57 protein-coding genes, 1 pseudogene and 2 riboswitches (1 of these 60 cut by a window edge) are annotated in these 54,331 nt (G+C 74.8%); of the genes and pseudogenes, 33 read left to right on the top strand and 25 right to left on the bottom strand.

The features are described from left to right. Positions 1-167 carry the 5' portion of an SRPBCC domain-containing protein gene (locus ACI79T_RS16555; protein ID WP_456611177.1) on the bottom strand. The gene continues 319 nt to the left of window position 1, outside the view, so the window shows 167 of its 486 coding nt (coding positions 1-167); it begins with the start codon at positions 165-167; its stop codon lies beyond the left edge, outside the window. An 89-nt stretch (positions 168-256) separates the two neighbouring features. Here ACI79T_RS16555 and ACI79T_RS16550 point away from each other — a divergent pair, with 89 nt between their 5' ends. Both ACI79T_RS16550 and ACI79T_RS16545 read left to right on the top strand, forming a co-directional pair. Further along, positions 257-781 (top strand): winged helix-turn-helix transcriptional regulator, encoded by a 525-nt coding sequence (locus tag ACI79T_RS16550; RefSeq protein WP_456611176.1) that lies wholly within the window; start codon positions 257-259, stop codon positions 779-781. Between the two features lie 81 nt (positions 782-862). After that, positions 863-2,074 carry a sensor domain-containing phosphodiesterase gene (locus ACI79T_RS16545; RefSeq protein ID WP_456611175.1) on the top strand — a complete coding sequence of 404 codons (1,212 nt, stop codon included), beginning with the start codon at positions 863-865 and terminating at the stop codon, positions 2,072-2,074. A 73-nt stretch (positions 2,075-2,147) separates the two neighbouring features. Here ACI79T_RS16545 and ACI79T_RS16540 read toward each other — a convergent pair whose 3' ends face one another. Together ACI79T_RS16540 and ACI79T_RS16535 are read right to left on the bottom strand one after the other, a co-directional pair. Then, positions 2,148-2,912 carry a hypothetical protein gene (locus tag ACI79T_RS16540; protein WP_456611174.1) on the bottom strand — a complete coding sequence of 255 codons (765 nt, stop codon included), beginning with the start codon at positions 2,910-2,912 and terminating at the stop codon, positions 2,148-2,150. A gap of 42 nt (positions 2,913-2,954) precedes the next feature. Beyond that, on the bottom strand, positions 2,955-3,830 hold the full coding sequence (locus ACI79T_RS16535) for an ABC transporter ATP-binding protein (protein ID WP_456611173.1): 876 nt from the start codon (positions 3,828-3,830) through the stop codon (positions 2,955-2,957). Positions 3,831-4,007: 177 nt separating this feature from the next. Between ACI79T_RS16535 and ACI79T_RS16530 the strand changes: the two genes are divergently transcribed. The 3 genes from ACI79T_RS16530 to ACI79T_RS16520 all read left to right on the top strand — a co-directional run bounded on the left by ACI79T_RS16530 (position 4,008) and on the right by ACI79T_RS16520 (position 6,401). Beyond that, a complete protein-coding gene (locus tag ACI79T_RS16530) occupies positions 4,008-5,150 on the top strand; it encodes a sensor histidine kinase (RefSeq protein WP_456611172.1) in 1,143 nt (380 codons plus the stop codon). A 77-nt stretch (positions 5,151-5,227) separates the two neighbouring features. Beyond that, positions 5,228-5,905: a response regulator transcription factor gene (locus ACI79T_RS16525; RefSeq protein ID WP_456611171.1), complete on the top strand. Its 678-nt coding sequence runs from the start codon at positions 5,228-5,230 to the stop codon at positions 5,903-5,905. Positions 5,906-5,954: 49 nt separating this feature from the next. Further along, positions 5,955-6,401 (top strand): hypothetical protein, encoded by a 447-nt coding sequence (locus ACI79T_RS16520; RefSeq protein WP_456611170.1) that lies wholly within the window; start codon positions 5,955-5,957, stop codon positions 6,399-6,401. Positions 6,402-6,541: 140 nt separating this feature from the next. Here the strand turns inward: ACI79T_RS16520 and ACI79T_RS16515 are convergent, their stop codons facing one another. Next, positions 6,542-7,294, bottom strand: coding sequence for a thioesterase family protein (locus ACI79T_RS16515; protein WP_456611169.1), 753 nt, complete (start codon positions 7,292-7,294; stop codon positions 6,542-6,544). A 182-nt stretch (positions 7,295-7,476) separates the two neighbouring features. On the opposite strand from ACI79T_RS16515, the gene ACI79T_RS16510 reads away from it, so the two are divergent. Continuing rightward, positions 7,477-7,944 carry a winged helix-turn-helix transcriptional regulator gene (locus ACI79T_RS16510; protein WP_456611168.1) on the top strand — a complete coding sequence of 156 codons (468 nt, stop codon included), beginning with the start codon at positions 7,477-7,479 and terminating at the stop codon, positions 7,942-7,944. 88 nt (positions 7,945-8,032) lie between these two features. Here the strand turns inward: ACI79T_RS16510 and ACI79T_RS16505 are convergent, their stop codons facing one another. Beyond that, positions 8,033-8,962, bottom strand: coding sequence for an oxidoreductase (locus ACI79T_RS16505; protein ID WP_456611167.1), 930 nt, complete (start codon positions 8,960-8,962; stop codon positions 8,033-8,035). 110 nt (positions 8,963-9,072) lie between these two features. Here ACI79T_RS16505 and ACI79T_RS16500 point away from each other — a divergent pair, with 110 nt between their 5' ends. After that, entirely contained in the window at positions 9,073-9,738 is a 666-nt protein-coding gene (locus tag ACI79T_RS16500; protein WP_456611166.1) for a maleylpyruvate isomerase family mycothiol-dependent enzyme, read from the top strand. Between the two features lie 4 nt (positions 9,739-9,742). Here ACI79T_RS16500 and ACI79T_RS16495 read toward each other — a convergent pair whose 3' ends face one another. Beyond that, positions 9,743-10,297: a hypothetical protein gene (locus tag ACI79T_RS16495; RefSeq protein WP_456611165.1), complete on the bottom strand. Its 555-nt coding sequence runs from the start codon at positions 10,295-10,297 to the stop codon at positions 9,743-9,745. Beyond that, on the bottom strand, positions 10,297-11,430 hold the full coding sequence (locus tag ACI79T_RS16490; RefSeq protein ID WP_456611164.1) for a serine hydrolase domain-containing protein: 1,134 nt from the start codon (positions 11,428-11,430) through the stop codon (positions 10,297-10,299). Before ACI79T_RS16490 ends, ACI79T_RS16495 begins: the two co-directional genes overlap by 1 nt. Before the next feature lie 183 nt (positions 11,431-11,613). On the opposite strand from ACI79T_RS16490, the gene ACI79T_RS16485 reads away from it, so the two are divergent. Next, positions 11,614-12,255 (top strand): NAD(P)-dependent oxidoreductase, encoded by a 642-nt coding sequence (locus ACI79T_RS16485; protein WP_456611163.1) that lies wholly within the window; start codon positions 11,614-11,616, stop codon positions 12,253-12,255. A gap of 36 nt (positions 12,256-12,291) precedes the next feature. Here the strand turns inward: ACI79T_RS16485 and ACI79T_RS16480 are convergent, their stop codons facing one another. Further along, entirely contained in the window at positions 12,292-13,200 is a 909-nt protein-coding gene (locus ACI79T_RS16480) for a diguanylate cyclase domain-containing protein (protein WP_456611162.1), read from the bottom strand. Between the two features lie 169 nt (positions 13,201-13,369). Between ACI79T_RS16480 and ACI79T_RS16475 the strand changes: the two genes are divergently transcribed. Beyond that, positions 13,370-14,578, top strand: coding sequence for a globin domain-containing protein (locus ACI79T_RS16475; RefSeq protein ID WP_456611161.1), 1,209 nt, complete (start codon positions 13,370-13,372; stop codon positions 14,576-14,578). Positions 14,579-14,637: 59 nt separating this feature from the next. On the opposite strand, the gene ACI79T_RS16470 is transcribed toward ACI79T_RS16475, so the two are convergent. From ACI79T_RS16470 to ACI79T_RS16460, 3 genes are all read right to left on the bottom strand, one after another. Beyond that, positions 14,638-15,717 carry an alkene reductase gene (locus ACI79T_RS16470; protein ID WP_456611160.1) on the bottom strand — a complete coding sequence of 360 codons (1,080 nt, stop codon included), beginning with the start codon at positions 15,715-15,717 and terminating at the stop codon, positions 14,638-14,640. A 170-nt stretch (positions 15,718-15,887) separates the two neighbouring features. Further along, the gene (locus ACI79T_RS16465) at positions 15,888-18,101 is read right to left on the bottom strand and encodes a DUF6351 family protein (protein ID WP_456611159.1); all 2,214 of its coding nucleotides are present in this window, start codon (positions 18,099-18,101) and stop codon (positions 15,888-15,890) included. A 132-nt stretch (positions 18,102-18,233) separates the two neighbouring features. Continuing rightward, complete coding sequence (locus ACI79T_RS16460) at positions 18,234-20,081, bottom strand: ABC transporter ATP-binding protein (RefSeq protein ID WP_456611158.1); 1,848 nt, start codon at positions 20,079-20,081, stop codon at positions 18,234-18,236. A gap of 256 nt (positions 20,082-20,337) precedes the next feature. Here ACI79T_RS16460 and ACI79T_RS16455 point away from each other — a divergent pair, with 256 nt between their 5' ends. The 3 genes from ACI79T_RS16455 (at position 20,338) to ACI79T_RS16445 (ending at position 22,164) form a co-directional block, all read left to right on the top strand. Next, positions 20,338-20,958, top strand: a complete 621-nt coding sequence (locus ACI79T_RS16455) for a hypothetical protein (RefSeq protein ID WP_456611157.1) — start codon at positions 20,338-20,340, stop codon at positions 20,956-20,958. Between the two features lie 138 nt (positions 20,959-21,096). Then, positions 21,097-21,513 (top strand): MarR family winged helix-turn-helix transcriptional regulator, encoded by a 417-nt coding sequence (locus tag ACI79T_RS16450; protein ID WP_456611156.1) that lies wholly within the window; start codon positions 21,097-21,099, stop codon positions 21,511-21,513. Between the two features lie 87 nt (positions 21,514-21,600). Further along, entirely contained in the window at positions 21,601-22,164 is a 564-nt protein-coding gene (locus ACI79T_RS16445) for a DUF421 domain-containing protein (protein WP_456611155.1), read from the top strand. 3 nt (positions 22,165-22,167) lie between these two features. Here the strand turns inward: ACI79T_RS16445 and ACI79T_RS16440 are convergent. Then, positions 22,168-22,731: pseudogene (locus tag ACI79T_RS16440) on the bottom strand (peroxiredoxin family protein); the annotation flags it as partial. 172 nt (positions 22,732-22,903) lie between these two features. Between ACI79T_RS16440 and ACI79T_RS16435 the strand changes: the two are divergent. Continuing rightward, complete coding sequence (locus ACI79T_RS16435; RefSeq protein WP_456611154.1) at positions 22,904-23,998, top strand: winged helix DNA-binding domain-containing protein; 1,095 nt, start codon at positions 22,904-22,906, stop codon at positions 23,996-23,998. A 7-nt stretch (positions 23,999-24,005) separates the two neighbouring features. Here ACI79T_RS16435 and ACI79T_RS16430 read toward each other — a convergent pair whose 3' ends face one another. After that, positions 24,006-24,446 carry an ATP-binding protein gene (locus ACI79T_RS16430; RefSeq protein ID WP_456611153.1) on the bottom strand — a complete coding sequence of 147 codons (441 nt, stop codon included), beginning with the start codon at positions 24,444-24,446 and terminating at the stop codon, positions 24,006-24,008. Positions 24,447-24,602: 156 nt separating this feature from the next. Between ACI79T_RS16430 and ACI79T_RS16425 the strand changes: the two genes are divergently transcribed. Together ACI79T_RS16425 and ACI79T_RS16420 are read left to right on the top strand one after the other, a co-directional pair. Then, positions 24,603-26,705 carry a hydantoinase/oxoprolinase family protein gene (locus tag ACI79T_RS16425; protein WP_456611152.1) on the top strand — a complete coding sequence of 701 codons (2,103 nt, stop codon included), beginning with the start codon at positions 24,603-24,605 and terminating at the stop codon, positions 26,703-26,705. Beyond that, positions 26,702-28,573, top strand: a complete 1,872-nt coding sequence (locus ACI79T_RS16420; protein WP_456611151.1) for a hydantoinase B/oxoprolinase family protein — start codon at positions 26,702-26,704, stop codon at positions 28,571-28,573. The genes ACI79T_RS16425 and ACI79T_RS16420 overlap by 4 nt, the downstream gene beginning before the upstream one ends. Positions 28,574-28,606: 33 nt before the next feature. On the opposite strand, the gene ACI79T_RS16415 is transcribed toward ACI79T_RS16420, so the two are convergent. Next, a complete protein-coding gene (locus ACI79T_RS16415) occupies positions 28,607-29,350 on the bottom strand; it encodes a TioE family transcriptional regulator (protein ID WP_456611150.1) in 744 nt (247 codons plus the stop codon). 59 nt (positions 29,351-29,409) lie between these two features. On the opposite strand from ACI79T_RS16415, the gene ACI79T_RS16410 reads away from it, so the two are divergent. Continuing rightward, on the top strand, positions 29,410-30,642 hold the full coding sequence (locus ACI79T_RS16410) for an erythromycin esterase family protein (protein ID WP_456611149.1): 1,233 nt from the start codon (positions 29,410-29,412) through the stop codon (positions 30,640-30,642). Between the two features lie 61 nt (positions 30,643-30,703). On the opposite strand, the gene ACI79T_RS16405 is transcribed toward ACI79T_RS16410, so the two are convergent. Next, entirely contained in the window at positions 30,704-30,880 is a 177-nt protein-coding gene (locus tag ACI79T_RS16405) for a hypothetical protein (RefSeq protein ID WP_456611148.1), read from the bottom strand. A gap of 123 nt (positions 30,881-31,003) precedes the next feature. Here ACI79T_RS16405 and ACI79T_RS16400 point away from each other — a divergent pair, with 123 nt between their 5' ends. Then, a complete protein-coding gene (locus tag ACI79T_RS16400) occupies positions 31,004-31,135 on the top strand; it encodes a hypothetical protein (protein ID WP_456611147.1) in 132 nt (43 codons plus the stop codon). A gap of 7 nt (positions 31,136-31,142) precedes the next feature. Here ACI79T_RS16400 and ACI79T_RS16395 read toward each other — a convergent pair whose 3' ends face one another. Continuing rightward, positions 31,143-31,625, bottom strand: a complete 483-nt coding sequence (locus tag ACI79T_RS16395; RefSeq protein WP_456611146.1) for a DnaJ family domain-containing protein — start codon at positions 31,623-31,625, stop codon at positions 31,143-31,145. Positions 31,626-31,663: 38 nt separating this feature from the next. Here ACI79T_RS16395 and ACI79T_RS16390 point away from each other — a divergent pair, with 38 nt between their 5' ends. The 3 genes from ACI79T_RS16390 (at position 31,664) to ACI79T_RS16380 (ending at position 35,214) form a co-directional block, all read left to right on the top strand. Further along, the gene (locus tag ACI79T_RS16390; RefSeq protein ID WP_456611145.1) at positions 31,664-32,191 is read left to right on the top strand and encodes an NUDIX domain-containing protein; all 528 of its coding nucleotides are present in this window, start codon (positions 31,664-31,666) and stop codon (positions 32,189-32,191) included. Between the two features lie 96 nt (positions 32,192-32,287). After that, a complete protein-coding gene (locus ACI79T_RS16385) occupies positions 32,288-33,298 on the top strand; it encodes an ATP-dependent DNA ligase (protein WP_456611144.1) in 1,011 nt (336 codons plus the stop codon). A gap of 71 nt (positions 33,299-33,369) precedes the next feature. Next, positions 33,370-35,214: a diguanylate cyclase domain-containing protein gene (locus ACI79T_RS16380; protein ID WP_456611143.1), complete on the top strand. Its 1,845-nt coding sequence runs from the start codon at positions 33,370-33,372 to the stop codon at positions 35,212-35,214. A 10-nt stretch (positions 35,215-35,224) separates the two neighbouring features. Here the strand turns inward: ACI79T_RS16380 and ACI79T_RS16375 are convergent, their stop codons facing one another. From ACI79T_RS16375 to msrA, 6 genes are all read right to left on the bottom strand, one after another. Further along, on the bottom strand, positions 35,225-35,728 hold the full coding sequence (locus tag ACI79T_RS16375) for a MarR family winged helix-turn-helix transcriptional regulator (RefSeq protein WP_456611142.1): 504 nt from the start codon (positions 35,726-35,728) through the stop codon (positions 35,225-35,227). 46 nt (positions 35,729-35,774) lie between these two features. Beyond that, a complete protein-coding gene (locus ACI79T_RS16370) occupies positions 35,775-36,737 on the bottom strand; it encodes an anti-sigma factor RsbA family regulatory protein (RefSeq protein WP_456611141.1) in 963 nt (320 codons plus the stop codon). A gap of 316 nt (positions 36,738-37,053) precedes the next feature. Further along, a complete protein-coding gene (locus ACI79T_RS16365) occupies positions 37,054-38,637 on the bottom strand; it encodes a methyl-accepting chemotaxis protein (RefSeq protein WP_456611140.1) in 1,584 nt (527 codons plus the stop codon). 109 nt (positions 38,638-38,746) lie between these two features. After that, the gene (locus ACI79T_RS16360; RefSeq protein ID WP_456611139.1) at positions 38,747-39,877 is read right to left on the bottom strand and encodes a class I SAM-dependent methyltransferase; all 1,131 of its coding nucleotides are present in this window, start codon (positions 39,875-39,877) and stop codon (positions 38,747-38,749) included. 8 nt (positions 39,878-39,885) lie between these two features. Further along, positions 39,886-40,803, bottom strand: coding sequence for a haloalkane dehalogenase (locus ACI79T_RS16355; protein WP_456611138.1), 918 nt, complete (start codon positions 40,801-40,803; stop codon positions 39,886-39,888). 93 nt (positions 40,804-40,896) lie between these two features. Further along, positions 40,897-41,550: a peptide-methionine (S)-S-oxide reductase MsrA gene (gene msrA / locus ACI79T_RS16350; RefSeq protein ID WP_456611137.1), complete on the bottom strand. Its 654-nt coding sequence runs from the start codon at positions 41,548-41,550 to the stop codon at positions 40,897-40,899. 95 nt (positions 41,551-41,645) lie between these two features. Between msrA and ACI79T_RS16345 the strand changes: the two genes are divergently transcribed. The 4 genes from ACI79T_RS16345 to ACI79T_RS16330 all read left to right on the top strand — a co-directional run bounded on the left by ACI79T_RS16345 (position 41,646) and on the right by ACI79T_RS16330 (position 44,119). Then, a complete protein-coding gene (locus ACI79T_RS16345; RefSeq protein WP_456611136.1) occupies positions 41,646-42,653 on the top strand; it encodes an NADP-dependent oxidoreductase in 1,008 nt (335 codons plus the stop codon). Between the two features lie 42 nt (positions 42,654-42,695). Then, positions 42,696-42,914: a hypothetical protein gene (locus ACI79T_RS16340; RefSeq protein WP_456611135.1), complete on the top strand. Its 219-nt coding sequence runs from the start codon at positions 42,696-42,698 to the stop codon at positions 42,912-42,914. Beyond that, a complete protein-coding gene (locus tag ACI79T_RS16335) occupies positions 42,911-43,597 on the top strand; it encodes an alpha/beta fold hydrolase (protein WP_456611134.1) in 687 nt (228 codons plus the stop codon). Before ACI79T_RS16340 ends, ACI79T_RS16335 begins: the two co-directional genes overlap by 4 nt. A gap of 78 nt (positions 43,598-43,675) precedes the next feature. After that, entirely contained in the window at positions 43,676-44,119 is a 444-nt protein-coding gene (locus ACI79T_RS16330) for a rhodanese-like domain-containing protein (protein ID WP_456611205.1), read from the top strand. A gap of 45 nt (positions 44,120-44,164) precedes the next feature. Here the strand turns inward: ACI79T_RS16330 and ACI79T_RS16325 are convergent, their stop codons facing one another. After that, entirely contained in the window at positions 44,165-44,968 is an 804-nt protein-coding gene (locus tag ACI79T_RS16325) for an SDR family NAD(P)-dependent oxidoreductase (RefSeq protein WP_456611133.1), read from the bottom strand. A 118-nt stretch (positions 44,969-45,086) separates the two neighbouring features. On the opposite strand from ACI79T_RS16325, the gene ACI79T_RS16320 reads away from it, so the two are divergent. Together ACI79T_RS16320 and ACI79T_RS16315 are read left to right on the top strand one after the other, a co-directional pair. After that, the gene (locus ACI79T_RS16320) at positions 45,087-45,806 is read left to right on the top strand and encodes a Mut7-C RNAse domain-containing protein (protein ID WP_456611132.1); all 720 of its coding nucleotides are present in this window, start codon (positions 45,087-45,089) and stop codon (positions 45,804-45,806) included. Between the two features lie 97 nt (positions 45,807-45,903). Continuing rightward, positions 45,904-47,193, top strand: coding sequence for an Nramp family divalent metal transporter (locus ACI79T_RS16315; protein WP_456611131.1), 1,290 nt, complete (start codon positions 45,904-45,906; stop codon positions 47,191-47,193). Between the two features lie 16 nt (positions 47,194-47,209). On the opposite strand, the gene ACI79T_RS16310 is transcribed toward ACI79T_RS16315, so the two are convergent. Continuing rightward, positions 47,210-47,833, bottom strand: coding sequence for a TenA family protein (locus tag ACI79T_RS16310; RefSeq protein ID WP_456611130.1), 624 nt, complete (start codon positions 47,831-47,833; stop codon positions 47,210-47,212). Further along, complete coding sequence (locus ACI79T_RS16305; RefSeq protein WP_456611129.1) at positions 47,830-48,423, bottom strand: thiaminase II/PqqC family protein; 594 nt, start codon at positions 48,421-48,423, stop codon at positions 47,830-47,832. The genes ACI79T_RS16310 and ACI79T_RS16305 overlap by 4 nt, the downstream gene beginning before the upstream one ends. 48 nt (positions 48,424-48,471) lie before the next feature. Further along, positions 48,472-48,583, top strand: a riboswitch (TPP riboswitch). On the opposite strand from ACI79T_RS16305, the gene ACI79T_RS16300 reads away from it, so the two are divergent. From ACI79T_RS16300 to ACI79T_RS16270, 7 genes are all read left to right on the top strand, one after another. Continuing rightward, entirely contained in the window at positions 48,574-49,926 is a 1,353-nt protein-coding gene (locus tag ACI79T_RS16300) for a purine-cytosine permease family protein (protein ID WP_456611128.1), read from the top strand. (Overlaps the previous riboswitch by 10 nt.) After that, entirely contained in the window at positions 49,923-50,579 is a 657-nt protein-coding gene (gene thiE, locus ACI79T_RS16295) for a thiamine phosphate synthase (protein WP_456611127.1), read from the top strand. The genes ACI79T_RS16300 and thiE overlap by 4 nt, the downstream gene beginning before the upstream one ends. After that, positions 50,576-51,718 (top strand): glycine oxidase ThiO, encoded by a 1,143-nt coding sequence (thiO, locus tag ACI79T_RS16290; RefSeq protein WP_456611126.1) that lies wholly within the window; start codon positions 50,576-50,578, stop codon positions 51,716-51,718. Before thiE ends, thiO begins: the two co-directional genes overlap by 4 nt. 3 nt (positions 51,719-51,721) lie before the next feature. Continuing rightward, on the top strand, positions 51,722-51,922 hold the full coding sequence (gene thiS, locus ACI79T_RS16285; protein WP_456611125.1) for a sulfur carrier protein ThiS: 201 nt from the start codon (positions 51,722-51,724) through the stop codon (positions 51,920-51,922). A gap of 2 nt (positions 51,923-51,924) precedes the next feature. Beyond that, entirely contained in the window at positions 51,925-52,767 is an 843-nt protein-coding gene (locus ACI79T_RS16280) for a thiazole synthase (protein ID WP_456611124.1), read from the top strand. Next, positions 52,764-53,369 (top strand): thiamine phosphate synthase, encoded by a 606-nt coding sequence (locus tag ACI79T_RS16275; protein WP_456611123.1) that lies wholly within the window; start codon positions 52,764-52,766, stop codon positions 53,367-53,369. The genes ACI79T_RS16280 and ACI79T_RS16275 overlap by 4 nt, the downstream gene beginning before the upstream one ends. 62 nt (positions 53,370-53,431) lie before the next feature. Beyond that, positions 53,432-53,535, top strand: a riboswitch (TPP riboswitch). Next, complete coding sequence (locus tag ACI79T_RS16270) at positions 53,534-54,172, top strand: ECF transporter S component (RefSeq protein WP_456611122.1); 639 nt, start codon at positions 53,534-53,536, stop codon at positions 54,170-54,172. Its footprint overlaps the riboswitch before it by 2 nt. The last annotated feature ends 159 nt before the right edge of the window (positions 54,173-54,331 follow it).

Genomic DNA, 54,331 nt, shown 5'->3' with positions numbered 1-54,331 from the left:
CGCGTGCGGTGGACGCCCGCCACCTCGTACCCGAACTCGTCGCCGACCGCGTCGGCCCTGCCCTCGATCTGCGTCATCCACCAGCTGCGGACGTCCGCGACGGCAGCGACGACCTCCTCCGGCGTGCGGTCGACCGTGAAGGACGTGGTGTAGCTCGGCTCGCTCATAGCGCCTCCTGACGTGCTGACTTGCTTGACACAAGTGAACCTAGCCACAACGGCTTTCGTCATGCAAGTGGGTTGCTATCCTGGGCGGCATGCTGGGCCGGACGTACGACGCCGAGGTCTGCTCGATCGCCCGGACGCTGGAGGTCGTCGGCGAGCGCTGGAGCGTGCTCATCGTCCGGAACGCGCTGTTCGCCGGCTCCACCCGCTTCGGCGACTTCCAGCGCAGCCTCGGCATCGCGACCAACGTCCTCGCCTCGCGCCTCGACGGCTTCGTCGAGGCCGGCATCATGCGGCGGCACCGGTACTCCGAGCAGCCCGAGGCGTACGAGTACCTGCTCACCGACAAGGGCCGCGACCTCGCGCCGGCCCTCATCGCGCTCACCGAGTGGGGCGACCGGTGGGCGGCACCCGACGGCCCACCCGTCCGCTACCGCCATGCACCGTGCGGGTCGGAGGTGCACCAGGAGGTCGTCTGCGCCGGGTGCGGCCGGGTCGACGACCCCGCCGAGGTGCAGGCGCTCCCCGGCCCCGGCATGCCCGCCGACCGGCGGCAGCGCATGGAGCAGCGGCTCGCCGACGCTCCCGCGGGAACGCATCCCCACCGACGGGCGTAGAGCGGAACGGCTTCGTCCGTCATTGCACCACCGGTCGTATGGTGTCGGTCACGCACGGACACCACGTCCCCGGGGGAGCAGATGGCGACGGAACGCTCGGCGGCGGAGCAGCAGGTCGCCCGGCTGCTGGCGACCGCGCGGCAGAAGCTCGACCTCAGCGTCGCGTTCCTCAGCCGCATCGACGAGAACACCCGCACCCTGCAGGTCGTCGACTCCGCCGTCCCGGAGATCAGCGCCGGCCTCACCGGCCCGCGCGGCAGCGGCTTCTGCCTCGCCGTGGTCGAGGGCCGGCTCCCGCCGGTCATGCCCGACGCCAGGGAGGTCCCCGAGGCGGTCCGGCTCCTGCCCGCCGGCCTGCCGCCCATCCGCGCCCACATCAGCGTTCCCGTCGTCCTCTCCGACGGCGCCGTCTACGGCACCTTCTGCGCGTTCGGGCTGGACACCGACCCCGAGGTCTCCGCGCGCGACCTCGCCCTCATGGAGGTCCTCGCCGACGCCGCGGCGACCGTCATCGAGCCGCAGGTCCGCGCCGAGCAGCGCCGGGCCGAGGTCCGCACCCGCCTGGACCCGGTGATGGACGGCGGCGGTCCGGACGTCGTCCTCCAGTCGATCGTCAACCTGCACACGGGGCAGCGGACCGGCGCCGAGGCGCTCTCCCGCTTCGCCTCCCTGCCGGACGTCGCGCCCGACGTCGTCTTCGCCGAGGCGCACAGCATCGGGCTCGGCGACGACCTCGAGCTCCTCGCCCTGGCCCGCGCGGCGGACGCCCTCGACCGGGTCGACGGCTACGTGAGCATGAACGTCTCGCCGCGGACCCTGCTCGCGCCCCGCTGCGGCGAGCTGCTCGCCGGCCTCCCCCTGGACCGGGTCGTCCTCGAGCTCTCCGAGCACGACCAGGTCCAGGACTACGACGCCCTGCGCGCCGTCCTGGCCCCGCTGCGGGCCGCCGGCATGCGACTGGCCATCGACGACGTCGGCGCCGGCTACAGCAGCCTGCGGCACATCGTCAGCACCGAGCCCGACGTCATCAAGATGGACCGCAGCATCGTCAGCGGCATCAACACCGATCCGCTGCTGACCACGCTCGCGCAGTCCCTGGTGGCCTTCGCGCACAGCTTCGAGGTCTGCGTCATCGCCGAGGGCGTGGAGACCCGGTCGGAGCACGCCGTGCTCAAGGAGCTGGGGGTCGACGGCGGCCAGGGCTGGCTCTTCGGCCGCCCCGTCCCCGCCGACCAGCTGCCCGACGCCGACGTGCCGCCCGGCCAGGCGGCGGACGAGCGCCTCACCGCCTGAGAGGCCCGGAACCAGCTGCGCGTCCGCCGCCCCGACCCCGGGAAGGGGAGGGGCGGCGGGACGGCCGACCGGGTCACTGCACGGCGCGGCGGTGGGTGAGGAACCAGCCGGCCACCGAGGTGACGACCACCCAGCCGGCCAGCGTGATCAGCGGCTGGATCGGCTCCGACCCGGTGGCCAGCGACATCGTCGCCGAGGTCGGGTCGAGCCAGGAGGCGACGTCGCCGTTCCAGAACCGCACGAGGGGCAGCGCGCCGAGGACGAACAGGTAGACACCGGTCAGCCCGGCTGCACTGTTGGCCGTCGTGGCGCCCACACCGGCACCGGTCACCGCGAACACCGCGCCGACCCCGACGGCGGCCAGCGCGGCTCGCCCGGCGCCGTCCCACGTCGTGCCCTCCGGGACCAGGCCGTAGAGGGTGAGCGCGGCCAGCGCCACTGACACGGCGGCCAGCGCCAGCCCCAGGACCACCATGGCGCCGGCCTTGGCCGCCAGCACCCGCCCGCGGTGCGGCACCAGCAGGAACGTCGACTCCGCGGTCCGGTGGGTCCACTCCCCCGCGGTCGACAGGACGCCCAGCGCCAGCAGCAACAGGCCGGTCATCACACCGACCGCGCCGAGCGGCCCGTCGACGAACGGGAACGACTCGCCGGTCAGGCCCAGGAGACCCATCGCGGCCGGGCCGATCAGGGCCGCCGCCACGGCCAGCGACTTCCCGGACCGGGTGGACAGGGACTTGCGGACCTCCAGGCCGGCCAGCGCCGGCAGTGACGGAGCGGTCCGGCGTACCGAACTGCGGACATAGGACTGCGGGTCGAGGGTCAGGACATCGGTCATCTCAGGTTCTCCTCAGAACGAACAGGAACGAAGTAGTCGGGGTCAGGCGGCGGTGGTGAGCTGGAAGAACAGGGCCTCGAGATCGCGCTGCACCGGCCGCAGGTCGGTCAGCACGTGCCCTCCGGAGGCGGCCACGGTGCCGATGGCCCGGGGGTCGGCGCCGGTCACGACGAGCGCGCCGTCGTCCCCCCGTTCCACGTGGAACCCCGCCGCCTCCAGCGCGGCCGCGAAGGACACCGGGTCGACCGCCCGGACGACGACGCCGTCCCCGCCGAGCAGGGTGGCGACCGGGCCGTCGGCCACGATCCGGCCGCCGTCGATCACCAGCAGCCGGTCGACGGTGTGCTCGACCTCGCCCAGCAGGTGGGAGCTGAGCAGCACCGTGCCGCCGCGTGCCGCGTGCCCGCGCAGCAGGTCGCGCATCCAGCGGATGCCCTCCGGGTCCAGCCCGTTGGCCGGCTCGTCGAACATCAGCACCGGCGGTTCGGCCAGCAACGCACCGGCGATGCCCAGCCGCTGGCGCATGCCGAGGGAGTAGCCGCCGATCCGCCGCCGGGCCGCGTCGCCCAGCCCGACCAGGCCGAGCACCTCGTCCACCCGCGACCCCGGCACACCGATCGCCGAGGCCAGCAGCCGCAGGTGCGCCGCCCCGGTGCGCCCGGGGTGCACGGCGGAGGCGTCGAGCAGGGTGCCCATGACGGCGCCCGGGTTGGCCAGGTCGGCGTAGGGGCGACCGTCCACGGTCGCCGTTCCGGCGGTCGCCGGCACCAGACCCGTCAGCATCCGCATCGTGGTGGTCTTGCCGGCGCCGTTCGGGCCGAGGAAGCCGGTCACCGTGCCAGGCTCCAGGCTGAAGGAGACGTCGTCGACGACGGTCTGGTCGCCGTACTTCTTGGTCAGTCCGCTGACCGTGATCATGGGAACCTCCGGGATTCGGGAACGATCCCAATCTGCCGAGTAGGCGTTGGTCAGCGCGTCGGCCGCAGGCCTCGACATCGGACGACGGACGGCGCGATTTCGTCATCCGAAAGTTGACGTCGGTGATCCCCTCCCGGGCGACCCGCCGGCCGGCCCTGCCGAAATACGCTCTGGCGCATGAGGCTGCGGGAGCGACTGTGGCCAGGCCTGCGCCGGCGCGGCATTGCCCTCGAGTTCGTGCTGGCCCTGCTGTCCCTGGTCTCGGTCGTCTTCTCGGTCGAGGACGCGACCAGCGTGCTGCCGCCGGCGGTGCTCTTCCCGACCGGCGTGCTGCTCGCCGTCCTCCTGCTCCTGCTCCGCCGCCGGGCACCGCTGGCGGTCTTCCTGGTGATCGCATCGGTGACGGCGCTGGCACCCCCGGTCGGCACGGCCCTGGCCGTCGCCGCTTACGCCGTCGGCCGCTACGAGGGCCGCGGGCGTCGACGGGTCCTCGCTGCCCTCGTCGGGACGCTCGCCGTGGTCCGGCCCTGGGTGGCGCAACCGCTCCTGGAACTCGCCGTCATGGTCCCGGTCGCCGCGTTGCTCATCCTGCTTCCCGGCGTGATCGGCGCCTGGGTCCGCGCTCGCGAGGAGCTGCTGATCGCCCTCCGCGACCGCGCCGAGAAGGCCGAGACCGAGCGGGAGCTGCTGGCGCGCGACGCCGTCCTCACCGAGCGGACCCGGATCGCCCGCGAGATGCACGACGCCGTCGGCCACCGGGTGAGCCTCATGGTGCTGCAGGCCGGGGCGATCGAGATGGCCGCGAAGGATCCCGACCGCGTCGAGCAGCTCGCCGGGCAGGTGCAGGCCGCCGGGCGCCGGGCCCTGGCCGAGCTGCGCCAGATGGTCGGCGTGCTGCGCGCCGGGGACGTGGACGAGGCCGCGCCGCTGGGCCCGCAGCCGGGCTTCGAGGACCTGCCCCGCCTGATCGGGCAATCGCGGGAGGCCGGCATGACCATCGAGCTCGCCGGCCTGCCCGAGGGCACGGACGCCGTCGACCCGGCGGTGGGCCGGGCCGCCTACCGGATCGTGCAGGAGGCGCTGACCAACGCCGGCAAGCACGCCCCGGGATCGCACGTCCGGGTCACCCTCGGGCGCCCGGACGGACAGCTCGTCGTCCGGGTGGTCAACGGCGCGCCGGCGCGACCCGCCGAGCAAGTTCCCGGCGGCGGATACGGGCTCGTGGGGTTGGCTGAGCGGGTGCGCACCCTCGGCGGCCGGTTGACGGCCGAACCCCGGTTGGACGGCGGCTTCGCGGTCGAGGCGGTGCTGCCGTCGTGAGCGGACAGGGCCGTGAGCATCGCAGCGAGGAACGAGCGAGGAGCGGAGCGGCCCGCGAGAGCGAACCCGAGGGTGTCGTGCGCGGCCCGGATGCGGCGCCCATCCGGGTCCTGCTCGTCGACGACGAGGAGCTGGTGCGGTTCGGGCTGCGGACGGTGCTGGAGAGCGCCGGCGGGTTCGAGGTGGTGGGCGAGGCGGGCAACGGGGCCGACGGCGTCCGCGCGGCCCGGGACCTGCGCCCCGACGTCGTCCTGATCGACGTCCGGATGCCGGTGATGGACGGCCTGACCGCGACGCAGCAGATCCTCGCGCTGCCGCAGGCGCCGGAGGTCGCCGTCCTCACCACCTTCCACGTCGACGAGTACGTGCACGCGGCCCTGGCCGCCGGTGCCGGCGGCTTCCTGCTCAAGGACACCCCGCCGCGGCAGATCGCCGCCGCGGTGCGGGCGGTGGCCGACGGGACGGCGACCCTCTCCCCCGCCGTGACCGCCGCGATCATCGAGTCCTACGTGGACAAGCGGGCGGCCCCGCGCAAGGCGGAGGCGTTGCAGCGGATCGCCGGCCTGTCCGACCGCGAACGGGAGGTGCTCGCGCTGCTGGGCACCGGCGAGCCGAACGCCGAGCTGGCGAAGCGGCTGTTCGTCAGCGAGGCGACGGTGAAGACCTACGTCTCCCGGCTGCTCGCGAAGCTCGACCTGGCCAACCGCACGCAGGCGGCGATCCTCGCCCACGAGGCCGGCCTGCTCGACGGCTGAGGCACCCAGCAGGATGGCCGCACCACCCTGACCAGCGGAAGAGGCTTCCTTGCCCCGGAGTTCCCGACCCCACCGCCTGCGCGAGGTCCTCGCGACCCGCCGCGGCTACGTCCTCGCCTGGTGGGGGTTCACCGCCACCTTCGCGCTGCTTCGACTGCTGACCTGGCTCATCCACGTCGACGTCGACATCGCCGGTCTCGGGGACGTCGCCGTGGGCGGCGTCCACCTGCACCACTACCTGTGGGGCATCCTGCTGCTCGCGCTGATCGGGTTCTTCGGCCTGGGCGACCGCGCCCCCCGGGTGCGTACCGCCATGGGGCTGGGCTACGGCATCGGTCTCGCCCTGGTCGTCGACGAGGCGGCGCTGCTCATCCAGCTCGAGGACGTCTACTGGGACACCGCGGGCTGGATCAGCGTCGGGCTGGCGGTGCTGGTGATCGGGGTGGCCGGCAGCGTCCTCGCCCTCACCCGGGCCCCACGCCAACCGGACACCTGACCGCGGCGCAGACGCCCACTTCGGGGAAGTCGGGACCTGAGGAGGCCACCGGGGGCCCGACTTCCCCGGAGCAGGGCCGCGCCCCGGCACCCGGTCAGGCGGTCACCCCCGGCGGCCGGTCGCCGCGGACCCCGTGCCCCCTACGCGTCGAGCAGCCGCCGGGTCTGGCGGCCGCGGGCGACGAGCGAGCCGTCCTCCGCCCGCAGCTCCACGTCGTCGATCGCGACGTCGGCGTCGCACCACACGGTGCGCTGGTCGACCCGCACCCACGCACCCGTCCCGGGCACCGGCCCCGCGAGGTGGGCGGTCAGCTCGACGGTCGGCATCACCGCCGGCACGGTGCGGACGGCGAACAGCGACGGCGGCAGCGCGTCCAGCAGCACGCCGAGCTGCACGAGCGGCTCGAGCTCCCCGCCCCGGATCCGCACCCACGCGTGCAGCCGCGGCTCCGCTCCCCCGGCCAGCGGGCGCGAGGTGCCCAGCGCCCGGATCTCGGTGTGCTCGGCGACCGGCACGTACTCGCGCGGCAGCTCGAACGGAACACCGTCGTCGACCCGTGGCAGCTCCGCCGGCGTCCGGTGCTCGATCCCCGGGGACGCCGGGCGGGCGAGGGTGAGCGTCTGGGCCACCGCGCGCAGGGCGCCCTCCTGGGTCAGTTCGCTGCGCACGCTGCCGGTGCGGCCGGCGCGATCGACCGACGCCGTCACCACCGCCTCGACCCCGGAGGCGACGCCGCCCAGCAGGTGCGCGGTCACCGCGCGCGGGGGCGCCCCGGCCAGCGACGCGGCGGCGGCCAGCAGGTGGCCGACGACCAGCCCGCCCTGCGTGCTGGTGAACGACCGCCAGCTCGGGTCGAAGGAGAGTTGACGTCCGGGGATGGCGACGGCGGTCATGGGGTTCCTCTCAGGGGGCGGACGGAGATCGGGGTGCCGGGCACGGCCGACGGCGGGTGCGAGGGCACCGGGCCCGCGTCTCCACCGACGTCCGCATCCGCACTCCCGCCACTGTTGGTTCGACAACCGAACCGAGCGAACCGGACGCTACACATGTTGGTTCGACATGCGAACCTGGAGGCATGACGACGCGGCTGGACGAGCTACCGGGCCGGCGCTGCTCCATCGCGGGCGCGCTCGACGTCGTCGGTGACCGGTGGGCGCTGCTGATCGTCCGCGAGGTGTCGCTGGGAGCACACCGCTTCAGCGAAATCCTGCGCGGCACCGGCGCGCCCCGGGAACGGCTCACCGCCCGGCTGAACGCGCTGGTGGACGCCGGGGTGCTGGAGCGGCGCGAGTACAGCCAGCACCCGCCGCGCGCCGACTACCACCTGACCCGGGCCGGCCTCGACCTGCTCCCGGTGCTGCAGGCGCTCATGCAGTGGGGCGACCGCCACGTCGCCGACACCCCGCCGGCCGAACTGCACCACCACGGGCACCGCATCCACGCCTCCTGGGTGTGCGACGTCTGCGGCGAGCGGGTCGGGCGCGGGACCGAGCGGAGGGCGGCCGGCGGCAGCGAAGCGGGGCACGGCCCGCTGCCCCGCTGAACAGGAGCGCCGAGTTCGGGGAAGTCGGGGCCTGGCAGGGCCGCCGGGGCCCGACTTCCCCGGAGCAGGGCCCCGCTCCGGGCACCGGTCAGGCGGGCGGCACCGCCAGCGGGATGCCGGTCTCCCGCTCGGAGACCCGCCACAGGGCGTCGATCTGCTCCTGCAGGTGGAACCGGCGCAGGATCGGCCGGCGCACCGCCGGCCCGTGCGAGCCGAACCGCGGCGCGTACAGCTCCCCGCCCGTCGCCCGCGGATCGGTGGCGGCCCGCAGCTGCGGCCGGGCGCCCTCGAACGGGGTCATCCCCGACCGTGCGGTCAGCGCCTCGAAGAACGCCCCCACCCAGCCGGCACCGCCCTCCCGCACCGAGCGCGCCTGCAGGTCGGTGTTCGACAGCCCCGGGTGGGCGACGAGCGAGGCAGCCGCCAGCCCCGCACGGGAGAACCGCTGCTGCAGCCCCAGCCCGAAGTGCAGGTTGGCCATCTTGGCCCGGGCGTACGCGGCCCACGCCCCGTAGTCCCGCGCCATGTGCGGGTCGTCCGGGTCCAGCCGCCGGGCGCGGTGCCGCGCCGTGCTGGTCACCGTCACCACCCGCGCAGCCGGGGCGGCCAGCAGCGCCGGGAGCAGGTGCGCGGTGAGCGCCCAGTGCCCCAGGTGGTTGACGCCGAGCTGCATCTCGAACCCGTCGGCGGTGGTGCGCTGCGGCATCGCCATCACGCCGGCGTTGTTCACCAGGAGGTCGACGCGCTGGTGCCGGGCCAGGACGGCGTCCGCCGCCGCCGACACCGCCGCGAGATCCCCGAGGTCCAGCGGTACGACCTCCGGCGACGCGGCCGGGTACCGCTCGGCGATCCGCGCCACCGCCGTCGTCGTCTTCTGCGGGTCGCGGGCGGCGACCACCACGTGCGCCCCGGCCCCGGCCAGCGCCAGCGCCGTCTGGAAGCCCAGGCCACCGTTGCCCCCGGTCACCACCGCGGTGCGCCCGGTCAGATCGGGGACGTCCTTCTCGGTCCAGGCCATGGGCGGATCCTCCCCGTCCGGGCGGCCGGGCGGCGACCCGGCGATGAGTTCCGGACCGGCCCGCGGTCTGACCTGGCGTCCGCACCCGTGACCGGCGAGGAGCTCGACCCGTGCCTGCATCCCCGAAGCCCCGTGTCGCCCGGCTGGCCGACGTCGCGGCCGAGCGCCACGACCTCTGCGACTATCTGCAGACCCTCGACGACGACGACTGGCACGTGCGCTCCCTGTGCCCGGAGTGGACCGTGCACGACGTCCTCGCCCACCTCACGCTGTCGCACCGCCAGACCCTGCGGGCGACGCTGGCCCACGTCGTCCTGGCCCGCGGGAGCTTCGACCGGGCCGAGGCCGAGTGGGCCCACGAGCTGTCGGCCGAGCACTCCCCGGCCGAGCTGATCGCCCTGCTGCGGGAGACGGCCGCCGTCGACCACCGGGTGCCGCTGAGCGGACCGCTGGACCCGCTGACCGACATCCTGGTCCACGGGCAGGACGTCTGCCGCCCGCTCGGGCACCGGCGGGAGATGCGCCCGGACCGGGCACTGGCCGCCCTCGGGCACGTCTGGGCCAACGGCTTCTACGGCCGCCCGGACACGCGCTTCGCGAAGCTCCGGCTGGTCGCCACCGACGCCGACTGGTCCGCCGGCACGGACGGCCCCGAGGTGTCGGGCCCGGCCGGCGACCTGCTGCTGCTCGCCACGGGCCGGCCGGCCGGGCTCGACGGGCTCAGCGGCCCCGGGGTGGGCGCGGCGGCCGGGCTCCTCCAGCTCGCCGAGGCGTGATCCCTCAGGGGAGGCAGCCGGTGGCCCTCAGCTCGACCGCCGTCAGCACCTCCCAGCGGATCGCCGTGCTGCCCGGCCGGACCAGCCGCCAGTAGCGGTCGAACCGCCGCCGGGTCGCGGCGTCGGTCGACATCACCCGGGTCTCCGAGCTCAGCTCGGTGCCGCCGTCGCGGGGCGTCAGCCGGAAATCCATCGCGGCCTTCACCCAGCCGCGCTGGGTGAACCGGCGGAGCTCCCCGGCGTCCAGGAGCGGTCCGTCGTCGCCGCCGTCGAGCCGCCAGGGCTGCAGCGCGCCGCCGAACAGCACCGACGACGGGGCCTCGGCAGCCAGGAGTGGCACCGGCAGCGCGTCGAGGAACGGCCGGTCGCGCAGCTGTCCCAGCCCCCGCCCCGACAGCACCACCGGCAGGAGCCGGGCGGCGCCGAGCGCCAGCGTCACCGGCAGCCCGGACAGCCGCACCTCGTGCAGCGCGTCCCAGACCACCGGTGGCGGCGCGGCGATCCACCGCGCCTGCCGGGTGACGTGCTCCGGCCGCGGTAGGACGTCGTCGAGCTCCATCAGCCCAGGGCGTCGTAGACGGCCCGGGCGTAGGCCTCGCTGCGCGGGGAGCCGATCAGCCCGCTGCCCATCTTGTTCATCATGTAGCTGATCGTCAGCCGCCGGTCGAGGTCCATCACCACCAGCGAGCCGCCCCAGCCGCCCCAGAAGCAGGTCCGGCCCGACGGCACGTAGGGCACCGTCGGGGAGCCCAGGCAGAAGCCCATCCCCCACCGGAACGGCGCACCCAGGACCAGGTCCACCCCGTCGGCCTGCTGGTCGAACACCTTCTCGACCGTCTCCGGCGACAGCAGCCGCACCCCGCCGGCCTCGCCGCCCAGCGACAGCGTCCGCAGCACCTTCGTGACGCCGCGGGCGTTGGAGTGCCCGTTCAGCGCGCCGAGGTCGGCGGCCCGCCACTCCGGGGAGTTCGCCGCCTTCGCCGACGCGGTCGGGCCGGTGAAGGTCTTGACGCTCACCGACTCGGGGTCCAGCGTGCGGGGGTCGACGTCGGGACGCGGCGGCGCCACCACCGGAGCGATCCGGGAGACCTCCGACTCGCGCGCCCCGATCTGGAAGTCCGCCCCCAGCGGGTCGGCGATGTTGTCGGCGACGAACTTCTTGAACGTCGTGTTCGTGATCCGCCGGACGACCTCGCCGACCAGGTGCCCCTGGTTGTTGGCGTGGTAGCCCGAGGCGGTCCCCGGCTCCCACCACGGCCGCTGCTGGGCCAGCCGCTCGGTGGCCGACGTCCAGTCGTACATGTCGCGGATGGAGAACGGCTGCTCCCAGCCGGAGACGCCGGAGGTGTGCGACAGCAGGTGCCGCACCTGGACGTCCTTCTTCCCCTTGGCGCAGAACTCGGGCCAGTAGTCGCCCACCGGCGCGTACAGGTCCAGCTCCCCGCGCTCGACCAGCAGCAGGGCCGCCAGCGCGGCCACGCACTTGGTCGTCGACCAGACGTTGACGATGGTGTGCTCGGACCAGGGCTGGGTGCGCGCCTCGTCCCGGTAGCCGCCCCAGACGTCGACGACGGATTCGCCGTCCAGGTCGACGGCGATCGACGCGCCGAGCTCCTCGCCGTCCAGCTGCTGCGCCAGCGCCTCGCGCACCCCCGCGAACCGCTCGTCGCACCTGCCGTGGACCTCGGCCATGGACTCCTCCTCGTCGTCGCGACCCGTCTGCCGCCTCCCTGGATGAGACCACGCACACACTTCCTCCCGGGACCGGGGTACGCCATCGGGGCCGGGCGCCGGCCCGGTTTGGTGGAATGCTCAACCACCGGCTCCGGTTGGGCGGGACGAAGGGCATCCACCCCAGCGGCACGGAGGAACGACATGGCACGGATCGGCGTGTTCGGCGGAACCGGCTACGCGGGCGGCGCGCTCGTCGCCGAGGCGGCGCGGCGAGGTCACGAGGTGACCTCCTACAGCCGCAGCCTCCCCGAGCAGCGGGTCGACGGCGTCGAGTACGTGGCCGGCTCGCTGCTGGACGAGGGCACGCGCCGCGCCGCCCTCGCGGCGTCCGACGTGGTGGTGGTCGCCGTCGCGCCCCGCGGGGACATGGCCGGCGCCGTGCGCGGCGGCATCGCCGCGCTGGCCGCCGAGGCCGAGCAGGCCGGCGTCCGCCTGGGCGTCATCGGGGGCGCGGGTTCGCTGCACGTCAGCGAGGGCGGCCCGCGGCTGTTCGACACCGCGGACTTCCCCGCCGACTACCGCCCCGAGAGCCTGGAGATGGCCGGGGCGCTGGACGACCTGCGGGCCACCGGCAGCCTGGACTGGTTCTACCTCTGCCCGCCGGCCGGCTTCGGCGCCTTCGCGCCGGGCGAGCCGCAGGGCACCTACCGGGTGGGCGACGACCTCCTGCTGACCGACGAGGAGGGCAACTCCTTCATCGGCGGCGCCGACTTCGCCCTCGCCCTGGTGGACGAGATCGAGCAGCCGGCCCACCGCCGGGCGCGCTTCACCGTCGCCTACTGACCCCCGGGGCAGGCTGCCGGCGCGGGAACCCGCCGGTCAGGTGGGGCGGGGGGCTCGCCGGCGCTGGGTGCTCTTCGCCCCGTACATGGCCCGGTCGGCGCGGGCGATCACGTCGTCGGCCACCTCGTCCGCGTGCCCGACGGTCGCGCCCACGCTGACCCCGATCACCAGCGGCCCGTCCGGCCCGGGGAACGGCATGCCCAGCCGGGCGACGACGCGGCGGGTCAGGTCGGCGAGCTCCCGCTCGTCGCCACGGGGGCAGAGGATGACGAACTCGTCGCCGCCGAACCGTGCCACCAGCTGCTCGGCACCCGCGACCTCCACCAGCCGGGTGGCCGCCTCGGCGAGGAGCCGGTCACCCACCCCGTGCCCGTACTGGTCGTTGACCCGCTTGAAGTCGTCCAGGTCGCAGAAGAGCACCCCGCAGCCACCCCCCTCGAGCCAGTTCCCGAGCAGTTCGAACAGCGCCCCGCGGTTGGCGACGCCGGTCAGCAGGTCGGTCCGGGTCTGCTCGTGCAGCCGGGCCTCCCGCGCCCGGTCGTCGGTGACGTCGAGGCCGACGCAGGCGATCCCGTAGGGCCGCCCGGCCTCGTCGTGCAGGACGGTGTTGCGCATGGTCACCCGGCGCAGCTCACCGCGGGCGTCGATCCAGTCGGCCTCCTGCGGGAAGGCCTGCCCGGTGGCCATCGCCATCCGCACGGCGTCCTCGGCGTAGGGGACGTCGCGGGGGATCACCCACACGTCCACGAACCGCCGGCCGACCAGCGCGTCGCCGTCCTGGCCGGTGAACCGCTGCAGCGCGGGGTTGGCGAGCAGGATGCGGCCGTCGGCGTCGATCACGCACAGCAGTGCGTCCACCGCCTGGACGAAGGCGTGCGCCAGGTGCTCCTGCAGCAGGCCGGGGCTCGCGTCGCCCAGCGGGGGCAGGCCTCCCTGCGCAGACATCAGGCCTCGCTCCCGGCAGTCATCGGACGGACTGGTTCCGCACCTGGGGCCGCGAACATACGGCGGCGCACGGCGTCGCGGGACCCTTCCGGAGCTGCCCCGACACCCCGGGTTGCCTAACGTGGATCGAGGAACCAGTACGCCGCGTGACCAGGGGGAAGGAATCCGCATGCTGTCCGAGAGGTCCACACCGGTCATCCAGGCGACGCTGCCGGTGGTCGCCGAGAACATCCAGGAGATCGCCCGGCGCTTCTACGCGCACCTGTTCGGTGAGCACCCTGAACTCCTCGACGGCACGTTCAACCGCGGCAACCAGGCGGAGGGCACCCAGCAGATCGCGCTGGCCGGTTCGGTGGCCGTCTTCGCCAGCGCGCTGGTCAACCACCCGGACCGGCTGCCCGAGCACCTGATGAGCCGGATCGCGCACAAGCACACCTCGCTGGGCATCACGCCCGAGCAGTACCAGGTCGTGCACGACAACCTGTTCTGGGCGATCGTCGACGTCCTCGGGGACGCCGTCACGCCCGAGGTGGCCGCCGCCTGGGACGAGGTGTACTGGCTGATGGCCAACGCCCTGATCAACCAGGAGCGCGGGCTCTACAGCGCCCGCGGGGTGCGGCCGGACACCGTCTGGCGGCAGTGGGAGGTCGCGGAGAAGACCCGCGAGACCGACGACGTCGTCACCTTCCGGGTGCGGCGGGTCGACGACCGGCTGGTCAAGACCTCGCTGCCCGGCCAGTACGTGACCGTGCGTCCGGTCATGTCCGACGGCGTCCGGCAGCCGCGGCAGTACAGCCTCACCCGGGCCGACGACGGCGAGCACCGCCAGTTCTCGGTCAAGCGCGTGCACGGCGGGGACAAGCCCGAGGGGGAGGTCTCCACCCTGCTGCACGACTCCGTGGACGTCGGGGACCGGCTGGAGCTGTCGGTGCCGTTCGGCGACGTCGTCCTCGACGACTCCGGGCGTCCGGTGGTGTTCGCCAGCGCCGGGATCGGGATCACCCCGATGGCCGGGATGCTCTCGCACCTCGCGCACGCCGGCTCCGGCCTCGACGTCCGGCTGTGGCACGCCGACGTCGACGAGGAGTCGTGGGCGCTGCGCCAGCAGGTCCTCGGCGACGTGGAGAAGCTGCCCAAGGCGTCGGTGCACGTCTGGTTCGAGCGGGGCGCCGAGTGCTCGCTGCCGGTGCAGGGCGTGCACGCGGGCCAGATGGACCTCTCCCAGGTGGAGCTGCCCTGGGGCGCCGTCTACTACCTCTGCGGCCCGCTGCCGTTCATGCAGGCGGTGCGCAGCAGCCTCATCGACCGCGGCGTCCCGGCCAAGGACATCCAGTACGAGGTGTTCGGCCCCGACCTCTGGCAGGCCGACCTGGACTGAGCCCCGGCCGGCGCGGTGCACCGCCGGGGCCCCGGAGGGTCCCGGCGGTGCACCGCGGTTCAGCGGGCGGCGGCCAGGGACGGGTAGTCGATGTAGCCCTCGGGCCCGGACGCGTAGAAGGTGAGCGGGTCGGGCTCGTTCTCGGGGTGCTCGCCCTGCCACCGCTCGACGAGGTCGGGGTTGGCCAGGACCGGACGCCCGACGGCGACCGCCTCGGCGTGCGACTCGTCGATCAGCGCGAGGGCCTCCTCCCGCGTGGTGACGGTGCCGAAGCCGCTGTTGGCGACCAGCGGCCCACCGAACCGGCGGCGCAGCTCCTGCACCAGGTCGCCGGCAGGTTCCACGTGCAACACGCTGAGGTAGGCCAGGCCCAGCGGGCGCAGCCCGTCCACCAGCGCGCCGTAGGTGGCGAGCACGTCCGCGCGGTCGGTCTCCAGGGCGTCCTGGATGTTGTGCTCCGGCGAGATGCGGATGCCGACGCGGCCGCCACCGATCGCCTCGGCCACGGCTGTGGCCACCTCGACGACGAAGCGGGCGCGGTTCTCCGGGCTCCCGCCGTAGACGTCGTCGCGCTGGTTGGACGCCGGCGACAGGAACTCGTGCAGCAGGTAGCCGTTGGCGGAGTGCAGCTCGACGCCGTCCAGCCCGGCCGCGACGGCCCGCTCCGAGGCGGCGACGAAGTCGGCGATCGTCGCGCGCGCCTCCTCGGTGGTGAGCGCGTGCGGGACCGGGAAGGCCTTCTTGACGCCGCCACCGACGTGCACCTCGCCCCTGATGGCCAGCGCGCTCGGCGCGACCACCCGGGTACCGGTGAGCTCGGGGTGGGAGACCCGCCCGCCGTGCATGACCTGCATGACGACGCGGCCACCCCGGGCGTGGACGGCGTCGGCGACCTTCCGCCAGCCCTCGGCCTGCTCGTCGGTGACGATGCCCGGCTGGCCGGCGAACGCGCGGGACTCGTCGTTCGGGAAGGTGCCCTCGGTGATGATCAGGCCGACGCCGGCCCGCTGCTCGTAGTGCTCGACGACGATGTCGCGGGGGATGCCGGCGCGGCCGGAGCGCATCCGGGTCAGCGGGGCCATGACGACGCGGTTGGCCAGCTCGAGGTCGCCGAGCCGCACGGGGGAGAACAGGTCCATACCGGGCGCAACCGCCCGCCGAGCGGCTGCGATTCCGCGGTGCGGCGATCATCACGCCCCGGCCCCCCGCCTCAGCGAGGCCGGCACGTCGGACTGGCCGAGGCACCGGCCCCACGGCGCGGCCGCCGTCCTCGCGGTGCCCCGCGAGGACGGCCGCCGGCCCGGCCCGGCTACTCGGCCGGCTCGTGGAACGTCCACTCCCCCGGAGCGTCGAAGAAGGCCCAGGTGCCCTGGCGTCCCGTCTCGTCCACCCCGGGCTGCGTGAAGTCGCAGACGCCGGCCGGGAAGACGTCCTGCAGCTGCGTCCACTGCTCCTCGGTCATCTCCGGGTAGTCGGCCCTGACCGGCTCGCGCAGCCGGCAGGTGATGACGTCGCTGGCGACCGGCCCGCCCGCCACGATCCGGGGCGAGGCGAACGACGGGTACAGCTCGTTGCAGCGGGTGTCTCCCTGGTAGACCTGCTCCTCGACGATCTTCGTGCCGTCGGGCGTGAAGCACGCCTCGACGAGGTCGGCCGGCTTGGTCGCCACCACGACCTCGTGCCGGTCCGCACCGCTGTCGCCGGCCGCCTCCAGGGCGAGCAACCACCGGTCCATCTGCTCCAGCGCCGCCACGAGCACCGGGCTGTCCGGGTTGAACAGGCCCAGGGTGTCGTCCTCGACCAGCATCACCTGGTTGTCGGCGTCGCCGTTGGCCTCGATCAGCCGCTCCCGGGTGGAGAAGGACTGGTAGCGCATGTGGATGTCGCCCACCGGCAGGTCGTCGGTGTACGCCCGGTAGTCGATGATCGGGATGTCCCCGAGGCCGCCGCCGTCGAGGATGCGGCCGGTCTCGTAGGCGGCCTGCCGCGCCAGCGGGTCGGCGCTCATCCGGTCGGCGACCACGTTCGCGTCGATGTCCAGGCCACCGATGCGGTCGTTGAGCCGCAGGAACTGGTCGACGGTGATCGTCCCGCCCTGGAGCGCCTGCAGGCCGTACTGCACGCCCACGTTGTCCAGCGGCCGCCGGGCGAAGCCCGTCTCGGGGTCGATCCCGTAGGCGTTGACGGTGTGGTCCCACACGGTTCCCCGGGCGCCGTCCGGGTTGGTCTGCGGGTCGTACCGCAGCTCCTCCGGCACCGACTCGTCGAACTCGGCCTGGGGGTCCAGTCGCTGGGCGCCGGCGCTCTGGTTGGCGATCGCGGCGTGCACGCCGAAGCCGGCGACCGCGAGTTGCTGCGCCTCGTCCAGCGCACCGGGAGCGGTGATCGTGACGTAGTGGTGGAGCAGGCGGGAGTCGGCGAGCATCTGCGAGGTGGCGAAGCCGACGTCGGGGAAGCTGCAGCCCACGACGATGCCGTCGAGCAGCCCCGGGTAGTTGTCGGCCGCCTGGTGCGCCTGGTAGGACCCGCCCGAGCAACCCCAGCCCATCGTGTAGGTCGGCACGCCGTAGCCCTCGACGAACTCCTCCTTCGTCATGCTCAGCGTCTCCGAGGTCAGCAGGTCGCTGCAGTTGTTGCCGAAGACGTTGAGGGAGTTGGAGGCGACGGCGAAGCCACGGGAGAGCATCGAGTCGACCAGCACGCCACCCGTGCCGGCGCCCTGCTGGTACCAACCGCCACGGCAGCCGCCGCCCAGGGTGTAGACGAGACGGTCGTTCCAGGCGCGGTTGCGCTGGAACGGGCTGGGCTCGACCCCTTCGGCCGGGTCGTGCAGGACGGCGATCTCGTACACGCCGCGGTTCACCGTGCCGGTCTCCACCCGCACGACGTACGGGGTCTCGACGCCCTCGAGCGTGGTGGTGGTGGACACGTCAGCGGGCAGCGCCGCGGGGTCGGCCAGCGGCTCGAACGTCCCCTCGGTCGTCCGGTACACGTACTCGACGCGGGGAGCGACGGAGCAGTTCTCGTCGAGGGGCTCGCCGAGGCTCTGCCCCGTCACCGTCGTGAACTCCGTGGTCTCGCAGGCGAACGGCTGCTCCTGGGGACCGGAGAACACCGGACCGGCCCCGGGGTGCGCCGTGATCTCCAGCGAGGCCGAGCCGGCGCCGCGGGCGGAGGCGCGGAGGACGTGCTCGCCGGGCGTGAGGCCGTCGACGAGCCCCAGCAGGCCTCCGTCGGAGGCGCGGAACTCCCCGGAGACGTCCTCGCGGCCGAGCAGGACCCGGACCCGATCGGGTTTCACACCGCGGGGGAGATCCACGCGGACCAGCGCATCGCCGCCGCTCACGGCGTCCGGACGGCTGGAGACGACGGAGATCTCGAGCTGTCGGACACCGGCCGCCGGCCCGTCACCGGGCGCGGCCGAGGTCTCCTCACCGGCCAGCGCCGCGGATGCCCCGAGCGGCAGGAGGACCACGGTGGCGGCGGCGACGGCGAGCGCCCGGGACGAGTGTCGGACATGCATGGCGCGCCTCTTCCGGCTGCGGCGGTTCACGGATGTGATGCGGGGCACACCACCACACCGCGGAGTCCGGGGCAACCGGAGCGGAGTCGTGCGTCCGTCGACCCGTGGGACCCGGGCCGGGTCCCGTCCACATCAGCCGGCGAGGGCGGCGTCGCGCTGCGCGATGCCGGCCAGCCGGGCGTACCGGCCGCCGAGCGCCATGAGCTCCTCGTGGGTGCCCTGCTCGGCCACCCGCCCGGCGTCCAGGACGACGATCCGGTCGGCATCGCGCACGGTCGAGAGCCGGTGCGCGATGGTGATCGTCGTCCGGCCGCGGGCGGCCTCGTCGAGCGCGGCCTGCACCGCCCGCTCGGTCTCGTTGTCCAGGGCGCTGGTGGCCTCGTCGAGCACCAGCACCCGCGGGTCGCGCAGCAGCGTGCGGGCGATGGCCAGCCGCTGCTTCTCCCCGCCGGAGAACCGGTGCCCCCGCGCGCCGACGACCGTCTCGTAGCCGTCGGGCAGCGCGGCGATGACCTGGTGCACCTGGGCCCGGCGGGCGGCGTCGACCAGCTCGGCATCGGTGGCGTCGGGCTTGGCGTGCAGCAGGTTCTCCCGCACGGTGCCGTGCAGCAGGTAGGTCTCCTGGGAGACGACGCCGACGACCCGGGCGAGGTCGGCCAGCCGCACCTGGCGGACGTCGATGCCGTCGATCAGCACCCGCCCGGACGTGGGGTCGTTGAGCCGGGCCACCAGCGAGGCGAGCGTGCTCTTGCCCGAGCCGGTCTCGCCCACCAGCGCCAGCGTCGAGCCGGCGGGCACGGCGACGTCGACGTCGGCGAGCGCGGGGCGGACGCCGTCGGGGTAGCGGAAGCCGACGTGCTCGAACCGCACCTCGCCCCGCACGGCGGCGGCGTCGAGCGGCACCGGGTCGGCGGGGTCGTCGATGTCGACGGGCAGGTCGAGGTACTCGAACACCCGGCTGAACAGCGCCATCGAGGCGGTCAGCGAGACGCCGATGTCCAGCAGCTGCATGAGCGGGCGGAACAGCGCACCCTGCAGGGTGGTGAAGGCGACCAGGGTGCCGATGGTCATGCCGCCGGAGGTCGCCGGGAGCCCCGCGGCCAGGTAGATCAGCGCCGGGATGCCGGCGAAGACGACGCTCATCGTCGCCATCCGCCAGCGGCCGGCCAGCTGGGACCGCACCTCGAGGTCGACCAGGAACTCCGACGTGCCGGCGAACCGCCGGGACTGCGCCGGTCCCGCGCCCAGGGTCTTGCCCAGCAGGACCCCGCTGACCGACAGGCCCTCCTCCACCTGGGAGTGCAGGTCGGCGAGGTGGCGCTGGCGCTGGGCGGTGATCGTGCGGCGCATGCGGGCCACCCGGCGGGTCAGCCAGACCGCCGGGGGCAGCACGACCAGCGACAGCAGGGACAACCGCCAGCTGAGCACCGCCATGGCCACGACCGTGCCGATGACCGTGGTGGCGTTGGAGGCGAACGACGTCGCCGTCGAGGTGACCACCGACTGCATCCCGCCGATGTCGTTCATCAGCCGCGACTGCACCTCCCCGCCCTTGGTGCGGGTGAAGAAGCCCAGCGACTGGCGCTGCAGGTGGGTGAAGACCGCCGTCCGCAGGCGGTGCATGACCCGCTGCCCGACGGTGGTGGACAGCCAGGTCTGGACGACGCCGAAGACCGACGTCACCACGGTGACGGCGAGCATCCCGCCGACGGCCCAGAGCAGCAGGGAGACGTCCTGCTCGGGGATCGCCTCGTCGATGACCAGGCGGATGAGGAACGGGGTGGCCAGCGCGACGGCCGAGGACGCCACGATCAGCGCCACCACCACGGCCAGCTGCCACCGGTAGGGGCGGAAGAGCGCGGCCACCCGGCTCCAGCGGACGGGGGAGCGCTCGAGCTGGGCGCGGTCGGCCGGATCGGGCTTCCGTCCGGCGTTGCCGCCGCCACCACCGCCGCCGGGGCCGCCGCCCCGGCCGCCCATCATCATCTCGCTGATTTCCCCACCTCCGTGTCGATTGCTGAGGTTACCTCATCGTGCGGTAACAGCCATTCTGCTGCCGCATGCCGCTGCGACGGAGCCGGGGAGCCGGCGGTGGGCGAGGGCAACCCGACCGCCGGGTCCGGCCCGATCGCCCGGAGGTTGTTTCGATCGGGTGACGATCCGGCCCGCAGAACCGCCGGGCGAAGCGGAGCGGGCACCGAAGGGTGGACCACGTCTCCCGATCGAGGACTTCCTGATGACAGCAACACCCCAGTCCGGCGCCACCAGGGTCGCCAAGGACAAGAAGACGCTGTGGCCGTGGCTGCTGCTGGCCGCCCTGATCGCCGCGCTGCTCATCTGGTGGCTCATCTCGGCGCTGACCGGCGACGACGACGCAGATCTCGACACCGGGGCCGCGCCCGAGACGACCACCACCGAGACCACGGAGACCACCGAGACCACGGAGGCCGAGCCCACCGGCGACGCGCCGACGTCACCCGCCTTCGAGGCCCCGGGCCTCGGCGCCATCCTCGTCGGGGACCTCGACGTGCTCGGTCCTGGCGTCGACCTGACCGGCAGCGTCGACCAGCCGGTCCAGGCCAACACCGTGCAGGTCCAGGAGGTCGTGGCCGACGAGGCGTTCTACGTCGGCCCGGAGGCCGGGCGGACCATCCTGGTCCGGCTGCAGAACTTTGCCGGCGCGGACGCCCCGGAGTCGGACGTCGCGGTCGAGGCGGGCGACACGGTGAGCTTCACCGGCGTCCTCCAGGAGGTCGACGAGGAGTTCCTCTCCGAACTGCAGCTCTACCAGCCCTCCGACGAGCTGGAGACCGGCGACTTCTACATCCAGGCCGAGGAGCTCACCCTGACGGAGTGACCTCGCTGCACCACTGCGCCCGATGAGCCCCGGCCCCCTGCGGACCGGGGCTCATCGGGCTCTGGCGCAGGACCACGCCGACCGGGGCACCAGGCTGCTGAGGTTACCTCATCATGCGGTAACCGATACTGTTCCTCCGTGGCGGACGACGGGACCGGCGAGCTGGGCGACCTGCTGATGCGGGTCGCCCGCACCCAGCGCCGTCGCTGGCGGGAGGCCCTCGCGCCCTGGGACCTCTCCCCGCACCAGGCACGCGCCCTGCGGGTGATCTGCGAGCGCGACGGCGTCCGGCTGTCCGACCTGGCCGAGTCGCTGCACATCGCCCCGCGCTCGGCGACCGAGGTGGCCGACGGGCTGCAGGAACGCGACCTCGTCGAGCGCAGCCCCGATCCGGGCGACCGCCGCGCGGTGCTGCTGCGCCCCACCGCCGAGGGCCGGCGCGTGCGGGGCGAGGTCGGGCGCGCGCGGGCCGCCGACTCCGCGGAGCTCTTCGCCCGCCTCGGGCCCGAGGACCGGGCGTCGCTGGCCCGGATCCTGCGCACGCTCGCCGACTGACCGGACTTCCCGGGCCCGGGGTGCCCGGTCGCCGCGGCGGCAGCACCCGAGAATGGGGCCGACCCGTCCGCCGTCCGGGGAGGCCCGATGATGGATCAGCTGGGGATCGACTGGCAGCGGGCCGGGCTGGTGGTCCTGACCACGGTGGCCATGTACCTGCTGCTGGTTCTCTGCGTCCGGCTGGTGGGCCAACGCAGCCTCGCCACCATGTCGAGCTTCGACCTGGGCTGCGCGATCGCGCTCGGCGCGGTCATCGGCCGCACGGTGCTGCTGCTCGACCCGACGCTGGCCACCGGCGCCATCGCCATGGTCACGCTGTTCGCGACGCAGACCGCGCTCGCCCGGCTGCGGCAGAGCCGGTGGGCCGACCGGCTGATGAACCGACCGCCCGTGCTGCTCATGGCCGGGGACACCCCGCTGGTGGAGAACATGCGGGCCGCGCACGTCGCGGAGGACGAGCTCCGGCAGAAGCTTCGGCTGGCCGGCATCCGCAACCTCGGCGAGGTGCGCTGCGTCGTCCTCGAGCGCACCGGCGCGGTGAGCGTCGTGCGCCGGTCGGAGCCGCTGGACCCGTGGCTGTTCTCCGACGTGCCCGGCGCCGAGCGCCTCTGCGCAGCAGCGGAGCCCGACGCCGGGCGGACGTCGTCCTGAGCGCTACCGCTCCGGCGGGTGCTCGGCGCGCCACTGGTCGAAGGCGTCGAGGAACGACACCGCCATCCGGTGCTCGGTGCGCACCTCCTCCCGGTCCCGGTCGTCGCGCATCCGGTCGGCCAGCGCCAGGGTGTTGAACTTGATCGCGCGGAAGTAGGGGATGAACGAGGCGGGCGTGAAGGCCCGCTTCGACGGCCGGGGCTCGACGCCCTCCGGCGCCCACGGCGCGGGTTCGGGCAGCGCGGGGAGGCCCAGCCGCTCCAGCGCGGTCAGGAAGGGTTCGTCGTCGGTCCGGTCGGTGAAGTCGCGGGAGAGCTCGCGGAAGACCTCGGTGCCGTCCGGGGCGACGGCGACGACCACCGGCCGGAAGATCGAGGCCTCCTCGTCCCAGGCGCCCAGCGGCTTCGCCAGCCGCGCGCCGTCGGGGTCGCTCGCCCAGCGGAAGGGGACGTGCCAGGTGCGGTCGAACGCCAGCTGCACCTCCGGGGGTTCGACCGACGCGAGGACGACCTCGGTGCCCGCTGCGGCGAGCCGGGGCAGTGACCGGGCCAGGCGGACCGCCTGGGCGCAGCAGTAGGGCTACCAGTCGCCCCTCAGGCCGATCAGGAGCAGGGCCGCGCGGTCGTCGGACCGCAGCGCGAGCAGGTCGGCGGTGTCCATCGGCCAACGGTAGGCAGCCTGTTCCGGAACCGCGACCGGGCGCGGCCGCGATGTCGGTGGCTCGGGCTACGGTCCCGGCGTGGCCCCCACGGTGACCCGGCGGCAGGTCCTCGGCTTCCGGCTGCGCGCCCAGCAGCTCGACCGCGCGGCCGGCACCGTCGCCGACGCCGCGGTGCTCGACCTCGGCGTGCAGGACACCGGTGCGGACGGCGGCCGCTGGGCGCTGGCGCTGCGCGGCGTGGACGTCGCCGGCACCGGGGACGACGAGCTGGCCCTGGCGTGGACGCTGCGCGGGGCCCCGCACCTCTACCGCCGGGCCGACCTGCCCGGCGTCGCCGCCGCCACGCAGCCGTTCTCCGAGGCCGACGCCGCCAAGCGGATCTTCGACGCCGCCAAGCCGCTCCGCGCCGCCGGCATCCCCGTCCTCACGGCCCTCGACGAGGTGGCGGAGGCGCTGCGCTCGATCGTCACCGGGCCGATGGTCAAGGGGGACGTGTCCGGCCGGCTCAACGAGGTGCTCCCCGCTCCGTACCTGCGCGAGTGCCGGCCCTGCGACGCCGTCCACGTGCACGAGCAGCCGTTCCGGCTGGCCGCCCTGCGCGCCGGCCTGGAGCTGGAGGAGGGCACGTCGCCGCCGGTGCTGCGACCGCTCCGCGGGCCCGGTCCGCCGGCGGAGGTCCCGGCCCGGCTCGACGTGGTCCGCGGCTACCTGCGGTTGCTCGGCCCGGCGACCCGCCAGCACGTCGCCGGCTACCTGGACGCGCCGGTGCGGGACGTGTCGGCGCACTGGCCGGAGGATGCGGTGGAGGTCGCCGTCGACGGCGAGCGGCGCTGGGTCCTGGCCGACGACGTCGACCGGCTGACGGCCGAGCCGCCGAAGGTCACCCGGCTGCTGGGCCCGTTCGACCTCTTCCTGCAGGCCCGCGACCGGGCGCTCGTCGTGCCGGATGGCGCCCGCGCCAAGGACCTGTGGCGCGTGCTCGGCCGGCCCGGTGGCGTGCTGGCCGACGGTGAGGTCGTCGGCACCTGGCGGGCACGGAAGGCCCGGGACACCGTCTCGGCGACCGTGGAGCTGTGGGCCCCAGCGGACCGCGCCGCCCTCGACGAGGAGGCGGAGCGGCTGGCCGCCTTCCGCGGGCTGCGGCTGGGCGCGGTCGAGGTGACCGGGCCGTAGCCGGCGGTCAGGAGCCGTCGTCGGCGACGACGGCCCAGAGCACCTTCCGCGTCCCGTCCGGGCACCAGCCGTGCTGCTGCGACAAGTCGGCGACCAGGTACAGGCCGAACCCGCCGCTGCCCGGGTCGCGGCCCACCGCCGGCTCCGGCGGGGTGGCCCCGGCCGAGTCGCTCACCGTGATCAGCCACCGGTTCCCGGACCGGGCGAGCGTGGCTCCGGCCGGCGCGGAGCCGTGGCGCAGCGCATTCGAGGCGAGCTCGTCCACGACGAGGACCATGCGCTCGGACCAGTGCTCGCGCTCCGGGTGGTCGACCGTGGAGCTCCCGGTCAGCGACGCACGGAGCCGCGCGCGCAGCCGCGCCAACGCCGCGAGCGAGTGCAGCTCCTCGTGCCACACCTCGGCGAAGCCGCGGGGCACGCCGCTCGACTGCCACAAGGGCGGTGCCACGATCACCTCCACCGGTCGGCCACCGTCTCTGCCGCCCGACCCTAGAGCCGCTCCCGGCGCGCCGCCCGCAGTATCGGCCCGGGGCGCGCCGCCCGGCCCGGAGAACCTCGCCACCGACGCTTCCGGAGCAGGTATCTCAACGCTAAGGTTTCGACCATGACTGCGCGCCGGGTCCGCATCGGCATCGACACCGGGGGGACGTTCACCGACGTCGTCGCGGTGGACGAGGAGACCGGCGCGACCACCACCACCAAGACCCCGTCCACGCCCGCCGACCCGGCGGAGGGCTTCCTCACCGGCGTCCGCAAGGTGCTCGACCTGATGGGCCTGACCGGCGAGTCGGTCACCGCGGTCAGCCACGGGACGACGGTCGCCACCAACCAGCTGCTCGAGGGCAAGCTGGACCGGATCGGGTTCATCACCACCGAGGGCTACGAGTCGGTGCTGGAGATCGCCCGCCAGTCGGTGCCCGACGGCTACGGCAACAGCTACTTCTGGGTGAAGCCGCCGCGGATCGTCCCGGCCGACCTGGTGCGCACCGTGCGCGGGCGCCTGGACCACACCGGCACCGAGGTGCGCCCCTTCGACGAGGACGACGCCCGCGCGGCCGCCCGGTTCTTCCGCGACGCCGGCATCACGACCATCGGCGTCTGCTTCCTGCACGCCTACGCGAACGACGCCCACGAGCAGGCCATGCTCGAGATGCTCCACGTGGAACACCCCGACGCCGTGGTGAGCATCAGCTCGCAGGTGCTGCGCGAGTACCGCGAGTACGAGCGGTCGGTCACCACGCTGGTCGACGCGGCGGTGAAGCCGAAGGTCGGCGCCTACGTCACCAACATCCGGACCCGCCTGGACGAGATCGCGCCGGGCGTGCCGTTCTACGTGATGAAGAGCAACGGAGGCGTGCTGTCGGCCGCCGAGGTGGTGCACCAGCCGATCACCACGATGCTCTCCGGCCCGGCCGCCGGCGCCCTGGGTGCCGCCCTCATCGCCGGCACCGCGGGGTTCGACCGGGTGCTCACCTGCGACGGCGGCGGCACCTCCACCGACGTCACCGTCGTCATCGACGGCGAGCCGGCGCTCACCACCGAGGGCTCGGTGGGCGACTACCCGTCCAAGATCCCGATGATCGACGTCGTCACCGTCGGCGCGGGCGGCGGCTCGATCGCCTGGCTGTCGCCGGAGGGCACCCTCAAGGTGGGCCCGCAGTCGGCCGGCGCCGATCCCGGCCCGATCTGCTACCCGAACGGCGGCGACCAGCCGACGGTCACCGACGCGCACGTCGTCCTCGGCCGGATCCCCCCGCACCTGCTGGGCGGGGAGATCCCGCTGTCGGTGGGGGCCGCCCGCGAGGGCCTCGAGCAGCTCGGCGCGAAGCTGGACCTCTCGCTGGAGCGCACCGCCACCGGGATCCTGGAGATCTCCGCGTGGAACCAGGCCAACGCGCTGCGCCAGGTGACGGTCGCCAAGGGCCTCGACGTCCGCGACTTCACGCTCACCACGTTCGGCGGCTCGGGCTCGCTGCTGGCCTGCCGGCTGATGGACATCCTGAACCTGCCGCGCACCCTGGTGCCGCCGAACCCGGGCAACGTCAGCGCCTTCGGGCTGCTGACCGTCGACGTCCGCAACGACTACGTGCAGACCGTCGTCAGCAAGCACCTCGACCTCGACCTGGACCGGGTGCGCTCGGTCTACGCGGGCCTGGAGGCCCAGGCCCGCGAGGCGCTGGACGGCGAGGGCTTCGGGCCCGCCGAGCAGCGCATGCAGCGGACGGCGGACCTGCGCTACGTCGGTCAGGCCTTCGAGGTCCGCGTCCCGGTGGGGGACGGCGACCTGGACCGGGCTGCCACGGAGGAGGTGGCGCAGGCGTTCCACGCGGCGCACCGCCAGCTCTACGGCTACGACTTCGCCGACGACCCCCGTCAGGCCGTGGAGTGGGTCAACCTCCGGGTCAGCGGGATCGGGCCGATCCGCCGCCCCGACCTGGTGGAGCTGCCCGCGGGGGACGGCGGCCCCGAGCGGGCCCGCACCGGTTCCCGCCAGGTCTTCTTCGACGCTGAGCACACGGCGCCGTCCTCCGGAGGCGGCTGGGTCGACACCCCCACCTACGACCGGCCCCGCCTCGCCCCCGGCGACGTCGTCCCCGGCCCGGCGATCGTCGAGGAGTTCGGCTCGACCGTCCCGGTCCACCCCGGCTTCGCCGCGACCGTCGACGCCCACGGGAACCTGCTGCTCACGAAGGAGTCCGGCCGATGAGCCTCACCGACAGCACGGTCGCCGCCGACCCGGTCCTGGTCGAGATCGTCGCCGGCACGCTGGCCGCGATCGAGAAGGAGGTCGAGACCTCCATCGGCCGCACCTCGCGCTCGCCGATGATCCGCGACGCCCACGACTTCCGGGCCGGCATCCACGACCGGGAGCTGCGCAAGCTCACCGGCCGCTCGTACTCGGCGCTGGTGCACCCGGTGGTGCGCGACTACCCGCTGCAGACGATGAACCCCGGGGACGTCTACTTCCACAACGACGTCTACCTCTCCGAGGGCGGGATCGGCCACCTGCCGGACCTCTGCGTCACCGTGCCGGTGTTCGCGCAGGTGGACGGCGCCGAGCGGGTCGTCGCCTTCGTGCAGGCGTTCGGCCACCACGACGACATCGGCGGCGCCGTCCCGGGCTCGATGCCGAGCGCGGCGACCAGCGTGTACGAGGAGGGCCTGATGGTCCCCCCGATCAAGCTGTGGGACCGCGGCGTGCCCAACGAGAGCGCGCTGAAGATCATGACGCGCAACTCGCGGATGCCCGACTCGCTGGCCGCCGACCTGGACGCCGAGTGCTCGGCCTGCCTGGCCGGTGCACGGCGCCTGGGCGAGCTGTTCGACCGGTACGGCGTGGCGGCGGTCGAGGCCTGCTTCGACGCCATCCTGGACGGCTCCACGGAGATCTACCGGCGCGAGATCCTGTCGCAGATCCCCGACGGCACCTACGTCTGGGAGGACTACGCCGAGCACGACGGCGTCGAGGAGCCGCAGCTGCACCGCCAGCGGATCACCCTGACCATGGACTCCACGAAGGAGACGCCGCTGGTCATCGACTTCACCGGCACCGGACCGCAGGCGAAGGGGCCGATCAACCACTGCGGCGACTACGCCGACGGCAACTTCCTGAAGAAGTGGCTGGCGCCGATCCTGCGGAACCTGGCCGAGTCGCCGGAGCGGATGGCCCAGCTCGACGTCAACGAGGGCGTCGTCCCGCTGATCGAGATGCGCTTCCCGGAGAAGGGCACGCTGCTGACCCCGATCTTCCCGGCGCCGACCAACGCCCGGACGTTCGTGATCCTGCGGCTGCTCGGCGTCCTCGCCGGCGTGCTGGCCAAGGCGACCGGCGGCCGGATGCCCGCCGACCAGGAGACGATCCGCTACACCGGCGTCTACGGCACGGACTTCGACGGCGAGCCCTACCTCATGCGCGAGGTGCTCGGCGGCGGCTCGGGCGGGCGCTACTACGCCGACGGCGAGGACACCATCCACGTCGTCCCCGACTCCCGGAACCTGCCCACCGAGTTCACCGAGGGCCGCTTCCCGCTGCGGGTCGAGCGGCTGGGGCTGGCCATGGACTCCGGCGGCCCCGGCCGCTACCGCGGCGGCTGCGGGTACGAGAAGCACATCCGGGTGCTGCGCGATGCGCACTTCATGTCGATCGCCGACCGCTCCATCCTCGCCTGCTGGGGCGTGAAGGGCGGCAAGGCCGGGCGGCCGTTCCAGATCACCGTCGACCCGGGCGGCCCCGACGAGCACGAGGTGGACGCGCTGGCCGACGCCGAGCCGCTGCGCGCCGGCACCGTCGTGCGGATCCGGACGACGGGCGGCGGCGGCTGGGGCGACCCGCTGGACCGGCCGGTCGAGGAGGTGCTGCGGGACATCGCCTGGCGCAAGGTGTCGGTGGCCGGCGCCCGCGCGGACTACGGCGTCGTCGTCCGCGAGGACGGGACGGCCGACGACGCCGCCACCGAGGCGCTGCGTGCGGAGCTGCGGGGCGCCCGGACCGGCGAGGAGCCGTTCTTCGACCGCGGCCCCGGCTACGCGACCCTCTCCGGCGGCGCCGCGTTCAACGAGTTCGACGTCCTGTAGGCCCACCCGGCCGAGAACTGCGCGGAGCCCTCGTCAGCGTGCTGGTGGGGGCTCCGGCGCGTTCGGGGCCGGCCGGCGATCGAGGTAGGCGTCCAGCGCGGCGGCGCCGCTGAGCATGGCGCGGCCCCTGGCCGCCACGCGGGCATGCCAGTCGTCGAGCACGGCCTCCAGCTGGGCGACGCCGCCGGCGGACCGGACCTGGGCGATCACGGGGGCGATCTGCTCCAGCAGGTAGCCACCCCGGCGGAGCTGGGCGGCCAGGAGGGCGTCGCGCACGTCCGCCGGGCCGTAGACCCGGTAGCCGGTGTGCGGATCGCGGCGCGGCCGGACCAGGCCCGCGCGCTCCCACGTGCGCAGCGTGGCCGGGCCGATGCCGAGGCGGCTCGCGAGGTGGCCGACGAAGACGTCCCGCCGCCCCGGCGGCTCCGGTTCGAGGCCACGGACGGCGGCCTCGACGTCCCGGAGGGTGCGGCGGTCGTCGAGGAGCTGCACGTGGCTCTCGTCGACGAGCCGGAGCGCCTCCTCGGTGGAGTCGTCGTTGACCGCCCGCATGATCGCCGTGGCCGTCCCGTGCCCGTGCCCGGCCACGAGGGCGAGGAACGCGCGCAGCGCCTGCGCGTGCAGCGGCGTGTACGTGCGGTACCCGGACGGCGTGCGCTCCGCCGCCGGGAGGATGCCGACCGCCTCGTAGTTGCGGATCGCCTGGGTGGACAGGCCGTGGACGCGCGCCAGGTCGACCGGTCGGAGCCGTCCACTGCTTTGAGGCTTCTGCCGCACCGCCCTGCCGATTTCCGCGAGAAGTTTCCACCGTCCGTTCAACGATACGGTTGACCGGTATGGATGCTGCGATTCCCGATGCTGCAAGTCCCGATGCTGCACTTGCCGATGCCATCTCCGCCGTCGACGCCCGGGCGGTCATGGCCCTGCTCCCGGCCCGACCGCAGCTGCTCGCCCTGGGCGAGCCCACCCACGGCGAGGGCGACCTGCTCGAGCTGCGGAACGACCTCTTCCGGCAGCTCGTCGAGCAGGAGGGCTACCGGACGATCGCGCTCGAGAGCGACTGCCTGATGGGCCTGGTCGTCGACGAGCACGTCAGGTCCGGGACCGGTGACCTCGACGACGTCGTGGCGCGCGGTCTCAGCCACGACTGGGGCGCCTTCCCCGCCAACCGGGAGCTGGTGCGCTGGATGCGCGCGTACAACGACGGCCGGCCGGAGTCCGAGCAGCTGCAGTTCGCCGGGTTCGACGGCCCGCTGGAGATCACCGGTGCCGCCGGCCCCCGGCAGGCCCTCACCACCCTGCACGGCTACCTCAGCGCACGGGTCGACGCCGACCTCCTCCCGTGCGACGCCGGCACGCTGGACCGGCTGCTCGGCGCGGACGACCGGTGGACCGACCCGGCCGCGATGCGGGACCCGTCCCGGTCGGTGGGGCGGACCCCGGAGGCGCGGCAGCTGCGGCTGCTCGCCGACGACCTGGTGGCGCTGCTCGACGCGCAGACGCCCCGGCTGGTCGCGGCGTCCTCCCGGCAGGACTGGGACCGGGCACGCCTGCACGGGCGCACCGCCACGGGGCTGCTGCGCTACCACTCCTGGCTGGCCGACACGTCGCCGAACCGCCTGGCGCAGCTGCTCGGCGTGCGCGACTCGATGATGGCCGCCAACCTGCTCGCCCTCGCCGAGCGGGGCCCGACGCTGGTGCACGCGCACAACGCCCACCTGCAGCGGGACGAGAGCCGGATGCGGATGGGCGGCCTGCCGGTGGAGTGGTGGAGCGCCGGCGCGATCGTCGACGCGCACCTGGGCGACCGGTACGCGTTCCTGGCCACGGCCCTCGGCACGATCCGGCACCAGGGCGTGGACGCCCCGCCGCCGGACACCGTCGAGGGTCTGCTGCACGCGCTGCCGGAGGACCGCTACGTCGTGGACACCCGCCGGCTGGCGGCGGCCCTCGGTGGGACGGTCCCCGCTCCACGGGTGTCCCCCTGGTTCGGCTACGCCCCGCTGGATCCGGCGCACCTGCCCGGCCTCGACGGGCTGGTGTTCGTCAGGGACGCCCGGCCCAGCTGACTGCCCCGCGGACGGTCCGGCTCTGCCCAGGCTCGCTGGGCAGAGCCGGACGTCGCGCGGATCAGCGAACGGGGTCGGTGCTGCCGGACGGCGGCTTGGCGTCGTCGCCCGTCACGCCCTCGTCCCCCGTCGGGCGGGCCTCGTCGCCGGCCCCCTCGACGTCCTCGGGGACGAGCGGGGTCTGCTCCTCCACGTTCTCGCGGGCCTGGTCGCGGTCGGTGCCGGGCACCTCGGTCATGGGACCTCCTCGGTATGGGGTGCCCCGTCCCCTACCCCGCCGGCACGGGGGCAGGCGCGCGTTCGCTGCCGGCGCACACCCTCCAGGTCGCCGGTCTCCGCGGCGGACGGCAGGCTCGGCCCCATGAGCGAGCGGAAGCAGGAGACCGACGAGCCGAACCTCCACCCGGGGCAGCACGACGAGGGCGGAACCGGCGGCATGGCCACCCGCGAGCTCGCGGCGCACGAGAAGGAAGCCGCCGCGGCCGACGACTGAGCCGGGCTCAGCTCCGGCGGCGTCGCCACCAGGAGCGCCGCCGCGCGACCTCCACCACCGGGGCCGCCGGCGGCGGTTCCGGCGGGCGCGCCAGCTGCCACCCGGCGACCAGCGCGTCGACGTCGGCCAGGCCGGGCACCGGCGCCCAGCGGCTGGGCTGCGGAGTGCGCCAGAACGCCTCGACGCGGGTGTTGTAGTCCTCGGCCAGCGCCCGGACGGCGGCCTCGGTGCCCAGCCGCGCCGCCCGCTCGGGCAGCACGTCCCGCTCCCGGCGCAGCGCGAGGCCCGGCGGCAGCATCTCCGCGGTCTCGACGCCCTCCCGGCGGGCCTTGGCCACCGCCCAGTCGTAGGCGGTCATCTCCCGGTGGATGTCGGCGATCGGCTTGCCGGCACCGCTGAGGCGGTCGAAGTCGCCGCGCTCCCGGGCGCGCGCGATCTGCGTGTCCACCCACGTCTCGAAGGAGACCCCTGGTGGCTTTCGCTCGGTCATCACCGACCATGGTCCACGCCTGTGCCAGGCTCGCCACCGTGCGGACGACGGAGAGCCGGGAGGTCTACCGCAACCCGTGGATCCGGGTGCGGGAGGACAGCGTGGTGCGGGCCGACGGGTCCAGCGGGGTGTACGGCGTGGTCGAGAAACCGGACTTCGCGCTGGTGCTGCCCGCCGAGCGGGACGGCTTCTGGCTGGTCGAGCAGTTCCGTCACCCCCTCGGCCGACGCGCCTGGGAGTTCCCGCAGGGCACCTGGTCCCACGGTGCCGGGGGAACGGCGGAGGAGCTGGCCCGGGCGGAGCTCGCCGAGGAGACCGGGTTGCGGGCCGGGACACTGACGCAACTGGGGCACCTCGACCTGGCGCCGGGTCTCGCCACCCAGGAGTTCGACGTCTGGCTGGCCTCGGACCTCACGCCGGGCACCACCGCGCGGGAGGCGAGCGAGGCGGACATGGTCTCCGCCTTCGTGCCGGAGCACGAGCTGCGGACCATGATCCGGGACGGCCGGTTCACCGACGGACCGTCGCTCGCGGCCTACGCGCTGCTCCTGCTCGACCGGACCTGACCCGGCTGCACGCGGAGCGTGGCGACCTGCCACGAAGGGGTGAACCGTCGGCTCACGACCCTGCGCGCGGGACCGGGACCGCAGAGGCTGGACGCCGTGCCGTCGTCCGTCCCGGGTCTGCCCGCACTGCCGCCCGAGCTGGCCGGGCCGGTCGCCGTGGAGCTGGCCAAGCCCGTCCGGGAGATCCCGCACCCGGGCGCCCTGTCCGGCGGCTGCAGGTACGAGCCCAAGTGGGACGGCTACCGGCTGGTGGTCGTGCGCGACCGGAGCTCCACCCGGCTGTGGTCCAAGCAGGGGCGGGACCTCACCGACCGCTTCCCCGACGTCGCCGCCGCCGCCCTGGCGCAGGTGCCCGCAGGCTCGGTGGTCGACGGCGAGGTCGTCATCTGGAACGGCGACCGGCTCGACTTCGGGCTGCTGCAGCGCCGGATGGTCGCCTCCGCCGGGCACATCGCCGCTCAGGTCGCCGCCTCGCCCGCCTCCTACGTCGCCTTCGACCTGCTGGCCGCCGGCGGCGAGGACCTGCGCGGCCGCACGTTCGCCCGTCGCCGGGCGGCCCTCGAGCAGCTGGCCGGCCGGTGGGCGCCGCCGCTGCAGCTCTCCCCCGTGACCGCCGATGCCGCGGAGGCCCGGCAGTGGTTCGACGACTTCCGGCCCGCCGGCGTCGAGGGGCTGGTGGTGAAGGGCGCGGCCACCCGCTACGCCCCCGGCCGCCGGGAGTGGCTGAAGGTGAAGAGCTGGGAGACCACCGAGGTCCTCGCCGGTGGGGTGATCGGCTCCCTGGAGCGGCCGAGCCAGCTGGTGGCCGGCCGCTACCGCGACGGGGAGCTGGTCGTCGTCGGCCGGACCAGCCCGCTCTCGCCCCGGCAGTCGGCGGAGCTGGCGGCCGTCCTGCGCCCGGCGGGCGAGGACCACCCCTGGCCCGCGCGCATCGGCACCGGCCGGTTCGGCGGCGGCCGGCTGTCGGTCCCGCTCACCCGCGTCGAGCCGGCCGCCGTCGTCGAGGTGAGCGCCGACGCCGCGCTGCAGGCCGGGGTGTTCCGCCACCCCCTGCGCTTCGTCCGGGTCCGCCCCGACCTCCGACCCGAGGACCTCCCCCCGGTCTGAGCCGGCGCGCCGCATCCCCCCTGAGGGTGACCGGCAATGGACCAGCGGCGACCGCCGGCCGATGGGATCGGGTGATCGCTTCCGCGCCCCCGGCCACCGCGCGCGCCGCGTGGCTGCACGCCGGGCTAGCCGTGCTCGTGGTGGCCGTCGTGGTGACGCTCGTGCCGCTGGGCCCGTGGCGGCCCGCGGCTGAGATCGTGCTCTTCCTGCTCGGCATCGCGGGCACCTCGACCGCGCTCCGCCGGCACTCCGCGCCCCAGCTCGTCGCCTGGTGGGCGCTCACCGCCGCCCTGGTGCTCTTCGCGGTCAGCTGCGCGGCGGAGGTGCCCGCGCAGGCCGGCGTCCTCCCCGGGATCTTCGGCCCCCTGGAGACCGCCTTCGACGTCGCGGCCTACGCGGCCCTCGTCGTCGGGGCCCTGGGTGTGATCCGCGACGGCCGGCGCACCCGGGACTGGGCCGCCTGGGCCGACACCGCCACCCTGCTGGTGGCCGCCGGGCTCGCCCTGCTGGCCGTCCGCGGGGAGGACCACTCGGTCACCGCCGACCGGGTCGAGACGGGGGTCGGCACCCCGCTGATCACCGTGCTGCTGCTGTTCGTCTGCGTTCCGCTGGTCCTGGCCCGCGGCCGCCGCTCGGTCAGCTCGATGGCGGTGCTCGCCGCCGCCGTCCTCACCGTGGCCGGCTACACCGGCCGGCTGCTCGTCGGGACGCTGCGGGACGTGCCGTTCATCGACCCACTGCCTCTGCTCGCGGTCGCCGCCCTGGTCCTCGCCGGGCGGCACCCGTCCGTGGCGGAGCTGGGCCGGCGGCCCGCGTCCGAGGACGACGCGGCCGCGGGCCGGCTGCTCGGCCTGTGCGTCACCCTGCTGGTCAGCCCGGCGCTGCTGCTGCTCTGGAGCCTCGGGCACGGCGGCATCGGCGTCCTGCTCGGCCTGGGCAGCGCGCTGCTCACCGGGTTGGCGCTGTGGCGGCTGACCGCCCTGAACCGGGAGCGCGAGCGGACCCGGGCCGCCCTCGCCGCCAGCGAGGCGCGGATGCGGCTGCTGCTGGCCAACGCCTCCGACGTCATCGCCACCATCGACCCCACCGGCACGATCACCTACATGAGCCCCGCGGCGGAGGCCCTGCTCGGCCGCCCCGGTAGCGAGTACGTCGGCCGCTCGGCGATCGCGCTGGCCCATCCCCGCGACCAGGTCCGGTTGCGGGCCGCGGTGGACGCCGCCGGTGAGACCGGCACCGCCGTCGCCGGCTTCGTCGACACCGACATCCGGGTCGAGCACAGCTCCGGCAGCAGCCGCTGGGTCGAGGTCCGGATCAGCGGCAAGGTGGACGAGGCCGGCCTGGAGGGCTGGGTGGTCGTCCTCCGCGAGGTCACCGACCGCAAGCTGTTCGAGGACGAGCTGCGCCGTCAGGCCCGCACCGACCCGCTCACCGGCCTGCTCAACCGGACCGCCTTCAACGAGCGGCTCGCCGAGGCCACCGCCGTGGTCGACCCGGACGCCCCGCCGGCGGTGCTCTTCGTGGACGTCGACGACTTCAAGGGCGTGAACGACACCCTGGGGCACGCGGCCGGCGACGAGCTGCTGCTCGCCGTCGCCGCCCGGCTCTCCACCGTCGTCCGCGGCGGCGACGTGGTCGCGCGGCTCGGCGGGGACGAGTTCGCCCTGCTGCTCGACGACGCCGACGGTGCACGCCTCCAGGACGTCGCCGACCGCCTGCTCGCCGCGCTGCGCGCCCCGGTGGAGCTCGCCGGCCGCGCGGTCACCGTGACCGCGAGCATCGGCGGCGCGCTGGCCGACGTCGGCTGCACCGCCGAGCAGCTGCTGCACCGGGCCGACACCGCGATGTACGCCGCCAAGCGAGCGGGCAAGGACTCCCGGATTCTGCTCGGGGCGGCCGAGACCGCGCGGTCCTGACCCGGGGCCGTCAGGGCTCCTGCGGCACCCGGCCCAGGCCGACCAGGAGGCGGCGCAGCAGCGCGGCCAGCTGCTCCCGGTCCTCGGACGGGAGGGCGTCGAGCAGCCGCCGCTCGGTCTCCAGGTGGTCGGGGAGCGCGGTGTCCAGCGCCGCCCGGCCGGCATCGGTCAGCGTGACGACGACGGCCCGGCCGTCGGCCTCGCTGCGCTCCCGGGTGATCAGGCCCTTCTCCTCGAGCCGGTCCAGCCGCTGGGTGATGGCCCCGGAGGTGACCAGCGCCGTGCGCATGAGGGCGGTGGGCGTGAGCTGGTAGGGCTCCCCCGCCCGGCGCAGGGCCGCGAGCACGTCGAAGGACGGTGCATCGAGGCCGTGGCGGGCGAAGGTCGCCCGCTGGGCCAGGTGCACCTCCCGCTGGAGCTGGGTGATCCGCCCGACGATCCCCATGGGCGAGCAGTCCAGGTCCGGCCGCTCCCGGGCCCACTGCCGCAGGATCAGGTCGACGGCGTCCTCCACGTCGCTCACCGTAGTGGCCCCGCCCACCCGGTCCGGGCGCCGCGCGTCAGCGCAGCCGGGCGCTGAGCCGGACGGTGCACCCGACCGGCTCCCGCAGCACGTCGACGTGGTCCCAGAGCTTGCGGGCCAGCCACAGGCCCATGCCGCCGTTGGCCAGGTCGACCCCGTGGGCCGGCCGGAAGCCGGCGAAGGGCACGTCGAAACCGCAGCCGGAGTCGGTGACCGCGCACACCAGCCGGTCCGCGGTGGCCCACACCTGGGCGGAGACCGGCCGGGAGCCGTGCCGGAAGGCGTTGGACGCGATCTCGCTGAGCGCGAAGTGCAGGTCGGCGGCCTGGTCGGGATCGGGCACGCGGCTCTCGACGACGGTCCGCAGCTCGCGGCGCAGCACGGCCAGCGACGGCGCGTCCTGGATGTCGACGTCGGGCGCGGCGTCCTCCATCGGCTCGCGCGGCAGGGGCAGCCGGCGCACGAAGTCGGCCGGCTCCTGAAACTCGGTGCTGGCCCTGGCGCGGCACCCGTCCAGCAGCTCCGGGTGCGTGGCGGCGGCGCCGGCCAGCACCTCGGCCGGCAGCACCCGGCGGTCGAACACGCACAGCGCCGACACCGGCCGGGCGGCCAGCAGCAGGTTCACCGCGGCCTCGTAGCGGAGCCCCTCCCGCCAGTTCCGCGGCTCGGGGCCGAACTCGAGCTGGCCGGCGATGCGCAGCCGCCCCGAGCCGGTCTCCTTCGCCCGCCGCATCAGCTCCCAGGTGGCGGCGGCGGCGTCGGGCACGGAGATGTCCAGCAGGCACAGCCGGATGTCCGTCTCCACCGCCCCGGCCCGTTCGCCGAGCGCGTCGGAGATCAGCGCCGCGGTGTCCGGCAGGCATGCGAGGACCACCAGCTCGTCACCGCGCAGGCCCTCGTCGAGGTACGGCAGGGTGCAGGCGAGCAGCTCCTCGTCGGAGCCGATCAGGGCGGCTCGGTGGACGCCGGGCGCGCGGGGGCCGGCGACGGGACCGGCCACCGCCGCGCCCCCTCCGACCACCCGAGACATATCGACCCCTGCGCCATCCGGGACCGGGACGTCCCGGCCGACTGGTTGAGCATTCTGCGACATCATCCGCCACGTCCCGCCGCCGGGGCGCGCCGAGATCGGGTCCCTTCACCCCAAGGGGCGGATCCCCCGTGACCCGTCCGGGGACGGGGATGTTCCACGTGGAGCACCGCCCTCCACGGGCCGTCGCCGCCGACGCGAGCCGGTGACGGCGGGGCACTCACCCCCACCGCCACCGGCCCCGGGCCAGCCGGGCCCCGGCGCCCCACCGCCGCGCCCCGCGCGGTCAGCGCCGGAACGCGTCGACCGAGCGCCGCAGCTCCTCGGACATCCCGACCAGGGCCGCGGCCGCCGACTGCATGTCGCCGACGCCTGTGTGCGTCTCCTGCGCCCCCTTCGCCACGTCGGCGACCGTGACGGCGATGGATCGGCCGCTGCGGGCGGCGTCGTTGATGGCCCGGGTCATCTCGTTGGTGGTGGCCGTCTGCTCCTCCACCGCCGAGGCGATCGTCGTCTGGTAGTCGTCGATCTCGGCGATGATCGAGGTGACGCTGCCGATCGCCTGGACCGCGCTGCCGGTGTCGGTCTGGATGGCCTCGACGCGGCGGGCGATGTCCTCGGTCGCCTTCGCCGTCTCCTGCGCCAGCTCCTTGACCTCGTTGGCCACCACCGCGAAGCCCTTGCCCGCCTCACCGGCCCGGGCGGCCTCGATCGTGGCGTTCAGCGCCAGCAAGTTCGTCTGCTCCGCGATCGAGGTGATCACCTTCACCACGTTGCCGATCTCCGCCGAGGACTCCCCCAGCTTGGCGATCGTCGCCGTCGTCGACTCCGCCGCCGCCACGGCGTTGCTGGCGACCCGCGCCGCCTCCGCGGCGTTGTGGGCGATCTCCCGGATGGAGGCGCCCATCTGCTCGGCACCCGCGGCCACGGCCTCGATCCCGCCGCTCACCTCGGTCGCCGCCGAGGTGACGCTCTGCGCCTGCCCCTGCGAGCGCTCGGCGGTCTGCGCGATCGCCGCACCGGTGGACGACAGCGTCCGCGCGGCGTCCTCGAGCAGTTCGGAGGCCTGACCGACCTCGGTCACGACGTCGGTCACCCGGTCCAGCGTGGTGTTGACCGCGGTGGCCAGCTGATCGAGCTCGTTGCGGCCGGCACCCGCATCCAGCCGGCGGGTCAGGTCACCGGTGGTGAGGACGTCGGTCATCGTGCGGATCGGGCGGGTGACGCTGCGGCCGATGAGCAGCGTGAGGGCGACGATGGCGGCGATCACCGGCGCCGCCCACAGAGCCATGGTCACCAGCTCGGCCCGGAAGGCGCCGTTGAGGTCGGCCAGGTAGATGCCGGAACCGACCACCCAGCCCCACGGCTCGTAGCCCGCGACGTAGGACACCTTCGCCTGCGGCTCCTCCTCGCCGGGCTTGGGCCACATGTAGTCGACGAAGCCGGAGCCGTCGCGCTCGACCACGTCGACCATCTCGACGAACAGCTTCTTGCCGGTGGGGTCCTCGTTCGCCGACAGGTCGGTGCCGTCCAGTTCCGGCTTGATGGGGTGCATCACCATCGCCGGGGCCATGTCGTTGATCCAGAAGTACTCCTCGCCGGAGTACCGCAGCCCACGCAGCGCGTCCATCGCGGCGGTCTGCGCCTGCAGGCGGGTCAGCGCGCCGGACTCCTCCTGGGCCCCGTAGTGGGCCACGACGCCGAGCACCGTCTCGACCGCGGAGCGGGCCTTGTTCCGCTGCTCCTCCTCGATCGTGCTCCGCGCCTGCAGCGCACCGATGACGGCGATCGTCGCCATCCCGATCACCGCCGCGAGCACGATGGCGATCAGGCGCGTGCTGATCCTGGACCCAGCGAACCATCGACCCATGAGCCTTGCTCCTCCGTCGCGCGGCCTCGTCGCCGTCCCACCCGTTTCGGCGGCCGGGCGCGGGAATCAAGCGCAGTTGCCCGGTTCGGGGCGGGGGAGCCGTGGCGGGTCAGCGGCGGCGGGACACCGTCACCGTGAACTTGGGGTCCTGCCCGGCCGTCCGCGTCGGCCCGACCACGCGGTTCAGCACCGGCCGGTAGCGCAGCGCGGAGTTGTAGACGGTCCACAGCTCGCCCCCGGGTCGCAGCACCCGGGCGGCCGCCGCGAAGAGCCGGTCGGCGGCCGTGGTCACGACCGCGGCGCCGACGTGGAACGGCGGGTTGCAGACGACGAGGTCGACGCTGCGGTCGGGCACCGTGGCCGCGGCGTCGTCCCGGAAGGCCGTCACCCGGTCGCCGACCCCGTTGGCGGCGGCGGTCGCCGCGGCGGAGGCGACCGCCGCTCCGGACTGGTCCACCGCCAGCACCCGCAGCTCCGGCCGGCTGCGCGCCAGCCAGGCGGCCAGCACGCCGGTGCCGCAACCGAGGTCGAGAGCGGTCCGGGCGTCGATGGTCGTATCCGGCAGTGCGCGCAGCAGCGCCCGGGTGCCGATGTCGATCTTCGTGCCGGCGAAGGCGGCGCCGTGGGCGCAGACGGTCAGCCCCAGGTCGGGGTGCACCTGCCGCCGGGGGAACGACGACGACCCGGGCCGTGGCCCGCGGGCGACGAGGACCCGCGACTTCTGCCGGGCCAGCGTCGCCGACACCTCGCCGAACGAGGCCCCCAGGACGTCGTTCATCGCGTGCGTCATGTACTTCACGCGGCCGCCCACCAGGACGGTGACGTCGGGGGCCGCGGAGGCGGCGACGACCTCGGCGATCTCCCGCAGCGCGTCCAGCGCCTTGGGCGCCTTGACCAGCACCACCCGGGCACCGGCGGCCAGCTCCGAGCCCAGCGGCAGCGATCGGGAGCTGCCCGGCAGGCCGACCCGCTCGGCGTTCGCGGCCAGCGCCCGCTCCCCCACCAGCAGGTCCTGGCTCACCCGCACGCCGGTGAGCCCGTGCCGGGCGGCCAGCCCCAGGGCCAGCGCCCCGTAGGAGTCGTCGACGACGGCGACCTCGGCGCCGTCGCAGCCGGCGACGAGCTCGGCCGCGGTGTCGAGCAGCAGCCGGTCGGTCGCGTCGACGGCGACCAGGTCGGGCGCTTCGACGTCCGGTTCCCGCCGCAGCGCCCCGAGCACGTCGGCCGCGGAGACGGGCACGTCCACCGTCAGGACCGGGGGGTGGCGGCGACGAGGTCGGCGACCACCCGGGCGAGCTCGGGGCCGACGTCCTCCTGGAGGAAGTGCCCGCCGCCGGGCAGCGTCGTGTGCGCCATGTCCCGGGCGCCAGGCACGAGCTTCTGGAACACCCGCTCGCCCCCGCCGGTGATCGGGTCGCCGTCGGAGAACGCCGTCAGGAAGGGCTTCTCCCAGCGGGTCAGCACCTCCCAGGCCGCCCGGTTCGCGGCGGCCGCCGGGTCGTCGGGCGACGTCGGCACCAGGGCGGGGAACTGCCGGGCCCCGGCGGTGTACCGGTCGTCCGGGAACGGCGCGTCGTAGGCGGCGACGACCTCGGGCGCGAGCCCGCCGACGGTGCCGTTGCCGACGATCCGGCCGATGTGGAACTCCGGGCTCTCCTGGGAGAACCGCTGCCAGGCGAGGAACGCCTCGCTCATCTTCTGGTCGCCGGTCGGCAGGCCGGTGTTGGCCACCACGACCCGGGCGAACCGGTCGGGGTTCTCCGCGACCAGCCGCAGCCCGATCAGCCCGCCCCAGTCCTGGCAGACCAGCGTGACGTCGCGCAGGTCCAGCTCGTCCAGCAGCGCCTGCCGCATCCACGCCACGTGGCGGGCGTAGGTGTACGCCGTGCGGTCGACCGGCTTGTCCGACCGGCCGAACCCGACCAGGTCGGGGACGACGACGCGCAGGCCGGCGTCGACCAGCACCGGGATCATCCGGCGGTAGAGGAACGACCAGGACGGCTCGCCGTGCAGGAGCAGCACCGTCTCGCCGTCCGCGGGGCCCTCGTCCAGGTAGGCGATCCGCAGCCGCCCGCCCTCGCCGTCGTCCACCTCGACGTAGCGGGGCTCGAACGGGAAGTCGGGCAGGTCGGTGAACCGCTCGTCGGGCGTCCGCAGGATGTCCATGATGCGACCTCTCCGTTCCAGGCATAGGAACCTATGCCTACGGTTTCGGGGCCTGAACCGTAGGCATTGCCTCCTATGCCCGGGGGGAGCGGGTCAGACGCCGGGCAGGCCCACCGGGCAGGAGACGCCGGTCGAGTGCACCGGGCAGTAACCGTTGGGGACCTTGTAGAGGTACTGCTGGTGGTAGTCCTCCGCGTAGAAGAACTTCCCCAGCGGTGCGATCTCGGTGGTGATCTCGCCGTAGCCGGCCGCCTTCAGCCGCTCCTGGTAGGCCTCGCGGGTGGCCAGCGCGGCCTTCTCCTGCTCCGGCGAGGAGAAGTAGATCGCCGAGCGGTACTGGGTGCCGATGTCGTTGCCCTGCCGCATGCCCTGCGTCGGGTCGTGGTCCTCCCAGAACGCCTTGAGCAGCTGCTCGTAGGAGGTCACGGCGGGATCGAAGACCACGAGCACGACCTCGGTGTGCCCGGTCCGCGCCGAGCAGACCTCGTCGTACGTGGGGTTCGGCGTGTGCCCGCCGGCGTAGCCCGCCGCGGTCGAGTAGACACCCGGGAGCTCCCAGAACACCTTCTCCACGCCCCAGAAGCACCCGGCGCCGAAGACCGCGGTCTGCATGCCGTCGGGGAAGGGCGGCTGGATGCGGTTGCCGTTGATCGCGTGCACCTCGGGCACGTGCGGCAGCGGGTCGGGACGGCCGGGCAGCGCGTCCTCGGCCGGGACGGGCTGCGTCTTGATCCGGGAGAACAACATGCCTCGAGCGTAGGCCCGGGCCGCAACCCGACCGCGCGCCACCGGACCGGGCGCTGCGGCCCTGACCTGCACGGGGCAGGATCGCGGACGTGCCCGTGACGACGCGTGAATGGCAGCTGGCGGCCCGTCCGCACGGCGAGCCGACCCCCGACGACTTCCGCCTGGTCGAGCTGGAGCGGCCCGATCCGGCCGACGGCCAGGTCGTCGTCCGGATGCTGGTGATGAGCGTCGACCCGTACATGCGCGGCCGCATGAACGCGGAGAAGTCCTACGCGGCCAGCTGGGAGGTCGGCGAGACGATGAAGGGCGGGGCGGTCGGCCGGGTGGTCGCCTCCCGCTCCCCCGACGTGCCCGAGGGGGCCCTCGTCCTCGCCGACGCCGCCTGGCGGGACGTCGCCGTGCTCGACGCCGCGCACGTCCGCGTGCTGCCCGAGCTGCCGGGCATCCCGCCCAGCTACCACCTGGGCGTCCTCGGCATGCCCGGCCTCACCGCCTGGGCGGGGCTGTTCCGGCTGGCCGCCTTCCAGGAGGGCGACGCCGTCTTCGTCTCCGGTGCCGCCGGCGCGGTCGGCAGCCTGGTCGGCCAGTTCGCGAAGCTGTTCGGCGCCTCCGCGGTCATCGGCAGCGCGGGCACGCCGGAGAAGGTGCGCTGGCTGACCGAGGAGCTCGGGTTCACCGCGGCCTTCGACTACCACGACGGGCCGGTCCGGGAGCAGCTCGCGGCGGCGGCGCCCGGCGGCATCGACGTCTTCTTCGACAACGTCGGGGGCGAGCACCTCGAGGCGGCCATCGGCGCGTTCAACGAGTTCGGCCGGGCCGCGCTGTGCGGGGCCATCTCGGGCTACAACGCCGTCGAGCCGCAGCCGGGGCCCCGCAACATGTTCATGCTCGTGACGAAGAAGCTCAGCCTGCGCGGGTTCATCGTCGGGGACCACGCGGACATGCGGGACGAGTTCGCCGAGAAGGTGGGCGGGCTGCTCACCTCGGGGAAGCTCGTCGTCCGCGAGACCGTCCGCGAGGGGCTGGACGACGCGGTGGAGACCTTCCTCGACCTCCTCCGTGGCGGGAACACCGGGAAGATGGTCGTCAAGCTGGCCGACTGACCCGGCGGTTCCCGGGGACGACGGCGGGGCAAAGTGCACCCCATGTGGCTCTTCCTCACCCGCCGGCTGCGCATGTGGCTGATCCTGACCGTCGTCGTCCCCCTGGCCACCGGCGTGGTGCGCCGGCTCGGGCGGGCGCTCGAGCAGCGCCGCGGCCCGTCCACGGTCAGCAACGCCCTCCTCAAGGCCGGTGACCTCGGCGATCGCGCCCGGGCGAGCCTGGGCGGCGGCCGCCGGTCCCGCCGGTCCCGCCGGGCGTGACCCAGCCGGTCCTCGAGACCCGGCCGGCGACCACCGGGGCCCGCGCGGTCGCGCTGTTCTGCCACGGCGGGACGGTCGCCAGCGTGGAGCCGCCCAAGGAGCGGGCCCTCTCGCTGGTGCGGATGCGGGCGATCGAGCAGTTCGTGTCCTCGGCCGCCGCGGATCAGGGGCTGACCACCGGCCTGCTGCGCTACCGGGTGGCCGGCTGGAACGGTGCCGCCGCCGACGCCTACGCCGATGTGCGCTGGGCCCTGGACCGGATCCGCGCCGAGCACGGCGACCTGCCGGTGGTGCTCGTCGGCCACTCGATGGGCGGCCGGGCGGCGCTGCGGGCCGGCGGGCACGACGGCGTCACGGCGGTGTGCGCCCTCGCGCCGTGGACGCCGCCCGGCGAGCCGGTGGAGCACCTGCGGGACCGGACCGTGGCCATCCTGCACGGTCGCGGCGACCGCTGGGTGCCCGCGCAGCTCTCCGCCGACTTCGCCGTGCGGGCCCAGCGCGCCGGCGCCCGGGTGGCCCGGTTCACCCTCGCGGGCGGGCACAGCATGCTGCGCTCGGCGCACCGCTGGCACACCTTCACCCGCGACGTCGTCCTGGCCGGCGCGGGGCTCGCGCCGATGCGGGCCGACGTCGCCACCGCGCTGGCCCGGCCGGCGCCGGAGGGCCTGGCCGTTCCGCTCTGACGACGGCAGCTCCGCTGCGACGATCGGCAGCCGCGGGCCTCGTCGGCCCCGGACGGGGTCCCTAGCGTCGGGCCGGTGATGGACTGGAGCACCGAGCCCGCCGCGGCCGCCGCCCACTTCGCCTCCCGGCTGGCCGTGGAGACCGACGTCAGCGACGTGCACGCCGCCCTGGAGTCCGGCCGGCCGGGCTTCGTCCTGCTCGACAGCCGCAGCAGGGCGGCGTGGGAGCAGGGGCACGTGCCCGGGGCGGTGCACCTGCCGGGCGCCGAGATCCCCGACCGGGCCCCCACCGAGCTGGATCCCGCGGTGCCGGTGGTGACCTACTGCTGGGGCCCCGGGTGCAACGGTGCGACCCGCGCGGCCCTGCGGCTGGCGCTGCTCGGCCACCGGGTGCGGGAGATGATCGGCGGCTTCGAGTACTGGGCCCGGGAGGGCCTTCCCGTGGTGCGCCCGGCCGGGGTGCGCCGGGACGCCGTCGACCCGCTCACCGCCCCGGCCCCGGGGACCAGCTGCGGGTGCTGACCCCGTCCCCGGCCGGGCCCACGGCGGCCCGTCCGGCCCGACCGCTCACCCGTCGGCGGAGCCCGGGGCGGCCATCGGCTTCATCGTCTTCGCGGCGACCGTGTCGGGGGTCAGCGCCGACATGCGCCCCATGGCCTTGCTGGCCAGGGACCCGGCGAACACGGTGGCCTCGCCCTTCATCAGGGCCCGGAAGCCCTGCTCCGCCACCTGCGCCGGGTCGTCCTTCTTGTCCGAGGCGCCGAGCTTGGTGTCGGTGAGGTCGCCGCGGTCGAAGAACTCGGTGTCGGTGGGGCCGGGCAGCATGGCCGTGACCGTGACGTCGGTGTCGGCGAGCTCCTCGCGCAGCGCCAGCGCCAGCGACTGGACGAACGCCTTCGACGCCCCGTAGACCGCCTGGAAGGGCTGGGGCGCCTGGGACGCGACCGACGAGGTGAAGAGGATCCGCCCCTCGTTCCGGACCACCATGTCCTGGGCCACCCGCTTGGCGAGGTGCATCGTCGAGACGCAGTTGAGCGCCACCAGCTCCAGCTCCGCCTCCAGGTCGGTCTCGACGAACCGGCCGCCGACGCCGACGCCGGCGTTGAGGGCGGCCGCGTCGAGGGGGCGGCCGGCACCGCGCACGGCGGCCACCAGCTTCTCGACCTCCTCGCGGCGGGTGAGGTCGGCGCGCACCGGGGAGACGGCGGCGCCGCGCTGGCGCAGCTGCAGGGTCGCCGCCTCCAGCTCGGTGTCCTCCGCGGCGACGATCAGGTCGTAGCCGTGCTCGGCGAACTGCTTGGCCAGCTCCAGCCCGATGCCGCTGGAGGCACCGGTGACGAGGGCGAGGGGACGGACGGCGGTGTCGGGCACGGGATCTCCACGGAACGGGGACGGCGGACGGCGGGTCCGTGCCCAGGACGGCCGCGGCCCACTCCTGGAGACCGGCGAGCACGTGTCACGCGACGGATCCGCCGGGTAGGGCCCCGGCATGGCCGAGGACGTCGCCGTCGCGGTCCCACCCGCGCTGCGGTTCCTCCTGCCGGCGCGGGACCGCGCCGGCGGCGTCCGGCGGCTGCGGTTCGATCCCGACGCGACGCTGGGCCACCTGGTGCGCGCGGCGGGCGTGCCGCCGACCGAGGTCGGCTCCCTGCGGCTGGACGGGGAGCCGGCGCCCTCCGCCGCCCGTGCCCGGCCGGGCAGCACCGTCGCGATCGGGGAGCGCTCCCGCCCGCAGGCCGCGCCGCCGGGCGGCTACCTGCTGGACGTCGGCCTCGGCGCACTGGCCCGCCGGCTGCGGCTGCTCGGGCTGGACGCGGCCTGGTCGAACCGGGCCGAGGACGCCGACCTCGTCGCCCGGGCCGTCGCGGAGGAACGGGTGCTGCTCACCCAGGACCGCGGGCTGCTCATGCGCGCGGCCGTGCGGCACGGGGCCCTCGTCCGCGGCTCGGGCACCGGGGCCCAGCTCGCCGACGTCCTGGACCGCTTCGCGCCGGCCCTGGCGCCGTTGACCCGGTGCCCCGCCTGCGGCGGCGGCGTCCAGCCGGTGCCGAAGGCCGAGGTCGCCGACCTGCTCGAGCCGGGCACGCGGCGCAGCTACGACGAGTTCGCGCGGTGCACCGCCTGCGGCCGGGTGTACTGGCGCGGCGCGCACGCCCGGCGCATCGACGCCCTGGTGCGCGGGGCCGAGGCGCGGGCAAGGCCAGGCTGACCTTGGCCCCCGGGGGCCACGGGTCGGCCCCGGCGTGACACCCCGCTCGGGCAGGACAGGAGCGACCGCCCAGTCCTGGACCGCCCGGAGGCCGCCCGTGTACCTGTCGAAGACCGAGGCCGCCGTCCTGCCGACCACGCTCGGGGCGCCCGCCCGCCCCGCGCCGCCCGCACCGGGCCGGCGCCGGCTGTGGTCGATGCTGGGCCCGGCGTTCGTCGCCGCCGTCGCCTACGTCGACCCGGGCAACTTCGCGACCAACTTCTCCGGTGGCGCGGCGTTCGGGTACACGCTGCTGTGGGTCATCGTCGCGGCCAACCTCATGGCGATGCTGATCCAGTCGCTGACGGCGAAGCTGGGGCTGGCCACCGGCCGCGACCTGGCCACGCTCTGCCGCGAGCGCCTCCCCCGGCCGGTCACCTGGGGGCTCTGGCTGCAGGCGGAGGCCGTGGCCATCGCCACGGACCTCGCCGAGATCGTCGGCGGCGCGGTCGCCCTGAACCTGCTGTTCGGGGTGCCGCTGCCGATCGGTGGGCTGATCACCGCGGTCGTCGCCTTCATCCTGCTGGCGGCCCAGTCCCGCGGGCACCGGCCCTTCGAGCGGGTCATCACCGGGCTGCTGCTGGTCGTCGGCCTGGGCTTCGGCTACACGCTGATCGGCGCCGGCGTCGACATGGGCGGCGTGGCCAGCGGGATGGTGCCCTCGTTCGAGGGCGCCGACAGCATCGTGCTGGCCACCGGCATCCTCGGCGCCACGGTCATGCCGCACGTCATCTACGTCCACTCCGCGCTCACGCCCGGCCGGTACGGCGACACGGTCACCGCCGGCCGCACCCACCAGGGACGGCGGCGGCTGCTGCGGGCCCAGCGGCTGGACGTGCTGCTGGCGATGGGCCTGGCCGGGCTGGTCAACGCCGCGATGCTGATCATCGCCGCGCAGCTGTTCACCAGCGGCAGCGGCGCCGACACCCTCGAGGGCGTGCACGCCGGCCTGGGCGACCAGCTGGGCACCGGCGCGGCGCTGGCCTTCGCCCTCGCGCTGCTGGCCTCCGGGTTCGCCTCGTCCTCGGTCGGCACGCACGCCGGTCAGGTGGTCATGGCCGGGTTCCTGCGCAAGCACATCCCGGTGCTCACCCGCCGGCTGATCACCCTCGCACCGGCGCTGGCGGTGCTCGTGCTCGGCGGCGACCCCACCACCGCCCTGGTGTGGTCGCAGGTGGTGCTGTCCTTCGGCATCCCGTTCGCGCTGGTCCCGCTGCTGTGGCTGACCAGCCGCCGCGACCTGATGGCCGGCTGGGTCAACCGCCGGATCACCACGGTCGCCGGCAGCGTGATCGCCGTGCTGATCATCGGGCTCAACGCCCATCTGCTCCTCGGCCTGCTCGGCTGACCGGCGCCAGGACCCGCTAGGTCGTACGCCAGGCCGCGTCGAAGAACCCCAGTTCCAGCCGCATGGCCCGGCGATAGGCGGTGCGCACGGCCGGGTCGTCGGTGGCCACGGCGTCGAGCAGGCTCTCCAGGGTCGCCGCCAGCTGCTCGAACGACGGGTCGGCGTAGGTGGCGACCCACTCGGCGTACTCGCCGGCCGGGGCGCGGTCGGCGGCGAGCGACTGCCCCAGGTGCGCGTAGAGCCGCATGCACGGGGTCATCGCGGCGCAGGTGAGCCCCGCCCCACCGAGGGACGCCGTGGCCAACAGGAAGTCCGTGTACGCCGACGTGGCGGGCCACGGCTCGACGGCGGCCAGGTCGATCCCCCACCGGTCCGCATAACCGGCGTGCAGGCGCAGCTCCTCGCGCACGCCGGCGAGCAGGTCGGCGAAGGCGTCCAGGGTCGCCCGGTCGGGGCTGTGCGCCACCCCGAGGCCGTAGGCCCGGGCGAACGACTCGAGGAAGAAGGCGTCCTGAGCGACGTACCCGGCGAACCGCTCCCGCGGAAGCGTGCCGTCGGAGATGCCCTGCACGAAGGGGTGCTCCAGCGCCGCGGTCGCGAGATCGGTCTCGGCCGTCCAGAGATCGTGGGACAGGGTCACCCTGCTGCCACCGCCATGTCCCAGAACGCGATCTCCGCGCTGACGACCTCGCAGAAGACGGCCTCGTCGCCCCCGCCGGCGGCGTCGGCCGCCGCGGCCAGGCTCCGCACATAGCTGCCGAAGTCGGGACCGGTCCAGTGCTCGACGAAGTCGCGGTAGGCCGGCGCGCCCGGCAGGGCCGCCGACCAGGCATCGAGGTAGGTGCGCTCGATCGTCCACAAGGCGGTCAGCGCGGCCCGGACATCGGCGCCGTCGAGCCGCTCCAGCAGCTCCGCGTAGGCGGCGGTGACCGGGAGCGCGGGCGCGGAGAGATCCAGCCCCCGGGTGGCGGCCTGCTCCTCGAACCAGTCCAGTTCCTGGACCAGTGCCAGCGCGCCGCGGGCGAGCACCTCCTGCGCCCGCCGGGGCGCCCGGGGGATCAGGCGCGCCTGGAAGCGCAGCAGGTCGGCGACGAAGCGTGCGTCCTGCACCAGCCACGTGTCGAACGCCGACGGCGCGATCGTGCCGTCCCGCACGGCGTCGAGGAAGGGATGCCGGGTGGCCCGTTCCCAGGCCTGTGCATGGCGGACGGGCAGCTCGGAGACCCACATGGGCGCCGACTGTAGGAGAGAGGGCCTAGGGTGGCGGCGTCACGGCCCAGACCGTGATGCGGGAGCTCGGATCGACCGGGCTGAGAGGGCGGCTGACGCGCCGCCGACCGCTGGAACCTGACCGGGTAATGCCGGCGTAGGGAGCGTCTCGTGAACACATCCGCCACCGTCCACCCTTCCGGTGCGTCCGGGGACGCACCGCTCACCCTGTCCGAGCCGCCGCCGCGGAGCCTCGGCCTGCGGGAGACCGCCGGCCTCTGGGCCAGCCTGGGCATCAGCCTGCTGCTGCCCGTCGCGGCCACCTTCGTGGTCCTCGCCGACCGGCCGCTGTGGCACACGATCGGCGCCATCGTCGTCGGCGCCGCGATCGGCTCCGTGCTGCTCGGGCTGGGCGCCGCCGCCGGGGCCCGCGAGGGCGTGCCGGCGATGGTCCTGCTCCGCGGTCTGCTGGGCCGGCGGACCTCGTTCCTGCCGACCGGGTTCAACCTCGTCCAGTGCGTCGGCTGGGCCGCCTTCGAGATCCTGATCATCGCCGAGGCCGCCGCCCGCGCCCTCGACGCACCGCGCTGGCCGTTCGCGCTCGCCGCCGGCGCCTTCGCCACCCTGATGGCGCTGCGTCCCCTCGGCGTGGTGCGGGTCCTCGCGCGCTACGCCGTCTGGGCGGCGCTCGCCGCGATCGGCTACCTCTTCGTCCAGGTCCTGTCCGAGCCGCTGCCGCCGGTCACCGAGGGCGGCGCGACGTCCTTCTGGACGGCGACCGACATCGTCATCGCGCTGCCGATCTCGTGGTTCCCGCTGGCGGCCGACTACACCCGGCACGTCCGCCGCGGCCGGACCGCCTTCGTCGGGACGGCCTCCGGCTACGGCCTGGCGACCGTGGCCATGTTCAGCCTCGGGGTGATCGCGCTGGCCGCCTACGGCCGTGGCGGCCTCGACGTCATCGATGCGATGCTCGCCGTCCCGCTCGGGCTGGTCGCCGTGCTGGTGCTGCTGGTGGTGGAGGTGGACGAGGCGTTCGCCAACGTCTACTCGACCGCGGTGTCGGCGCAGAACGTGGTCGCCCGGCTCGACCGCCGCGTGCTCGCCGTGGGCGTCGGCGTGGTGGCCACGACCCTCGCCCTCGCCTTCGACCTCGCCGCCTACGAGCCGTTCCTCTTCCTCATCGGTGCCGTGTTCGTCCCCCTCATCGGCGTCTTCGTGGTCGCGTACTACCTGCTGCCCCGGGGGGCGTGGGACGTGTCCGACACCGCGCGCGCCCGCCCGGCGCTGTTGCTGCCCTGGGCGGCCGGCTTCGTGGCGTACCAGCTGACGCTGCCCACCTTCTTCGCCGGTCCGGGTGCGGCCTGGACGACGTGGTGGACCGAGCGGCAGGCCGACCTGGGCATCGACCCGGCCAACGGGTGGTCGGCCTCCCTGATCAGCCTCGCCGTGGCCGCGGTCCTCACGCTGGTGGTCACCGCGCCCGGCGTCGTCCGGCACCGCCGCGGGGCGGGGGCCGCGTGACCCGCCCCCTGGGCGGCCTGCACGTCCTCACCGACGCCCGTGGCGGCCGCGCGGCCCTCGTGGCGGTGACCGCCGCGGTCGCCGCCGGCGCCCCCGTCGTCCAGGTGCGGGCCAAGGACTGCACCGACCGGGTGCTGTACGACTTCGCCGCCGAGGTGCTGGCGTTGTGCGCTCCTGCCGGCGTCACCTGCCTGGTCAACGACCGGGTGGACGTCGCGCTCGCCGTCGGCGCGGCCGGCACCCACCTGGGGGCCACGGACCTGCCGGTCGCGGCGGTCCGCCGGGTCGCGGGTCCGGGACACCTGATCGGCGGCACCGCGCGGGATCCCGAGCGGGCCAGGCAGCTCGTGGCCGAGGGGGCGGACTACCTGGGCGTGGGCCCGTCCTGGCCGACGACGACCAAGACGGGGCTGCCCGACGCCCTGGGCCCGGCGGGCATCCGAGCCGTCGCCGAGGCCGTCGACGTCCCGGTCATCGCCATCGGCGGGGTCACCGCCGAGCGCGTCGCCGACCTCGTCGCCGCCGGCGCCGCCGGGGTCGCCGTGGTGGGCGCGGTCTCCGCCGCGCCCGATCCGGGCGCCGCGACCACCGAGCTGCTCCGTGCGCTGGCCGCGGCCCGTGCGCGGACCGGTTCCACCGGCGACCGGCCGTGATCGACGTGGCCGTCGCCGGTGGCGGGCTCATCGGGCTGTCGGTGGCCTGGCGGGCGGCGCAGCGGGGGCTGAGCGTCACCGTCGTCGACGACGCCCCCGGCGCCGGTGCCTCCTGGGCCGCCGCGGGAATGCTCGCCCCCGTCACCGAGGCGGGGTACGGCGAGGAGTCGCTGCTGCGGCTCTCGCTCGCCTCGCTGCGGGCCTGGCCCGGTTTCGCCGCCGAGGTGGAGCGCGCCGGCGGTCTCCCGGTCGGGCTGCGCACCGCCGGCACCCTGGCCGTCGGGTTCGACGACGACGACATGCGTGCGCTCGATGCGCTGCACGCCTTCCAGCAGGAGCTGGGGTTGGCGGCCGAACGGCTGACCGGGCGGGCCGCCCGGCGACGGGAGCCGGCGCTCACCCCGCGGGTGCGTGGCGGGCTGCTGGTGCCCGGCGACCACTCGGTGGACGGCCGGGCGCTGCATGCGGCGCTGCTGGCCGCGGCGCAGGCCACCGGCGTCCGGCTGGTGCGCGCGCGGGTCGCCGGCGTGCACGTCGACGGCGGCCACGCCGCGGGGTTGCGACTGACCGACGGCGAGCTGCTTTCCGCCGGGACTGTCGTGCTCGCGCTCGGTGCGTGCAGCGGCGGGCTGCCCGGCGTGCCACCGCTGCCGGTCCGCCCGGTCAAGGGCCAGATCCTGCGGCTCGCGGGAGCCACCGGGCTGCTCGACGGCACCGTGCGCGCCCTCGTCCGTGGACGACACGTCTACCTCGTCCCCTACGCCGGTGACCGGCTGATCGTCGGGGCGACCGTCGAGGACCGGGGCTTCGACGCCACCGTCACCGCCGGCGGCGTGCACGAACTGCTGCACGACGCCATCGACGTCGTCCCCGGCGTGAGCGAGCTGGAACTCGTCGAGACGCTCGCCCGCTGGCGACCCGGCACGGCGGACAACGCGCCGCTGCTCGGCCCCTCCGCACTGCCCGGGCTGGCGCTGGCGGCGGGGCATCACCGCAACGGCGTGCTGCTCGCCCCGGTCACCGGCGAGGTCCTCGCCGAGTACCTGGCACGTGGCCGGCTGCCGGACCTCGCTGCCCCCTTCACCGCCGACCGCTTTCCGACCGAACGCCCCACCACCGAATCGTCCGGGAGTCGATGACCCATGCAGGTGACCGTGAACGGCGCCGCCGCCGATGTCGCCGACCAGGCGACCGTTGCCGAGCTCGTCGCCCAGCGCAGCGGCGGGCACGACCGCGTCGCCGTGGCGCTCAACGGCGACGTCGTCCCGCGCAGCAGCTGGGCGGACACCCGGCTCTCGGCAGGCGACGCACTCGAGGTGCTCGCCCCGACCGCAGGAGGCTGACCGTGCCCACGACCGATCCCACCACTCCGGCCCCGGACACGGCCGACCTGGCGCCCGCGCTGGGCCGCGAGGAGGCCACCGACCCCTTCGCGCTGGCCGGGGAGACGTTCACGTCCCGGCTGCTGCTCGGGACCGGCGGTGCGCCCAGCCTGGAGAGCCTGGAGAGGGCGATCCGGGCGTCGGGCACCCAGCTGGTCACCGTCGCGCTGCGCCGGGTGGAGGCCTCCTCCAGCGGGGCGATGCTCGAGGTCCTGGAGCGCTGCGGCGTGCGGCTGCTGCCCAACACCGCCGGCTGCCACACCGCCCGCGAGGCCGTGCTGACCGCCCGGCTCGCCCGGGAGGCCTTCGGCACCTCCTGGGTCAAGCTCGAGGTGATCGGCGACGAACACACCCTGCTGCCCGACGGCGTGGAGCTGCTCGACGCCGCCGAGCAGCTGGTCACCGAGGGCTTCACCGTGCTGGCCTACACCAACGACGACCCGATCCTGGGTCGCCGGCTGGCCGACGCCGGCTGCGCCGCCGTCATGCCGCTGGGCTCACCCATCGGCAGCGGGCTCGGGATCCGGAATCCGCACAACATCGCCCTGCTGCGCGCGGCGGTGTCCGTGCCCGTCGTCCTCGACGCGGGGATCGGCACCGCGTCGGACGCCGCGCTCGCCATGGAGCTCGGCTGCGACGCGGTGCTGCTGGCCTCCGCGGTGACCCGCGCCCGTGCTCCTGAACGGATGGCGCTGGCCATGCGGCAGGCCGTGGAGGCGGGCCGGCTGGCCGCGGGTGCCGGGCGCATCCCCCGGCGCTGGCACGCCGAGGCGTCGACCCCGATGCAGGGCCTGCCCGACCTGTGATCGGCTCGGGGCCCCGGTCGCTCCCCCGGCTGCTGGTGCTCACCGACCGCACGCAGTGCCGCGGGGACCTCACCGGCACGGTGGCCAGGGCCGTGGCGGCCGGGGCGCGGGCGGTCGTGCTGCGGGAGAAGGACCTACCGCTGCGCGAGCGCGTCGCGCTCGCCGCCGACCTGCGGAACGTGCTGGCGTCGGTGGACGGCGTGCTGGTGTGGTCGGGCGCCGACGGCAGCGGTGGCGAGGCGGCCGTGCACCTGTCCGCCCGGGACGCGTTCCCCGAGCGGAGACCCGCTGTGGTCGGGCGCTCCTGCCACTCGGCGGCCGAGGTCGCGCAGGCGGCAGCGGAGGGCTGCGACCACGTCTTCGTGTCGCCGGTCTTCCTCACCGCCTCCAAGCCGGGTTACGGCCCCGCACTGGGCCTGGACGGGCTCGCCGCGCTCGTCCGCGGCGCCCCACCGGTCTACGCGCTCGGCGGCATCGAGCCGGTGGGCGTCCCGGGCTGCCTGGCCGCCGGAGCCCGGGGAGTCGCGGTGATGGGCCCGGTCATGCGCGAGCCCGATCTCGTCGGGACCTACCTGGAGGCGCTCAGGACGAGCACGGCGTGATCGGGGACCCACCCCCGCCTCCGGCGCGGGAGATTTGGCCGTAGGCTCGTCCACGACAATCGAACACACAGCAGGGGAGCGCTTCGGCGCTGAGAGTGCGGGACACCGCAGACCCTCGAACCTGATCCGGGTCATGCCGGCGCAGGGAGTCTGGAGGAAGAGACATGGCCCGACCGGCCGTCCATCCGTCGCACGCCGGGACCACCGGGCAGCAGCCCGGTTCCGTCCGGTGGCGCACCGTCGACATCATCGTCACCGCCGTCCTGGGCGTCGCCTTCGGCGCCGTCTTCTGGGCGTGGAACCTCTTCGCCGAGGCGGCGTCCACGCCGCTGGACTTCTTCCCGCCCATCAAGGGGCTGCTCAACGGCGTCTTCCTGATGCCGGGCGTGGTCGCCGGCCTGCTGGTCCGCAAGCCTGGCGCCGCCACCTTCGCCTCGACCATGGCCGCCGCGGTCAGCCTGCTCCTGGGCTCCCCCTACGGCGGCATCATCATCGTCTACGGCCTGGTGCAGGGCCTCGGCGCCGAGCTGGGCTTCCTGCTCACCCGCTACCGCACCTTCGGCTGGGGCACCGCGATCCTGGCCGCGATCACCGCCGGGCTGTCGACGTCGATCCTCGACCTGACGCTCTACTACCCGGTGTCGGCGGACTACCCGTTCTGGGTGTTCACGCTGCCCTACACCCTGGCCACGGTGCTCTCCAGCGTGCTGCTCGCCGGCGTCGTCGGGCTCCTGCTGGTGCGTGCGCTGGCCCGCACGGGGGCGCTGAGCTCCTTCGCCGCGGGCCACCGCCAGCGGGTCTGACCCGGCGCCGCGTGCTCCGGAGGAGTTCTCCCGGCGGGGGGGGGGGGGGGGGGGGGGGGGGGGGGGGGGGGGGGGGGGGGGGGGGGGGGGGGGGGGGGGGGGGGGGGGGGGGGGGGGGGGGGGGGGGGGGGGGGGGGGGGGGGGGGGGGGGGGGGGGGG

This window comes from Blastococcus sp. SYSU DS0619, from assembly GCF_054051035.1.
Note: the sequence above shows the minus strand (reverse complement) of the source record. Positions and strands in the feature narration are given on the sequence as shown.

Excerpts from the sequence above, each read along its gene's own strand:
- ACI79T_RS16550 (WP_456611176.1), top strand. The coding sequence starts at position 257 with ATGCTGGGCCGGACGTACGACGCCGAGGTCTGCTCGATCGCCCGGACG.
- ACI79T_RS16545 (WP_456611175.1), top strand. The coding sequence starts at position 863 with ATGGCGACGGAACGCTCGGCGGCGGAGCAGCAGGTCGCCCGGCTGCTG.
- ACI79T_RS16540 (WP_456611174.1), bottom strand. The coding sequence starts at position 2,912 with ATGACCGATGTCCTGACCCTCGACCCGCAGTCCTATGTCCGCAGTTCG.
- ACI79T_RS16535 (WP_456611173.1), bottom strand. The coding sequence starts at position 3,830 with ATGATCACGGTCAGCGGACTGACCAAGAAGTACGGCGACCAGACCGTC.
- ACI79T_RS16530 (WP_456611172.1), top strand. The coding sequence starts at position 4,008 with ATGAGGCTGCGGGAGCGACTGTGGCCAGGCCTGCGCCGGCGCGGCATT.
- ACI79T_RS16515 (WP_456611169.1), bottom strand. The coding sequence starts at position 7,294 with ATGACCGCCGTCGCCATCCCCGGACGTCAACTCTCCTTCGACCCGAGC.
- ACI79T_RS16510 (WP_456611168.1), top strand. The coding sequence starts at position 7,477 with ATGACGACGCGGCTGGACGAGCTACCGGGCCGGCGCTGCTCCATCGCG.
- ACI79T_RS16505 (WP_456611167.1), bottom strand. The coding sequence starts at position 8,962 with ATGGCCTGGACCGAGAAGGACGTCCCCGATCTGACCGGGCGCACCGCG.
- ACI79T_RS16495 (WP_456611165.1), bottom strand. The coding sequence starts at position 10,297 with ATGGAGCTCGACGACGTCCTACCGCGGCCGGAGCACGTCACCCGGCAG.
- ACI79T_RS16490 (WP_456611164.1), bottom strand. The coding sequence starts at position 11,430 with ATGGCCGAGGTCCACGGCAGGTGCGACGAGCGGTTCGCGGGGGTGCGC.
- ACI79T_RS16485 (WP_456611163.1), top strand. The coding sequence starts at position 11,614 with ATGGCACGGATCGGCGTGTTCGGCGGAACCGGCTACGCGGGCGGCGCG.
- ACI79T_RS16480 (WP_456611162.1), bottom strand. The coding sequence starts at position 13,200 with ATGTCTGCGCAGGGAGGCCTGCCCCCGCTGGGCGACGCGAGCCCCGGC.
- ACI79T_RS16475 (WP_456611161.1), top strand. The coding sequence starts at position 13,370 with ATGCTGTCCGAGAGGTCCACACCGGTCATCCAGGCGACGCTGCCGGTG.
- ACI79T_RS16470 (WP_456611160.1), bottom strand. The coding sequence starts at position 15,717 with ATGGACCTGTTCTCCCCCGTGCGGCTCGGCGACCTCGAGCTGGCCAAC.
- ACI79T_RS16465 (WP_456611159.1), bottom strand. The coding sequence starts at position 18,101 with ATGCATGTCCGACACTCGTCCCGGGCGCTCGCCGTCGCCGCCGCCACC.
- ACI79T_RS16460 (WP_456611158.1), bottom strand. The coding sequence starts at position 20,081 with ATGGGCGGCCGGGGCGGCGGCCCCGGCGGCGGTGGTGGCGGCGGCAAC.
- ACI79T_RS16455 (WP_456611157.1), top strand. The coding sequence starts at position 20,338 with ATGACAGCAACACCCCAGTCCGGCGCCACCAGGGTCGCCAAGGACAAG.
- ACI79T_RS16445 (WP_456611155.1), top strand. The coding sequence starts at position 21,601 with ATGATGGATCAGCTGGGGATCGACTGGCAGCGGGCCGGGCTGGTGGTC.
- ACI79T_RS16425 (WP_456611152.1), top strand. The coding sequence starts at position 24,603 with ATGACTGCGCGCCGGGTCCGCATCGGCATCGACACCGGGGGGACGTTC.
- ACI79T_RS16420 (WP_456611151.1), top strand. The coding sequence starts at position 26,702 with ATGAGCCTCACCGACAGCACGGTCGCCGCCGACCCGGTCCTGGTCGAG.
- ACI79T_RS16410 (WP_456611149.1), top strand. The coding sequence starts at position 29,410 with ATGGATGCTGCGATTCCCGATGCTGCAAGTCCCGATGCTGCACTTGCC.
- ACI79T_RS16405 (WP_456611148.1), bottom strand. The coding sequence starts at position 30,880 with ATGACCGAGGTGCCCGGCACCGACCGCGACCAGGCCCGCGAGAACGTG.
- ACI79T_RS16400 (WP_456611147.1), top strand. The coding sequence starts at position 31,004 with ATGAGCGAGCGGAAGCAGGAGACCGACGAGCCGAACCTCCACCCGGGG.
- ACI79T_RS16395 (WP_456611146.1), bottom strand. The coding sequence starts at position 31,625 with ATGACCGAGCGAAAGCCACCAGGGGTCTCCTTCGAGACGTGGGTGGAC.
- ACI79T_RS16365 (WP_456611140.1), bottom strand. The coding sequence starts at position 38,637 with ATGGGTCGATGGTTCGCTGGGTCCAGGATCAGCACGCGCCTGATCGCC.
- ACI79T_RS16355 (WP_456611138.1), bottom strand. The coding sequence starts at position 40,803 with ATGGACATCCTGCGGACGCCCGACGAGCGGTTCACCGACCTGCCCGAC.
- msrA (WP_456611137.1), bottom strand. The coding sequence starts at position 41,550 with ATGTTGTTCTCCCGGATCAAGACGCAGCCCGTCCCGGCCGAGGACGCG.
- ACI79T_RS16340 (WP_456611135.1), top strand. The coding sequence starts at position 42,696 with ATGTGGCTCTTCCTCACCCGCCGGCTGCGCATGTGGCTGATCCTGACC.
- ACI79T_RS16330 (WP_456611205.1), top strand. The coding sequence starts at position 43,676 with ATGGACTGGAGCACCGAGCCCGCCGCGGCCGCCGCCCACTTCGCCTCC.
- ACI79T_RS16320 (WP_456611132.1), top strand. The coding sequence starts at position 45,087 with ATGGCCGAGGACGTCGCCGTCGCGGTCCCACCCGCGCTGCGGTTCCTC.
- ACI79T_RS16305 (WP_456611129.1), bottom strand. The coding sequence starts at position 48,423 with ATGTGGGTCTCCGAGCTGCCCGTCCGCCATGCACAGGCCTGGGAACGG.
- thiS (WP_456611125.1), top strand. The coding sequence starts at position 51,722 with ATGCAGGTGACCGTGAACGGCGCCGCCGCCGATGTCGCCGACCAGGCG.
- ACI79T_RS16270 (WP_456611122.1), top strand. The coding sequence starts at position 53,534 with ATGGCCCGACCGGCCGTCCATCCGTCGCACGCCGGGACCACCGGGCAG.